This window comes from Streptomyces sp. TSRI0281, assembly GCF_001905125.1.
Lineage (GTDB): Bacteria > Actinomycetota > Actinomycetes > Streptomycetales > Streptomycetaceae > Streptomyces.
On record NZ_LWLE01000008.1, the window covers coordinates 57,553 to 115,223 of the forward strand.

At 71.1% G+C, this 57,671-nt stretch carries 49 protein-coding genes (2 of these 49 only partly in view); 36 read left to right on the forward strand and 13 right to left on the reverse strand.

Features of this window, described 5'->3' with window-relative positions:
• On the forward strand, nt 1–1,181 hold the 3' portion of the coding sequence (locus tag A6A29_RS15065; RefSeq protein WP_073720588.1) for an erythromycin esterase family protein. Its footprint begins 109 nt before the window's first position; the window shows 1,181 of its 1,290 coding nt (coding positions 110–1,290); its start codon lies off the left edge, out of view; its stop codon occupies nt 1,179–1,181.
• A complete protein-coding gene (locus tag A6A29_RS15070; RefSeq protein ID WP_073720589.1) occupies nt 1,178–3,268 on the forward strand; it encodes a prolyl oligopeptidase family serine peptidase in 2,091 nt (696 codons plus the stop codon). Before A6A29_RS15065 ends, A6A29_RS15070 begins: the two co-directional genes overlap by 4 nt.
• 21 nt (nt 3,269–3,289) lie before the next feature.
• On the opposite strand, the gene A6A29_RS15075 is transcribed toward A6A29_RS15070, so the two are convergent.
• The 5 genes from A6A29_RS15075 to A6A29_RS15095 form a co-directional block, all read right to left on the reverse strand.
• Nucleotides 3,290–4,960: a PucR family transcriptional regulator gene (locus A6A29_RS15075; protein WP_241838477.1), complete on the reverse strand. Its 1,671-nt coding sequence runs from the start codon at nt 4,958–4,960 to the stop codon at nt 3,290–3,292.
• Between the two features lie 106 nt (nt 4,961–5,066).
• Complete coding sequence (gene menC / locus A6A29_RS15080) at nt 5,067–6,173, reverse strand: o-succinylbenzoate synthase (protein WP_073720591.1); 1,107 nt, start codon at nt 6,171–6,173, stop codon at nt 5,067–5,069.
• Nucleotides 6,170–7,126, reverse strand: a complete 957-nt coding sequence (locus A6A29_RS15085) for a GNAT family N-acetyltransferase (RefSeq protein ID WP_198953077.1) — start codon at nt 7,124–7,126, stop codon at nt 6,170–6,172. The genes menC and A6A29_RS15085 overlap by 4 nt, the downstream gene beginning before the upstream one ends.
• A gap of 13 nt (nt 7,127–7,139) precedes the next feature.
• The gene (locus tag A6A29_RS15090; protein WP_079182777.1) at nt 7,140–8,336 is read right to left on the reverse strand and encodes a M20 family metallopeptidase; all 1,197 of its coding nucleotides are present in this window, start codon (nt 8,334–8,336) and stop codon (nt 7,140–7,142) included.
• A gap of 336 nt (nt 8,337–8,672) precedes the next feature.
• Nucleotides 8,673–9,866, reverse strand: coding sequence for a 4-hydroxybenzoate 3-monooxygenase (locus tag A6A29_RS15095; RefSeq protein ID WP_073720594.1), 1,194 nt, complete (start codon nt 9,864–9,866; stop codon nt 8,673–8,675).
• 791 nt (nt 9,867–10,657) lie between these two features.
• On the opposite strand from A6A29_RS15095, the gene A6A29_RS15100 reads away from it, so the two are divergent.
• From A6A29_RS15100 to A6A29_RS15185, 18 genes are all read left to right on the forward strand, one after another.
• Entirely contained in the window at nt 10,658–11,467 is an 810-nt protein-coding gene (locus A6A29_RS15100) for a streptomycin biosynthesis protein (RefSeq protein ID WP_241838478.1), read from the forward strand.
• 287 nt (nt 11,468–11,754) lie between these two features.
• The gene (locus A6A29_RS15105) at nt 11,755–12,270 is read left to right on the forward strand and encodes a hypothetical protein (RefSeq protein ID WP_143196988.1); all 516 of its coding nucleotides are present in this window, start codon (nt 11,755–11,757) and stop codon (nt 12,268–12,270) included.
• A gap of 43 nt (nt 12,271–12,313) precedes the next feature.
• Nucleotides 12,314–13,372, forward strand: coding sequence for a GDP-mannose 4,6-dehydratase (gene gmd, locus A6A29_RS15110; RefSeq protein WP_073720597.1), 1,059 nt, complete (start codon nt 12,314–12,316; stop codon nt 13,370–13,372).
• 108 nt (nt 13,373–13,480) lie between these two features.
• On the forward strand, nt 13,481–14,410 hold the full coding sequence (locus tag A6A29_RS15115; protein WP_079182763.1) for an FkbM family methyltransferase: 930 nt from the start codon (nt 13,481–13,483) through the stop codon (nt 14,408–14,410).
• 4 nt (nt 14,411–14,414) lie between these two features.
• Nucleotides 14,415–16,154, forward strand: a complete 1,740-nt coding sequence (locus A6A29_RS15120) for an N-acyl-D-amino-acid deacylase family protein (protein WP_073720598.1) — start codon at nt 14,415–14,417, stop codon at nt 16,152–16,154.
• Nucleotides 16,155–16,188: 34 nt separating this feature from the next.
• Nucleotides 16,189–17,424 (forward strand): aspartate aminotransferase family protein, encoded by a 1,236-nt coding sequence (locus A6A29_RS15125; RefSeq protein WP_198953078.1) that lies wholly within the window; start codon nt 16,189–16,191, stop codon nt 17,422–17,424.
• A 3-nt stretch (nt 17,425–17,427) separates the two neighbouring features.
• The gene (locus tag A6A29_RS15130) at nt 17,428–17,679 is read left to right on the forward strand and encodes an acyl carrier protein (RefSeq protein WP_073720599.1); all 252 of its coding nucleotides are present in this window, start codon (nt 17,428–17,430) and stop codon (nt 17,677–17,679) included.
• On the forward strand, nt 17,676–18,803 hold the full coding sequence (locus tag A6A29_RS15135; RefSeq protein WP_073720600.1) for a beta-ketoacyl synthase N-terminal-like domain-containing protein: 1,128 nt from the start codon (nt 17,676–17,678) through the stop codon (nt 18,801–18,803). Before A6A29_RS15130 ends, A6A29_RS15135 begins: the two co-directional genes overlap by 4 nt.
• Nucleotides 18,803–19,603: a 3-oxoacyl-ACP synthase gene (locus tag A6A29_RS15140; RefSeq protein ID WP_073720601.1), complete on the forward strand. Its 801-nt coding sequence runs from the start codon at nt 18,803–18,805 to the stop codon at nt 19,601–19,603. The genes A6A29_RS15135 and A6A29_RS15140 overlap by 1 nt, the downstream gene beginning before the upstream one ends.
• 2 nt (nt 19,604–19,605) lie before the next feature.
• Nucleotides 19,606–20,958, forward strand: coding sequence for a class I adenylate-forming enzyme family protein (locus A6A29_RS15145; RefSeq protein WP_241838479.1), 1,353 nt, complete (start codon nt 19,606–19,608; stop codon nt 20,956–20,958).
• A 58-nt stretch (nt 20,959–21,016) separates the two neighbouring features.
• The gene (locus tag A6A29_RS15150; protein WP_073720603.1) at nt 21,017–21,307 is read left to right on the forward strand and encodes an acyl carrier protein; all 291 of its coding nucleotides are present in this window, start codon (nt 21,017–21,019) and stop codon (nt 21,305–21,307) included.
• The gene (locus tag A6A29_RS15155) at nt 21,304–22,347 is read left to right on the forward strand and encodes a hypothetical protein (protein ID WP_073720604.1); all 1,044 of its coding nucleotides are present in this window, start codon (nt 21,304–21,306) and stop codon (nt 22,345–22,347) included. The genes A6A29_RS15150 and A6A29_RS15155 overlap by 4 nt, the downstream gene beginning before the upstream one ends.
• Nucleotides 22,344–23,084 (forward strand): 3-oxoacyl-ACP reductase FabG, encoded by a 741-nt coding sequence (gene fabG, locus A6A29_RS15160; RefSeq protein ID WP_073720605.1) that lies wholly within the window; start codon nt 22,344–22,346, stop codon nt 23,082–23,084. The genes A6A29_RS15155 and fabG overlap by 4 nt, the downstream gene beginning before the upstream one ends.
• Before the next feature lie 43 nt (nt 23,085–23,127).
• Nucleotides 23,128–24,420, forward strand: coding sequence for a nucleotide disphospho-sugar-binding domain-containing protein (locus tag A6A29_RS15165; RefSeq protein WP_073720606.1), 1,293 nt, complete (start codon nt 23,128–23,130; stop codon nt 24,418–24,420).
• Entirely contained in the window at nt 24,417–25,409 is a 993-nt protein-coding gene (locus tag A6A29_RS15170; RefSeq protein WP_079182764.1) for a Gfo/Idh/MocA family protein, read from the forward strand. The genes A6A29_RS15165 and A6A29_RS15170 overlap by 4 nt, the downstream gene beginning before the upstream one ends.
• A 100-nt stretch (nt 25,410–25,509) precedes the next feature.
• On the forward strand, nt 25,510–26,607 hold the full coding sequence (locus A6A29_RS15175; protein WP_073720607.1) for an inositol-3-phosphate synthase: 1,098 nt from the start codon (nt 25,510–25,512) through the stop codon (nt 26,605–26,607).
• Between the two features lie 42 nt (nt 26,608–26,649).
• Nucleotides 26,650–27,918, forward strand: coding sequence for an MFS transporter (locus A6A29_RS15180; RefSeq protein ID WP_073720608.1), 1,269 nt, complete (start codon nt 26,650–26,652; stop codon nt 27,916–27,918).
• Nucleotides 27,919–27,922: 4 nt separating this feature from the next.
• Complete coding sequence (locus A6A29_RS15185) at nt 27,923–29,038, forward strand: hypothetical protein (RefSeq protein WP_073720609.1); 1,116 nt, start codon at nt 27,923–27,925, stop codon at nt 29,036–29,038.
• Between the two features lie 93 nt (nt 29,039–29,131).
• Here A6A29_RS15185 and A6A29_RS15190 read toward each other — a convergent pair whose 3' ends face one another.
• Entirely contained in the window at nt 29,132–29,692 is a 561-nt protein-coding gene (locus A6A29_RS15190; RefSeq protein WP_073720610.1) for an AAA family ATPase, read from the reverse strand.
• A 110-nt stretch (nt 29,693–29,802) separates the two neighbouring features.
• On the opposite strand from A6A29_RS15190, the gene A6A29_RS15195 reads away from it, so the two are divergent.
• On the forward strand, nt 29,803–31,101 hold the full coding sequence (locus A6A29_RS15195; protein ID WP_073720611.1) for an acyltransferase domain-containing protein: 1,299 nt from the start codon (nt 29,803–29,805) through the stop codon (nt 31,099–31,101).
• Between the two features lie 76 nt (nt 31,102–31,177).
• The gene (locus A6A29_RS15200) at nt 31,178–32,275 is read left to right on the forward strand and encodes a GDP-L-fucose synthase family protein (RefSeq protein WP_079182766.1); all 1,098 of its coding nucleotides are present in this window, start codon (nt 31,178–31,180) and stop codon (nt 32,273–32,275) included.
• A 38-nt stretch (nt 32,276–32,313) separates the two neighbouring features.
• On the opposite strand, the gene A6A29_RS15205 is transcribed toward A6A29_RS15200, so the two are convergent.
• Nucleotides 32,314–33,186: a MaoC/PaaZ C-terminal domain-containing protein gene (locus A6A29_RS15205; protein WP_073720612.1), complete on the reverse strand. Its 873-nt coding sequence runs from the start codon at nt 33,184–33,186 to the stop codon at nt 32,314–32,316.
• 84 nt (nt 33,187–33,270) lie between these two features.
• Here A6A29_RS15205 and A6A29_RS15210 point away from each other — a divergent pair, with 84 nt between their 5' ends.
• Nucleotides 33,271–33,897, forward strand: coding sequence for an HAD family hydrolase (locus A6A29_RS15210; RefSeq protein ID WP_073720613.1), 627 nt, complete (start codon nt 33,271–33,273; stop codon nt 33,895–33,897).
• 57 nt (nt 33,898–33,954) lie between these two features.
• On the opposite strand, the gene A6A29_RS15215 is transcribed toward A6A29_RS15210, so the two are convergent.
• Complete coding sequence (locus tag A6A29_RS15215; RefSeq protein ID WP_073720614.1) at nt 33,955–34,770, reverse strand: mycofactocin-coupled SDR family oxidoreductase; 816 nt, start codon at nt 34,768–34,770, stop codon at nt 33,955–33,957.
• A gap of 343 nt (nt 34,771–35,113) precedes the next feature.
• Here A6A29_RS15215 and A6A29_RS15220 point away from each other — a divergent pair, with 343 nt between their 5' ends.
• Nucleotides 35,114–36,355: a 3-deoxy-7-phosphoheptulonate synthase gene (locus A6A29_RS15220; protein ID WP_241838486.1), complete on the forward strand. Its 1,242-nt coding sequence runs from the start codon at nt 35,114–35,116 to the stop codon at nt 36,353–36,355.
• 22 nt (nt 36,356–36,377) lie between these two features.
• On the opposite strand, the gene A6A29_RS15225 is transcribed toward A6A29_RS15220, so the two are convergent.
• Entirely contained in the window at nt 36,378–36,686 is a 309-nt protein-coding gene (locus tag A6A29_RS15225; RefSeq protein WP_073720616.1) for a hypothetical protein, read from the reverse strand.
• Between A6A29_RS15225 and A6A29_RS47515 the strand changes: the two genes are divergently transcribed.
• Both A6A29_RS47515 and A6A29_RS15230 read left to right on the forward strand, forming a co-directional pair.
• Nucleotides 36,685–36,819, forward strand: coding sequence for a hypothetical protein (locus tag A6A29_RS47515; RefSeq protein ID WP_274535804.1), 135 nt, complete (start codon nt 36,685–36,687; stop codon nt 36,817–36,819). The genes A6A29_RS15225 and A6A29_RS47515 overlap by 2 nt on opposite strands.
• A gap of 26 nt (nt 36,820–36,845) precedes the next feature.
• A complete protein-coding gene (locus A6A29_RS15230) occupies nt 36,846–37,742 on the forward strand; it encodes a class I SAM-dependent methyltransferase (protein WP_073720617.1) in 897 nt (298 codons plus the stop codon).
• A gap of 66 nt (nt 37,743–37,808) precedes the next feature.
• On the opposite strand, the gene A6A29_RS15235 is transcribed toward A6A29_RS15230, so the two are convergent.
• Nucleotides 37,809–38,162, reverse strand: coding sequence for a hypothetical protein (locus tag A6A29_RS15235; protein ID WP_073720618.1), 354 nt, complete (start codon nt 38,160–38,162; stop codon nt 37,809–37,811).
• A gap of 869 nt (nt 38,163–39,031) precedes the next feature.
• On the opposite strand from A6A29_RS15235, the gene A6A29_RS15240 reads away from it, so the two are divergent.
• The 8 genes from A6A29_RS15240 (at nt 39,032) to A6A29_RS15275 (ending at nt 49,502) form a co-directional block, all read left to right on the forward strand.
• Nucleotides 39,032–39,478 carry an NUDIX hydrolase gene (locus tag A6A29_RS15240; protein WP_073720694.1) on the forward strand — a complete coding sequence of 149 codons (447 nt, stop codon included), beginning with the start codon at nt 39,032–39,034 and terminating at the stop codon, nt 39,476–39,478.
• Between the two features lie 145 nt (nt 39,479–39,623).
• Complete coding sequence (locus A6A29_RS15245) at nt 39,624–40,592, forward strand: Gfo/Idh/MocA family protein (RefSeq protein WP_079182768.1); 969 nt, start codon at nt 39,624–39,626, stop codon at nt 40,590–40,592.
• Nucleotides 40,593–40,669: 77 nt separating this feature from the next.
• Nucleotides 40,670–41,959, forward strand: a complete 1,290-nt coding sequence (locus A6A29_RS15250) for a DegT/DnrJ/EryC1/StrS aminotransferase family protein (RefSeq protein WP_073720620.1) — start codon at nt 40,670–40,672, stop codon at nt 41,957–41,959.
• Nucleotides 41,960–41,985: 26 nt separating this feature from the next.
• Complete coding sequence (locus tag A6A29_RS15255; protein ID WP_241838482.1) at nt 41,986–42,675, forward strand: methyltransferase; 690 nt, start codon at nt 41,986–41,988, stop codon at nt 42,673–42,675.
• A 46-nt stretch (nt 42,676–42,721) separates the two neighbouring features.
• Nucleotides 42,722–43,552: a histidinol-phosphatase gene (gene hisN / locus A6A29_RS15260; protein WP_073720622.1), complete on the forward strand. Its 831-nt coding sequence runs from the start codon at nt 42,722–42,724 to the stop codon at nt 43,550–43,552.
• A 14-nt stretch (nt 43,553–43,566) separates the two neighbouring features.
• Entirely contained in the window at nt 43,567–45,132 is a 1,566-nt protein-coding gene (locus A6A29_RS15265) for a carbamoyltransferase C-terminal domain-containing protein (protein WP_073720623.1), read from the forward strand.
• Between the two features lie 812 nt (nt 45,133–45,944).
• Nucleotides 45,945–48,542, forward strand: a complete 2,598-nt coding sequence (locus A6A29_RS15270) for an SdrD B-like domain-containing protein (protein ID WP_073720624.1) — start codon at nt 45,945–45,947, stop codon at nt 48,540–48,542.
• A 120-nt stretch (nt 48,543–48,662) separates the two neighbouring features.
• Nucleotides 48,663–49,502 carry a hypothetical protein gene (locus A6A29_RS15275; protein WP_073720625.1) on the forward strand — a complete coding sequence of 280 codons (840 nt, stop codon included), beginning with the start codon at nt 48,663–48,665 and terminating at the stop codon, nt 49,500–49,502.
• Nucleotides 49,503–49,642: 140 nt separating this feature from the next.
• Here A6A29_RS15275 and A6A29_RS15280 read toward each other — a convergent pair whose 3' ends face one another.
• Nucleotides 49,643–50,944 (reverse strand): right-handed parallel beta-helix repeat-containing protein, encoded by a 1,302-nt coding sequence (locus A6A29_RS15280; protein ID WP_073720626.1) that lies wholly within the window; start codon nt 50,942–50,944, stop codon nt 49,643–49,645.
• 96 nt (nt 50,945–51,040) lie between these two features.
• Between A6A29_RS15280 and A6A29_RS15285 the strand changes: the two genes are divergently transcribed.
• The gene (locus A6A29_RS15285; RefSeq protein ID WP_073720627.1) at nt 51,041–52,246 is read left to right on the forward strand and encodes a Dyp-type peroxidase; all 1,206 of its coding nucleotides are present in this window, start codon (nt 51,041–51,043) and stop codon (nt 52,244–52,246) included.
• Between the two features lie 245 nt (nt 52,247–52,491).
• Nucleotides 52,492–52,932, forward strand: coding sequence for a hypothetical protein (locus A6A29_RS15290; RefSeq protein WP_073720628.1), 441 nt, complete (start codon nt 52,492–52,494; stop codon nt 52,930–52,932).
• 346 nt (nt 52,933–53,278) lie between these two features.
• Here A6A29_RS15290 and A6A29_RS15295 read toward each other — a convergent pair whose 3' ends face one another.
• Both A6A29_RS15295 and A6A29_RS15300 read right to left on the reverse strand, forming a co-directional pair.
• Nucleotides 53,279–55,084 (reverse strand): hypothetical protein, encoded by a 1,806-nt coding sequence (locus A6A29_RS15295; protein ID WP_073720629.1) that lies wholly within the window; start codon nt 55,082–55,084, stop codon nt 53,279–53,281.
• Nucleotides 55,081–57,671, reverse strand: the 3' portion of a protein-coding gene (locus A6A29_RS15300) for a vWA domain-containing protein (RefSeq protein ID WP_073720630.1). It continues 1,171 nt past the right edge of the window; 2,591 of the gene's 3,762 nt are visible here — the last part of the coding sequence; its start codon lies off the right edge, out of view; the stop codon is at nt 55,081–55,083. Before A6A29_RS15300 ends, A6A29_RS15295 begins: the two co-directional genes overlap by 4 nt.

The window sequence follows — 57,671 nt, forward strand, 5'->3', positions numbered from 1 at the left end:
ACGGGCTCAGGGACCTGCTGTTCCGGTTCCTGGTCCGGGAGTGCGGATTCACCGGGCTGGTCCTGGAGTCCGGATTCGCCGAGGGGCTAGCCGTCGACAAGTGGATCGGCGGCGGGCCGGGACGGGTCGAGACCGTCGCCCGGGACGGCGTCACCTACCGCTTCGGCGCGTGCGAGCCGATGCGTCGGCAACTGCGCTGGATGCGTCGGCGCAACTCCGGCGGGGCGGCGAAGGTCGCCTTCTACGGGATGGACCTGCCCGGCTCGTCCACCTCCCCCGGCCCGGCCGTCCGTGCCTGCCTCGACCGGCTGCCCGCCCGCCCGGGTGACGAGGAGTTGCTGCGGCTGAGCGATCTGGGCGACCGGTCGCGGGCGGCGGTCCGTTACGCGGCGATGTCCGCCTCGGACCGTGCCCGGCTGCTCGACGGCCTTCGCGGGCTGGAGGAGCGCGCACTGCGCGCCCACCGGCGCAGCGGCCCGGACGACGAGGATGCCGAGATCGCCCTGTGGTGCGCGGCCTCGCTCGAAGCCTTCGTCGCCGAGGCCGACGAGGACGGCACCTCCTCGGAGGGTCCCTATCCGCGGGAGGCGTTCATGGCGCGCAGCGTGGAGTGGATCCTGCGCCGGGAGCGGCGCGTCGTGGTGAGCGCGCACAACGCACACGTCCGCCGTACACCGCTGCACGGTCGGCCGACGCTGGGCGGGCTGCTCTCCGCCCAGCTGGGGGCGGACCTCGTCGTCATCGGGATGACGTACGGCTCCGGGCCCGAGGTCACCTTCACCCAGCGGTCGTCGCGTCCGTTCGACTGCGACGTCACGCTCGGGACACGGACCCTGACGCCGACGTCCGTCGAATCGCGGCTCGACCGGCTCGGCCGGGAGGTGGCCCTCCTCGAACCGCGCCGTGCGCCCGACGGGTTCTTCGACGGCGTCCGGGGGACGCTCGCCGGTGGGGAGCTCGACCCCGTCGACGACTTCCCGGCCGCCTACGACGCACTGCTCCACGTCCGGCGGGTGAACCGGATCCCCGGGGCGTTCGAGCGACTGCGTGCCGAGTTCTCCGAGGCCGCGCGAGCGGGCTTCGAGGCGGCGGCTCCGGATACGGACGCACCGGAAGAACAGTCCATGCGTCCCGGGGACCTCGGCGGTCTCCGGGACACCGAGGAGTCGGAGTCACAGTGAACAGCAGCCCTCTGCCGTATCCGCCCGCGCGGACCGTCGACGCCTTCGAGGACGTCGCGGGCGTCCGGGTGCCGGACCCGTACCGGTGGCTGGAGCCGGAGACCGACGAGGTGCGGCGGTGGCAGCGCCGACAGGCCGGACTCGCCACGTCGATCGCCTACGACGGGCAGGACCCCGAGGCCGTACGGAAGCTGATCGAGACCTACGATGCCGGGTCCCGCCCGGCACTGCCGAGGTTCGCGGCGGGCCGCTGGTTCCGCGCCGTGGACGCACCCGGTGCGGCGGCGCCCGGCGTGGTCGTCGCCGACCGGCCGTTCGGCGCGGGCCGGCCGGTGGTCGGCCTGTCCGCGTTCGGCGACGGGCAGAACCCCGCGTTCCTGTCGTGGCTCGCGCCGTCGCCGGACGGTCGCGTCCTGGCCCTGGGCGTCTGCACCGACGGCAGCGAGCACAACACGGTCCGGCTCGTCGAGGTGGACTCGGGGCGCGTGCTGGACGGCGCGCCGCGGCAGGTCCTGCACAGCGCGTGGGCCGGTGGCGTGTCGTGGCTGCCCGACAGCAGCGGCTTCCTCTTCCTCGCCCTGACCGGTGCGCCGCACGAGTTCCGGCAGGCCGTGTACCGTCACCGGCTCGCCACGCGGGACGGCGCGGGCAGCACCGTGGTGGAACCGGTCCCGGTCGGTGAGGGCTCCAAGGAGTACACACTCGTGCAGTTCTCGGCCGACGGCCGCTGGGCCGTCGCGAGTCACCGGGTGGGCAGTCCTGTGCCGGTCGCCGTACGCGATCTGTCCCGGCCCGCCACCCCCTGGCGCCCCTTCGTCACCGACTGCGCCGGGACCGTCGCCGGACACATCGTCGGCGACCGCTACATCGCGGTGACGGATGTGGCGGCACCACGCGGGCGCGTGGTCGCGCTCCCGCTGGACGCCGCCGAACCCAACGACCCGGCCTCGTGGACGGAGTTGGTGCCGGAGGGCGGGACGGTGCTGCGGTCCCTGTCTCCGGTCGGCGACCATCTGTACCTCAGTGAGTTCGACCGGACGTGCGCCCGGGTACGGATCCTCGACCGTTCCGGCGCCGTCACCGGGGAGGTTCCGCTGCCCGGGCAGGGGGCGCTCTCCGCACCGTTCTTCGCCCTGACCGGCCTGGCCGTGGGCTCTCCCCCGGACGATTTCGTCTTCGCCTTCTCCACCCCGACCAGCTCCTGGGGCGTCTATCGGCACCGTCCGGGAGAGGCGGACATCGAGACGCTGTCGGCCCCGGCGGTCACCCTCGACGCCGACGTGACGTTCGAGCGGGCCGTGGCACCCGACGGTGTGGAGATCCCTTACCACGTGGTGCGACCTGCGGGCAGCGACCCGACGCGGCCCGCGCCCACGCTGATCTCCGCGTACGGAGCGGCGAACGTGCCTCTGCTGCCGCAGTACCGGCCCGAGATGGCCGCCTTCGTCGCGGCCGGCGGCGTGCTCGTACAGGCACATCTGCGCGGGGGCGGCGAGTTCGGCCGCGACTGGTACCTGGCCGCGCACCGGGAGCGCAAGCACGTGCGCGACCGCGACCTCGTCGCCGTCGCCGAGCACCTCGTCACCACAGGGCTCGCCGCACCCGGGCGGCTGGCGCTGACCGGTGGCTCCGACGGTGGTCTCATGTGCGGGATCGCCCTCACGACGCGCCCCGAGCTGTGGTGTGCCGTGCTGCCGATGGCGCCGCTCCTCGACCTCATCGGGGGCACCCGCGATCCCTATCTGGACTTCGTCATCCGCAAGGCGTGGGCGGATCCGGACGATCCCGCGGAAGTACGGCGGCTGCTGCGGCTCTCGCCCTACCAGCTGGTCGGGCCCGGTGTCCTCCCGGCGGTCTATCTTCAGGCCGGGGCGACCGATCCGCGGTGTCCTGCCTGGCAGGCGCGCAAGTTCGCCGCCCGTCTGCAGGCGGCACAGGAAGGGGACGCGCCGATCCTGCTGCACGTCTTCGACAACGCCGGGCACGGCGCGGCGACATCGCACGAGGTGGCGATCGCACAGGACGCCGAGTGGCTGGCCTTTCTGATCAGGACACTCGGTCTGGGCCGTCGGGAAGCCTCCGGATGAGCGGGCGGGCGGCCCGTCCGCTCATCCGCCGTCCGGGGCGGACCTGAGCGACATCAGGTGCAGTTGCAGCAAGGCCGAGAGACGTGCGGACGGATCGTTGAGGTCGATCCGGCCGACCTCCGCCGCGCGCCGGAGCCGGTAGCGGAACGTGTTGGGGTGCACGAACATCGAGGCGGCGGCCGTGGCGACATCGCCGAACGCGTCGAGCCAGCTCCGTAGCGTGTCGGTCAGGTTGGTCTCGTGGATCTCGTCGTAGGCGATGACGCGTGCGAGGACGCCGCTGGGCAGGTCCCCGCGCGGGACGAGATCGGCGAGCTCCAGCAGCAGTGCCTCGACATGGACGTCGTCCAGCCGGGCGACCGACCGCCCGGCGGTTCCCGACCGCAGGACGCGCGACGCCCGTTCGGCTCCGGTACGCGACCGGGCCAGCGCCGCGCTGTCCTCGGCGTACGGCCCCACACCGATCACGGGGCGCAGCCGGGAGCCCACGCGGGCCAGGAACTCGGTGGCGATGCGGGCCGCCCGTTCCTCGGCGTCGTGCCGGTTCTGCGGGAGGAGAGGCAGGATGCCGTACGCGATGTCGCCGATCAGCGCCGCGGTGGCGCGCGGGTGCACGGCGGCCAGATGCATGGCGAACGCGTCGGTGAGGCGTTTGCGTTCGGTGGCGGTACGGGCGGGCAGCCGGAGTTCGTTCGCCGCGTCGACGACGGTGAGTGCGAGAACGACGGCGGGCTCGTCCTTCAGGCCGAGGCGGCGGATCGCCTCGGGTGATCCGGGGCCGCTCTCCAGTGCGGTGGCCAGCAGCTCCGCGCGCTGTCGCCGTTCCATGTCCGCGTCCGCGCGCTGCCACACCATGTGCATCGCGACCAGCTTGGACGCCTCGTAGAGCGCCTCGTTGCGGTCCTCGCTCAGCGGCTCGGCGACGACCACCCAGATCGCGCCGAGGATCTCGTCCCCGGCGCGCACGGCGATCGCCGCGCGCGGCAGTTCGGGCGGCTGTGTCGTGTCGCCCGACTCGGGGAGGGACGCGACGAAGACGGGGCGGTCGCTGCGGTAGATCGCCTGGAACACCCCGCGTTCCTCAAGGATGCGCGTGTAGTGCTCGGGGACCTGCCGGCCCAGGATCGTCTGGACCCGCGAGGGGTCGATGTCCTCCTGCCGGCTGGAGAAGGCCAGCAGGCGCGAGTTGCGGTCCTCGATGGTGACGGGCGCGTCCAGCAGCGCGGCGATCGCGTTGGCGACCGCGAAGAGGTCGCCGGACTCGATCCGGTCGGCCGGGTGACCGTTCATGTCATGCCGGTTACTGTCGGTCGTCAGCGTCCGGAGCATCCCCGCCAGGTGCGTCCAGGAGGCGCCGCGGGCGAAGGAGAGCACCGCTACGCCCGACGCCTCGGCCGCATCGGTCAGCGCCTCGTCGGCGGTGAGGGGCGCGCGCACCACCAGGGCGGCGGCGCCGCGCTGTCCCAGCCGGGTGACGACTCGGGCGATGTCGGAGGGGTCGTGCAGGGCCACGCCCAGGACCAGTGCGTGGTCCGGGAGCTCCGGCTCGTCGAGTGGGTCGTGGATGACGACGCCACCGATGCCGTCGGCGCGTTCCGCGTCACCGCAGACGACGTCGAGCAGGGTGGAACCGAGTTCCTCCAGGACACGCGCGAGGCTCGCTCGCGGAAGGCTGGTCACGGGAATGAGCACGGGGCCGAAACTAGCCCGGCCCACCGGCATCGGAGTTGGTCGCGCATGACGTAATGATGCCAGCCCGTTCGTCCGCACGGACGAACGGACCGGCGTGGCGAGGGCCTCAGGGGACGGGCACCCAGGTCGTCGAGTCCGTCACCTCGTCCAGGATCTCCGGGACGGGGGTGACGCCGAGGCCCGGCCCGGTCGGCACGGCGAGATGTCCGTCCACGAGGTGGAACGGTGCGGTGATGTCGGTGTGGTAGTAGCGGTCGGAGGCCGAGGTGTCGCCGGGCAGTACGAAGCCGGGCAGTGCGGCGAGCGCCACGTTGGCGGCGCGGCCCAGTCCCGTCTCCAGCATGCCGCCGCACCAGACGGGGACACCGTGCGCCACGCAGACGTCGTGGATCCGCCGCGCCTCCAGATAGCCGCCGACGCGGCCCGGCTTGATGTTGACCACGTGGCAGGCGCCGAGCGCGAGCGCGGCCGCGGCGGCGCGGGCGGAGACGATCGACTCGTCGAGGCAGATCGGGGTGGTGATCCGCTGCGCGAGTTCCGCGTGGCCGAGGAGGTCGTCCTCCGCGAGGGGCTGCTCCAGCATCAGGAGGGCGAACGGGTCGAGACGGGCCAGCTGGCGGGCGTCACCGCGGCGATAGGCGGCGTTGGCGTCCACCTGCAGCAGGATGTCGCCGAACCGTTCGCGGACGGCGCGCACCGGCTCGATGTCCCAGCCGGGTTCGATCTTCAGCTTGATCCGCAGATAACCGGCGTCCAGATATCCGGCGACGGCGTCGAGGAGCGCGGGGATCGACTCCGTGATCCCCACCGACACCCCGCACGGCACTCTGTCGCGTACCGCGCCGAGGGCGTGTGCGAGCGGCACTCCCCGGGCCCGGAGGTCCGCGTCCAGCACCGCCGTCTCCAGGGCGGCCTTGGCCATGCGGTGCCCCTTGAACGCGGCCAGGGCCGGGGCGACCCGGTGGGCGTCGAGGTCGGCCACCCCGGCGAGCGCCGGAACCAGGAAGCGGCTGAGGACGTCCGCGGCGGCGTGCGTGTACTGCGACGAGTACAGCGGAGCGGTGCCCGCGCCGCACTCCCCCCAGCCCTCGGCCTCGTCGGTGACGACGCGCACCAGGAGGGCCTCCCGCACGGTCTCGGTGCCGAACGAGGTGCGGAACGGGGATACGAGGGGTGCCTTGATGGTGCGCAGCTCGACTCCGGTGACCTTCACACTGTCTCCTGTGGCGCTTCGTCGGGGTGTGTTCCGTGCCGGCGCGTGCCGCCGTCGTCCTGCGTCGGGCTTCCGCGGTCCACGACGTACCAGCCCGCCGGGTCGAAGCCGCGCACCCGCGCGCCGTCGGCGAGCAGGCCGCCCAGCACGTCCCGTACCGCCGTGCGCCAGCTCACGGCGCACGCCGGGTCGCTCTCGCGCAGTGCCTCGATGTCTTCGGGCACCGCCACCAGTACGGTGCGCCCGTCGCCGCCCGCGCGCACCGTCGACGGCGCGCCCGTGGCGGAGACTCCGAGGGCGACGGCCGCTCCGCGCGACCGGGCGGCTTCCGCGTCCGCCGGTATGGGCCGCCCGGCGCAGACCGACTCGGCGTCCGGAGACGTCAGGTGCCACCGCACCAGAATCCGGTCGCTGTCGTCGCTGCCGTTGATCCCGTCGTCGATGGGGCCGTAGAAGTCCGGCAGGTACTCGGCGGGCTCGGCGGCCAGCTTGGCGATGTTGAAGTACGCGTTGCGGCGCACCAAGGGGTCGTACGTCCAGCAGATCTCGCCCACACCCCGCGCCAGCGTCCAGGCCCGCTGGTGCAGTTTCAGGGCGAATCCGACGTTGCGCCGCCGCACCTGGGGCAGCACTCCGGCGATGTGGCTGTGCAGGGCCGCGCGCGCCGGCGGGGAGAAGAAGCCGAAGCAGGAGCCGACCAGTTCGTCCCCCACGAAGGCGCCGCTGACGTAACTGCCCGCCTTCGCCAGCGCACGCAGCAGGTCGGCGGTCACCACCGGACTGTTCTCGCCGGTGCGCCAGATCTGCTCGTACAGGCGCCGGACGGCCTCCAGCTCACTGACGCTGTCCAGGCAACGGATGTCGATGCCTGCGGTGCGCGCGGCGGTCTCGGCCGCGGCGTACGCCGCGTCGACGGGCGGGGATTCGGTGCGGTCGCGCAGGAAATCGGTCACGCGGGTCATGGTTTCAACCCCGGTCTACGCGCAGCTGGTTCGAGGGCACAGGATGCGGGCCCCCGCTTCGTCCGGGCGGACAGCCGTCCTGCGGTGCCAGGAGGTCGGCCACCAACGCGGTGAGCAGTCGGGTCCGCCGCGGCAGCTCCGCGACGAGCAGATGTTCGTCGTCGGCATGTGCGCCGCCGCCCACCGCTCCCAGGCCGTCGAGGGTGGGGGTGCCGACTCCCGCGGCGAGATTTCCGTCGGAGGCGCCGCCGACGGCGACCTGTGTGAGCGGGCCGAGCCCGAGGTCGGTCGCGAGCCGGCACGCCCGCGCGAAAAGCTCCTTCGACGCGGTGGCCTGCAGGGGCGGCCGGTTCGGACCACCGGTGATCTCCACGGCTGCGCCGGGCAGCCGGGCCCGCAGGTCGCGCATCGCTCGGTCCACACGGTGCTGCTCCGCCGTGTCCCGTATGCGGACGTCGACGTCGAAGCGTGCCGAGGCGGGAACGGTGTTGCTCGTGGTGCCCGCCTCCAGGCGGGTCGGCGTGACGGTCGTACCGAGTGCCGCATCGCCCAGCGCGGCCACGGCCAGGATCTGGTGGGCGGCCTCGATCGTCGCGTTCACACCACGCTCGGGCTCAAGGCCGGAGTGGGCGGCACGTCCCCGGACCAGCACCTCGTAGCGCGACACCCCTTTGCGTTCCGTCTTCAGGGCCCCGCCCGGCCCGGCGGCCTCCAGTACGAGGGCGGCGGCGTGGGCGCGGGCCTCGCCCTCGATGAGCTCCCGGGACGAGGGCGAACCCGGCTCCTCGTCACCGGTGATGAGCAGGGTGACACCGTCCAGCGGATGCGCGGCCCCGGGTCCGGACACCTGCGTCCGTGCCCCCGCGGCGATCAGGTCCGCCAAGGCGTGGAACGCCATCACCAGGCCGGCCTTCATGTCGAAGCAACCGGGTCCGCGCAGCACTCCCTCGCGAACCTCGAACGGATGGCTCTCCAACGACCCGACCGGCCACACCGTGTCGTGATGCCCGATGAGCAGTACGCGCGGGGTCCGGCCGAAGCGCCACCGCAGATGCGTGCATCCGTCGATGACGACCCGCTCCGCCTCGGCCCCGAGGTGACCGGCGCCCATCCGGGCCACCAGCTCGGCGCTGCGGGCGACGGCGGCCAGGTCGTCCGAGGGGGACTCGCAGCGCACCAGCCGCTCGATGTCCGCGGTCATCACGGCCGCACACTCCCGGTCCCGGCTCTCCGGCCGGGCACCGTCCTCCTGCTGCCCAGTGGTTCGCTTCACCACGGCGCGGTGTTCTGTCACGGCGGACACCTCCAGTCGATGCATCCGCCCAGCATCGTGAGCCGCGCCACGGTGTGATCTGTCCGCCCGGCCAATATTGATGGGGTCGATTGGGGCGGGGCGATGAACCGGGCCTCCGGTGCGGCGACCCGGCTCAGGCCGTATCCCGGTAGGGGAAGGGCGTGCTCCAGGAGCCCGGCGGGGACGACGCGCGGCACATGCCGGGCCGGCCGTCGCTCGGGCTGCCATGGGCCTGCGCTGTCCTCAGGCCGCGCCGCTCCAGCCCGTGTACCCCTCCGCCAGGTACGCGGCCCCAGCCCTGGATCTCACCACGCCCTCCAACTCGCCCAGTCGGCGCCGCACATCGAAGTCGGTGGCGCCGGGGGCACGGTGCAGCATCGTGGTCATCCAGTACGAGAAGTGCTGCGCTCGCCAGACCCGGGCCAGCGCCCGGGGGCCGTACGCGTCGAGGACCGCGTGGTCCCGATGGGTGACGGCCCGCTCCACCACCTCGGCCAGCACCCGCGCATCGGCCAGGGCAAGGTTCAGGCCCTTGGCCCCGGTCGGGGGAACCGTATGCGCGGCGTCCCCGGCCAGCAGCATGTTCCCGTACCTCAGGGGCTCGCACACGAAGCTGCGGAAAGGGAGCACCGAGCGGTCGGTGACGGGCCCCTCCTTGAGCGAGAACCCGTCCGCCCCGCGCACCCGCGCCTGGAGTTCCGCCCAGATCCGCTCGTCCGGCCAGGCATCCGGGTCCTCGTCCGGGTCGCACTGGAAGTACATGCGCTGTACGGACTCGGTGCGCTGGCTGATGAGCGCGAACCCCCGCTCGGAGTGGGTGTAGACGAGTTCGGGGGCGCTGGGCGACGCTTCGACCAGGACGCCGAACCAGGCGAAGGGGTACTCGCGGAAGAAGTGCGTACGTGCCGCCTCGGGCACGGCCTGGCGGCACACCCCGCGCGAACCGTCCGCGCCGACGAGGATGGAGCAGCGCACCTCCTGGGTGACGCCGTCGGCATCGGTGAAAAGGATGCCCGGGGACGGCGTGGTGAGGTCGACGACCTGAGTCCCCTCGATACCGAACCGCACGTCTCCCGCGTCCCGTTGGCGCGCGTCGGCGAGATCGGCGAAGACCTCGGTCTGCGGGTAGAGCCACACATTCTCCCCGACCAGGTCCTGGAAGTCGATGCGGTGGCTCTCGCCGCCGAAGCGCAGATCGATGCCGGCGTGCGGCCGGCCTTGGCGCAGTACCCGGTCCGAGACCCCGGTCGCGGTCAACAGGCGGACGTTGTCGGCCTCCAGAATCCCCGCGCGGCCGGTGGCCTCGATCTCGGCGCGGGTGCGGTGGTCGACCACCACCGAGTCGATGCCCGCGCGGGCCAGCAGGTGCGACAGCATCAGACCGGCCGGGCCGGCGCCGATGATGCCGACGGTGGTCCGAGTAAGGGCTGTGGGCATCGGTTCGTCCTTCCTTCTGTTCTCGGTCACGCACTGATGTCGTGCACATGCCTCGCCACAGCGGTCCCGCACCGGGGGCCGGGATGCCGAACCGGATCTCGATCCGATTGATCGAGGAAGACCCGGCGGCGGTGAAGCGGAAGCAAACGCGTGCGGGTTGCCTGTCGGCCATGCCTTCGCTTCCGGCGTGGTCACTATCCGGCCCCACATGGCTATATCCGCACGCATATCCGGGCTGTTGACCAACTCCGGCAACTCAGCGGCCCGTTCCACAGAAGTCCCTGCCAAGAGGACGACCCGCACGGGGTCAAGTAATGCGAACAGAATCGCGAGACACCAGCAGCAGCGGCACACGGGCCGCGTGATCATCACGACTGTCCAGAATCCGACCTTGCGTCCGGCTCATGGGCTGTAGAAAATCTTACGCAATGGATCTCCGAACCGGAGGGGAGACCGAATGCTTCGACCGGCTTTCCCGCCGACCCCTCAACGGGGCCGGGACCTCAGGGTGCCCGCACTCCGACACCCGTGACGCTTCAGAGACACAGGAGCGGGTACCAGCGTAGTGAATCCCCCCACTCCGCCGGCAAAGAGTAAGTGGGGCAGCAATTGTCACCGCCACGACTTGGGGAATCATGTCGACAGTTCCTGACTTACCGTGCGAGAGCCGTACTGCCTTCCTTCCGCTCCAGCAGTACATCAGCGAGAACTGCGTGTCCCTCCCCATCGAGTCACTGCTCCCCGCCGACTCCCCCCGCCTCAACGGGGAGAACATGGAGTACGTACGACTGATGGCGGAACTCGACGACAAGCTCCAACCGATCGTCGTCCACCAGCAGTCGATGCGGGTCATCGACGGAATGCATCGGCTTCGTGCAGGTGCCGCACGCGGCGATACCACCATTCGCGCACTGTATTTCTCGGGCAGTGAGAGCGAAGCATTCCTGTTCGCCGTCCATTCGAATACGAAGCACGGCCTCCCGCTCACCCGTGAAGATCGCCGGGCCGCCGCAGCAAGGATCATCTCCTCCTTTCCCACCATGTCGGACCGTGTCCTGTCGAAAATCACCGGACTCGCCCAGCAGACCGTCGCCAAGATCCGACAGCAACTACCCGCGGGCCGGTCCGAGGAGTCGCGCATCGGCGCGGACGGGCGCGCCAGGCCCATGAATCCAAAAGAGAACCGCAGGATTGCCGAAGAGTATCTCAAAGAGAATCCGCATGCCTCTCTGCGGGAAATCGCACGGGCGGCGAACATCTCGCCCTCGACCGCGCAGGACGTGCGCAGGCGGGCCACCCGGCAGCACGGCTCCGCGGAGCTCCCGCCGTCGCGACTGTCGACCCTCCCCCAGCAGCGGGCCCGCCTCGGCGGGCCGGAACAACTGCGTCACCTCGAACTGCTGGCCCGGGACCCGTCGGTACGGCACACCGACGCCGGCCGCATGCTGGTGCAGTGGCTGCGCCTGACGGCTGCCATCAGCAAGAACCGCCGGGTGATCGTGAACAGCGTCCCCGAGCACTGCGCCGAAATGGCGGCACAGGCCATGCGGGTGTGCATGGCCAACCTGGAGGAGTTCGCCAGAAATCTGGAACAGCGCTGAGGCCCCCGCCCCGCCTCGTCCGGGCTTCCTCAGGGTGTTCGACTGCACAACAACGCGCAGTCGAACACCCGCCGTCGAACACTCTTGACCCGCTGCTTCCCGAACTCCTAGCCTTCTTTTCACTTGATCATCCAGCCCGCCGGGCCCCGGCCCGAAATCGTCTCCTCCCCATTCCACCGCGCGGATCACACGCGCACCGTTCGTCCCCTGCCCAGCCGAATCCTCAGTGACGACAACGTCAGGAACCCGAAGACACTGGTCGCCCTGCAGCGTGGAACGGTCGTGATATGACAGAACGGCTGAATCAATTCTCCTCAGCTCCCCCACAGACGAGAATGATCCTGTCCTCGGACGGATCGACGACCCTGTTGCTCGACGCCCTCATCGGCGAGAAGCTGAGCGTAGGGGTCGACCACCAGCAACGAGTTCCCGCCGCGCGCCTGGAACGTATCGGCTGCCACATCCTGGGCGTCGCACCCGAAGCCCTGGTCGTGGACCGCCAGTCGCGGATCCTCAACACCAACAACGACGTGATCAGCGTGAACCATGTGGTGATCGCCGGGCGCGATCGCGACAAACTCGTACCACCGCCCGGAGAATTACTCGGCCCCTATCTCAAGCGGGCGGGACTGCCCTTGAAACGGGAACCGCTCGCCGTGTCCCGGGAGACATGGCCGCTGAGCAGCACCTCAGCGGAGTGCGTCTGCAAGGAATACATCATCGACTGCGGTGACGCGGGACGGGTGTACATCCATGAGAAGTTCAACCCCCGGTTCGTGCCACCGAAAAAGGATGGGGCATAGACATGGCATCCAAAATCAGCCTGCCGCTCCGGAGTGACTCGGAGTGAAACGGGCTCTGATAACCGGAATCACCGGTCAGGACGGCTCCTACCTCGCCGACCTGCTATTGGAGAAGGGCTACGAAGTCCACGGCATCGTGCGCCGCAGCTCGTCGTTCAACACCAGGCGGCTCGACCACATCTACCGCGATCCGCACGACGCCGGGCGCCGTCTGATCCTGCATTACGGCGACGTCAGCGACGCCAGCCGGCTCGTGACCCTGCTGGTGCGCATCCGGCCGGACGAGGTCTACCACCTGGCGGCCCAGTCACACGTGCGAGTGAGTTTCGACGAGCCCGAGAACACCGGCAACATCACGGGCATCGGCACCACCCGGCTGCTTGAGGCGATCCTCATGTCCTCGAAGGACATCCGGTACTACCAGGCGTCGTCCTCGGAGATGTTCGGGGCGACACCGCCCCCGCAGAGCGAGCAGACCGCCTTCCACCCTCGCAGCCCGTACGGCGCGGCGAAGGTCTACAGCTACTGGATGGCACGCAACTACCGTGAGGCATACGGGATGTTCACGGTCAACGGCATCCTGTTCAACCACGAATCACCTCGCCGGGGCGAAACTTTCGTGACGCGGAAGATCGCCCGTGCGGCGGCACGGATCAAGAACGGTCTGGACAAACATCTCTACCTCGGCAATCTCGACGCCGTCCGTGACTGGGGCTACGCCCCCGAGTACGTCGAGGGCATGTGGCGCATGCTCCAGTGCGACGAGCCGGACGACTACGTCCTGGCGACCGGAGTCGGCACCACCGTGCAGGAGTTCGTCGAGCTCTGCTTCTCCCACGTCGGCCTCGACTGGCGCGCCCATGTGCGCTACGACGAGGCGTACGTACGCCCCGCCGAGGTCGACGCCCTGATCGGCGACGCCGGCAAGGCGCGCGAGAAGCTCGGCTGGAGCGCGCGGACGCCGGTGGACCGGCTGGCTCAGATCATGGTGGACGCCGAACTCGCCCGTATCGGCACCCACCCGCGCGAGCCCCACCACGCGATCCCGTTCGCCGATTCCCGGGCCCACCACGAACAGATCAGAGGGATCTCCCCCCGCTGACGCGGCCCCGGACGCGGCCCCCGTACGGACCCGGACGCACCGTCGCCCGGGTCCCCGCTCCCCGGACCGTCCCATCCGCCCCTTCCGTCCCGGCACCCGGAGCCGTCTGTGACCACACACGACCGAACCGCCTGGCGCACGGCGCTCGACCGGCGCTCCCACACGTCGGGGATCCGCGGGCTCGCCCAACGCCTACGCCACCCGGTCCGCACCTCCTACCCCAGCACCCGCGCGCTGCGCGAGCTCCGGCACCGAGGTGAGGGCAGCCCCTCGACCGCGCGGACCTTCTGGGGCCGCGAGATGTCGATCGCGCTGCCCGAAGAGGTCTCCCTCTCCATCCACCGCCGCGGATTCGTGGACTACGACCTCACTGCCTTCCTGCTCTCGCACCTGCGGCCCGGCGCGACGATGCTCGACGTCGGCGCGCACATCGGCTACTACACGATGTGGGCGAGCGAGCTGGTCGGCCCGAGCGGCTCGGTGACCGCTTTCGAGCCGACGCCGTCGACGCTCACGACGCTGCGCATGAACGCGGCCCGCCTGCCCAACGCCTCGGTGGTGCCCGCTGCGGTCTGGTCGAAGAAGGACCGGCTCGTCTTCCTCGACCACGGACCCGGCTACAGCGCCTACAACTCGACGTTCGAGGCACGGCTGCCCGACGCGGTCCGCGCCCGTATCCCCTCCGATCCCTTCACCGTCGACGCGGTCAGCCTGGACGACTACGTGCGCGACGCGGGCCTGACCGTCGACTTCGTGAAGATCGACGCCGAGAGCGCCGAGGCGCATGTCCTGGCCGGCATGCGCGAACTCCTGTCCGGCCAGCGCCCCGTCATCTCGCTGGAGGTGGGCGACCTCGACGTGGCGGGCGCGCCGACCAGCCGGGAGCTGGTCGACACGCTGGTGGACGCGGGATACGAGCCCTGGGAACTGCACCGGGGCACCCCGGCCCCCCACCGGCCGCGGAACCACTACGCGTACCAGAACCTGCTCTTCGCACCGGAGGGCCAGTGGCACCCGTCCGACCCCAGGAGGCCGTAGCACCATGCATGACCTGATCATTCGGAACGGTTCGCTGTACGACGGATCCGGTATCCCCGCCCGTATCGGCGACGTCGCGGTGGATCACGGTGTGATCACCAAGGTCGGGCGGGTCGCCGAGCGGGGCCGCACCGAGATCGACGCCGAGGGGCACATCGTCACGCCCGGCTTCGTCGACATCCACACCCACTTCGACGGGCAGGTGAGCTGGGACCCGCTGCTCACCCCCAGTTGCTGGCACGGTGTCACCTCGGTGGTGATGGGCAACTGCGGGGTCGGCTTCGCACCCGCCCGGCCGGACCGCCACGACTGGCTCATCGGGCTGATGGAGGGCGTCGAGGACATCCCCGGTGCCTCCCTCTCCGAAGGCATCACCTGGGAGTGGGAGTCCTTTCCCGACTACCTCGACGCCGTGGAGCGCGTGCCCCGTGTGATGGACGTGGCCGCGCAGGTCCCGCACGGCGCGCTGCGCGCCTATGTGATGGGCGACCGGGGCGCCGACAACGAACCGCCGACCGAGGACGACCTGAGGCGGATGTGCGCGCTGGTGCGCGAGGGCCTCGACGCGGGGGCCATCGGGTTCTCCACGTCGCGCACCCTGACCCATCTGGCCATCACCGGCGCCCCGGTGCCCGGCACCTTCGCCGCCGAGGACGAACTGTTCGCGCTCGGCGGGGTGCTCGGGGACGCCGGGACCGGGGTCTTCCAGCTGGTGCCGCTGGGCGCGGGCGGCGAAAAGGTCGACGATCCGCTGGGCGAGATCAAGTGGATGCGCAGGCTCTCGGCGGCCGTGCGCCGCCCGATCACCTTCGGGCTCTTCCAGAACGACAACGACCCCGACGGCTGGCGCGAACTGCTCCAGATCGCCGAGGACGCGGTGGCCGAGGGCGCCGATCTGCATCCGCAGGTGGCCGGGCGCCCGTTCAGCGTCATCATCAGTCTGGATTCGACCCACCCGTTCCACAAACGGCCCTCGTACAAGAGGATCGCCCATCTGCCCGCGCACGAGCGGCGGGTGGCGATGCGCGACCCGGCGCTGCGCGAGCGCATCCTCGCCGAGCTCCCGGAGAACGCCGACCCGCGCTCGGCGCTGTTCCCGCAGGGCTACGAGCGGCACTTCCCGATGGGCTCGACGTCACCGGACTACGAACCCGACGCCGACCAGTCCTTCGACAGCCTGGCCCGGCGCACCGGCGAAAACCCGGAAGCCCTCATCTACGACTTCCTCAGCTCCGAGGACACCAGCGGAATGATCTTCCGGCCGCTGCTCGGGTACACGGAATACACCCTCGATCCGATCCGCGAGATGCTGCTGCACCCCCAGGCGGTGCTCGGGCTCAGCGACGCCGGTGCGCACTGCCGGCTCATCTGCGACGCCAGCACACCGACGTCGATGCTCACGCACTGGGCCCGCGACCGCACCCGGGGCGCCCGGCTGCCGCTGGAGTTCGTCATCAAGAAGCAGACCTCGGAGCCCGCCCGCCTGTACGGGCTGCGCGACCGCGGCCTGCTGCGTCCCGGCTACCGGGCCGACATCAATGTCATCGACCTCGACCGGCTGTCCCTGCGCTCCCCCGAGTTCGTCCACGATCTGCCCGCGGGCGGCGGGCGGCTGATCCAGCGCGCGGACGGCTACGCGGCGACGGTCGTCGCCGGGGAGATCACCTTCCGCCACGGCGAGGCGACGGGCGCACTGCCCGGCAGGCTCGTCCGTGGCACCCGACCGGGCCCGGTCGTGCTGTGAACCGACGACGCCACACTACCGAGGGGACTACGCAGTGACCGACACGACCGGAGGGCTCCGGCTCGACAACTCGATGAAGCTGCTCGCCCGCGGGCGGCTCGTCGACGCGACACTGTCCGAGAAGGACTACGTCATCGAACGCGACCGGCTGGTGGACGGCGCCTACCCCATTTACGGCGAACGCGCACGCGGTGCCCGCGTCTGGGACGCCGACGGCAACGAGTACCTCGACTTCATCCTGGCCTACGGCACGATCATCCTCGGCCACGCGGATCCGGCGGTGACCGAGGCGGCGATGCGGGAGATCGAGGAGGGCTTCTCGATCACGCTCCGCAAGCGGACCCAGATCGAACTCGCCGAGCGCCTGGTGGGAATCGTCCCCGGCGCGGAACGGGTGTTCCTCCTCAAGACCGGGTCGGACGCCACCAGCGCCGCCGTCCGCCTCGCCCGCGCCTACACGGGCCGCGACCGCGTGGTGCGCTGGGGCTACAACGGGTGGCACGACTGGGCCGCCCAGCGCCCCGGCGGCATCCCCGACACCGTACGGACGCAGGTCGACACCTTCCGGTACAACGACCTGGACAGCCTGCGCGAGGTCTTCCTCGCGCACCCCGGCCAGGTGGCGTGTCTGCTGCTCATGCCGTTCGAACTCGACAGCCCCGAGCCCGGGTTCCTCCAGGGCGCGATCGACCTCGCCCATGAGCACGGCGCGCTGGTGGTCTTCGACGAGATGCGCTCCGGGTTCCGGGTGGCACTCGGCGGCGCGCAGGAGCTGTTCGGCGTGCGGGCCGACCTCGCCACCTTCAGCAAGGCGATGGCGAACGGCTGGGCGGTGTCCGCGCTGACCGGCCGGGCCGATGTGATGGCCATGGTCGGCCGGACGCACATCTCGTCCACGTTCTACTCCAACACCGTCGCGATGGCGGCGGCGGTGGCGACCATGGACCGCCTCGCCGACGGGACCGTGCTCGACCGGGTGCGCGAGCTGGGCGTACGGCTGCAGAAGGGACTCGGCGAGCAGGCGCGGCGGCACGGTGTGCCGGCCCAGGTGCGCGGAGTCCCGCAGATGCCGTTCCTGACGTTCTCCCACCCCGACCCGGCCCGCGCCCGGCTGATGCAGGACGCGTTCTTCACCCACACCACGCGCCGGGGCGTTCTGCTGCACCCGACCCATCACTGGTTCATCTGCGGCGCCACCACCGACGCCGATCTCGATCACACCCTGGCCGCCTGCGACGAGGCGTTCAAGGCCGCCGCGAAGGTGGCGTAAGCGGTGGAGACCCGATCGGCACTGCTGGCGCGCGTACGAGCCGAGCTCGCGCACCAGTTGCAGGAGGATCCGAGCCTTCCGTGGCTGAGCGACACCGAGCCGCTGGCACCCGCCGGTGTGGACTCGGTGCTGGTCATCACGGTGGTCAGTGAGCTGGAGAGGGAGCTGGGCGTGACCTTGCCGGACGACGCGGTCCTCGGTTCGGCGAGCATCAGCTCGCTGGCCACGGCACTGAGCCGGGGTGATCGACGATGAACGCCACGGGAGCAATAGCCGTCACCGGGCTCGGCGTGTGCGGCCCGGCCGGGCTCGGGGTGTCCGCGCTGTGGGAGGCGCTGGCCACCGGAAAGGCGTACCACCCGCCCATCACCGCGTTCGACGCCACCGGCGCCACCCTGCGGGCGGCGGGCCAGGTGCCGGGGCACACGGGCGGGGACGGCGTGTGGCGGGCGCTCGACCTCGCCGAGACCGCCGTGCGGGAAGCCCTGGACGGGATGGACGCCGCCGGGCGCGAGCGGACCGCGCTGGTGCTCGGCACCACCGACCCCGGTCTGGTGCCGCCGCGGCCCGGGTACTTCACGGGCGACCTGGCCCCGGCCTGCGCCGAGCGCACCGGGCTCCATGGCGAGGCCCTCACCATCGCCAACGCCTCCGCGTCGGGCGCCGCCGCCATCGCGGTGGCCCGTGACCTGGTCGCTGCCGGGGACGCGCCGGCGGTCGTGGTCGGGGGCGCCGACGCAGTGACCGACATGGCCTTCCTCGGCCTGAACTCGCTGCGCACACTGGGCCCACAGGGCTGCCGGCCCTTCAGCACCGAGCGGCGCGGCATCGGCCTGTCCGAGGGCGCGGCGGTGCTGCGGCTCGAACCTCTCGACCCGCACGCGGGCGCCGGGGAGCCGCTCGCGGTCCTGGCGGGCTGCGGGCTCACCAACGCCACCGGGCATCTGGCCGCGCCGGGCGCGGACGGCATCGAGCTGGCCGTGCGGCTCGCGCTCGCCGACGCCGGACTCGGCCCCGAGGAGATCGACTTCGTCAACACCCACGGCCCGGGGACGCGGCGCGGCGACGCCGCCGAGATCACCGCGCTGCGGTCGGTGTTCGGGCCGCGGCTCCCGTCGGTTCCGGTCAACAGCGTCAAGGGTGTGCTCTGGCACCTCCAGGGCGGCGCGGGCGCCGTCGAGGCCATGGCCTGTGTGCTCTCGCTGGCACACCGTGCGGTGACCCCGACGTGGGGCGCCCGGCCGGTCGACCCCCTCTGTGCCGATCTCGACCTGGTCCTCGACGACGCGCCCCGGCCGATGCCGGAGTTGCGGACCGCGCTCAGCGTGTCGTGCGGTCTGGGCGGGATGAACACCGCACTCATCTTCCGGAGGCCCTGATGGACGACTCGGTCGTGATCACCGCCGCGGCCTCGGGCGAGGTCGACACGGCGGACCTGTGGCAGGCGCTCGCGGCAGGCCGCGACGGCTGGCAGGACGTCAACAAGTGGACCAGGGAACTGCCCGAGCGGATAGCCGAGATGGCGGGCGAGGCGCTCGCCGGGGCGGCGGTGACCGGCGCGGCCGGTACCGACCTGGCCACGCCCGACCCCACCGCCACCGCCTGCGTCATCGGCTCCGGCTACGGCTCGGGTCATGTGGCCGAGACCATCCGGGCCCGGCTCGACGCGGGGGCGCGCTCATCGCTGGCCCCCGAGTCCTTCCTGTACTTCAACGCGCACGGCGTGACGTCGCTGATCTGTCTGCGCCACCGGCTGCGCGGCTACTGCGCCACCGTGCTCGGAGCGGGCGCCGGGCTGCAGGCCCTGGCGATCGCCCGGCGCAGGCTCCGGCCGGAGGGTGCCGGCCCGGTGCTGTGCGGCACCTATGAACTGCTGAGCCCGGCCGCCGCCAGAGCCCGCGGCAGCGACCCGGTGAGCGGGCGGGCGGCGTTCCTGGTGCTGGAGACCGCGGCGCGGGCCCGGGGGCGCGGTGCCCGTGTCCTGGGCACGCTCGGTCCGGTGGAGACGTTCCCGGTTCCCGCCGCGGATCTCGCGGCGCGGCCCGGCGACCCGCTCGTGACCGCGCCCCTGGCCGAGCTGGTCTCGGTGCTCACCGGCACCGGCGCACCGACGACGGCCACCGTGACGGCGGCGAGCGGGCGGACCGGCTACCGCTGCACCGCGTCCAGGAAGGGGTGACCGTGGACGACACCCTGATGGACGTCCTGGCGGGGCACCGCCGTGGTGGCCGCGGCGACCGGCCCGCCCTGGTGGACCGGCGCCGGTCGGTGACGTACGCCGAACTGGAACGCGAGGTCAGCGCACGGATGAGGGATCTGTCGGCATCGGGTGTCGGCCCCGGGGTGCGGACCGGTGTCGTGCTGACGAACCTGCTGGACTCGGTGGTCGACTTCGCCGCCGCGACCTCCCTGCACGCCCCGGTGCTGGTGCTCCAGGAGCAGGCCGGTGAGGCGGAACGCTCGGCCGCGCTGGCCGACTTCGGCGCCGAGCTGGGGATCGAGGGCGATGTGGTGACCCGGCTGCGGCCGGGCGGTGACCACGGCGGTGACCCGGCCTTCGCGGTGGCCAGCTCGGGCACCAGCGGACGGCCGAAGGTGATCTCGCGTGAATGGTCGGGAACCCTGCGCAACTCGGCCGGATTCGCACGTGGCCTCGGCCTCGACGCCGACGACGTGGTGCTCACGACCAGCCCGCTGGGCCACAGTTACGCCATCGAGGCGGGGACCCTGGCCGTCCTCTCGGCAGGTGCCTGCCAGGTGGTGCCCGCGGGAGCCCTGACCCCGGCCCGTGCCGCGCTCCTCGTGGAGCGCCACCGGCCCACCGTCCTGCAGAGCGTCCCGTTGATCCTCGACTGGTGGGGGCAGGGTGACGTGCTGCGTGCGGGCTCCTGGAAGCGGTGCGTCAGCGCGGGCGAGGCCCTGTCGGAGCAGGCGGCCGCGCCCTGGCGCGAGGCGGGCCTGACCGTCTACGACCACTACGGCAACTCCGAGCTCGGCCAGCTGACCCTCAACCCCCTCGGGGGCGGCAGCGGTGTCGGACACCCGCTGCCGGAGGTGAGGATCAGGGCGGGCGGCAGCGAGCCGGGGCCGGTGGCGGCGCGCTTCCCGGGTCTGTCCCCCGTACGCATGGAGGCGGGACGGGCGGTGCCGCTCGCCGACGAGGAGGGCTGGGTCACCACCGGTGACCTCGGGGTCTTCGACGACGACGGGCTGCGGCTGACCGGGCGCAGCGATCTGCTCATCAATATCGGCGGCAACAAGATCTCGCCCGTCGAGGTGGAGGAGGTCCTGCGCGCCATGCCCGGGGTCAAGGACTGTGCCGTCGTGGGGCGGCCGGGGCCCTCCGGCGACCACCAGGTATGGGCCTTCGTCGAAGCGGGCGCCGACGAGTTCGACGCCGCCGCGCTGCGCCGGCGGGCCCGGGAGCAGCTGATGGCGGTGAAAGTGCCGACGGTGTTCCGCCGGGTCGACAAGCTGCCCCGGACCGGCAGCGGCAAGATCCGCCGGGGCCTGCTCATCGAGGAGGGCGGCTGACGGTCGCCTCACCACACAGGTCCGACATCCCACCATCGCCGACGAGAAGGAGAACCCCATGGCCGACGGCGCCGTTTCCGAGCCCGCAGACCGCGAACACGTGATGGAGCTCATCAGGACCGTCCTCGCAGAACGGCCCCATGTGCCCGACCAGCTCAGCGAGACGACCACGCTCGACGAGAGCGGCATCGATTCTCTGGACCTGATCGTGGTGCTGTCGCGCTTCGAGGAGAAGTGGGACGTGCCCTACAGCGGGGAGGAGGCCGACTGGGCGTCCTTCGACAACCTGGGACACCTGGCCGACACCCTGGTCGCCCGGGCCCGTACCGCCGAGCGAGAACGACGGTGACGGGCCCGACGGTTCCCCGGTTCGACCAGCTGGGCGCGCTGGGATGGCAGGACCGGGCGCTCGACGGTCTGAACTGCGTACTGCGCTGCGTCGAGTCCGTCCTCGCGTTCCGGGGGCTCGGCCCCCAGGAGGTGGCCCGCGCGCTCAACGGCCCGCTGGACCCGGTCGGCCGTGATCTGGCCAAGGACTTCGACGGCTGCCGGGTGAACTACCGCACCGAGTTCGACGACGGCTCCCGCAATGTGCCGTTCGTCCTGGAGAGCCTCTCCGCCGGCGAGCCGGTCATGGTCCTGCCGGACCGGTTCCATCTGCCCGGCGATGTGTACGAGGGGCGCTTCCACTTCCACGACCACGCGGTCCTCGCCGTGGACTGGTCGCCCGAGGACAGCGTGATGTCCGTACTGGACACCGACGCCGATCCGGCCGACGGCTTCCGCAGACGCTGGACGCTGACCCCCGCCCTGCGGGCGCTCTTCACCTGGGTGGGCACGGTCACCGTGACGGGCGAGCCGGACCGGCGGGATCCGCAGGAGTACTTCGCCGAACGGCTGGACCGGGACACCGCGTTGCTCTCGGTGGGCGCGCGCGCTCTCGACGACCTCATCGAGGAGCTGACCGGGGCGGGGCTCGAAGCGGTGACCGCCCGTGCCCTGCACCTCCTGGTGCTCGGGGACATCCAGCCCCAGCTGTTCATCTACGCCAATGCCCTCGCCGTCCCGCCCTCCTCGGGCGAACCACTGGTGCTGCCCCCGGAGCTGGCGGCGGTGCGTACGGCCGCGCTGGAGGCCCGGGTGCACGCCAAACGCCTGGGCATCGCCCTCATCGCGGCGCACGAGAAGCCGGATCCGCTCGCGGTCTATCCGCGTGTGCTGCCGCTGAGCCGGCCGCTGCGCGACGCCATGGGCCGGCTACGCGAGGCTCTGGTGGCGGCGGGCGGCCGGGAGGGTCCTGCCGACCCCGGCGCGTCGGACCGGCTGCGCGCACGGTTCGCGCAGATCGAGAGCATCAATTTCCCCGTACGCGAGGAGGCGACGGCATGACCGTGCCGGTGGCCCTGGTGACCGGCGGCTCCGGCCCGCTGGGGCAGGCGATCGCGCACGCCTTGGCCCTGTCGGGCCACGCCGTCGCGGTGCACGCGCACCGCAACGAGGAAGGAGCGGCTGCCGCGGTCCGTGAACTGCGCGCGGCGGGCGCCGCCGCCCACGCGGTGACCGGCGATCTGTCCCGCCCCGGCGGCGGCACCCGGGTCGTGGGTCGGGTGGTCGAGGAGTTCGGCCGCCTCGACACCCTCGTGGTCAACGCCGGGGTCCACCGTGACCGGCTGCTCCTGAACGTGCCGGAGGAGGAGTGGGACGAGCAGCTCGCGGTCAATCTGACCGGGGCCTTCGGCTGTGTGCGGGCCGGGGTGCGGGCCATGACCCGGCACTCCGGCGGGCGGATCGTCCTGGTGTCGTCGGTGGCCGGGCTGCGCGGCCAGCCCGGCCAGGCCGCCTACGCGGCCACCAAGTCCGGTCTGCACGGACTGGCGTGGACCACCGCCAGGGAGTACGGGCGGTACGGCATCACCTGCAACTGCGTGGCACCCGGACTGATCGCCGACACCCCCGCCTACGCCGGCCTGTCCGCCGGGGCGCGCGAGGCGGTGGTGGACCGCACCCCCCTGGGCCGTCCTGGCCGGGCCGAGGAGATCGCCTCGGTGGTGTCCTTCCTCTGCTCCCCGGCGGCCTCGTACGTGTCCGGGCAGGTGATCGCGGTGGACGGCGGGATGACGGCATGAGCACAACCGACCGACACGACGAGCGGGACGAGCAGGAGGACGTGTGAGCGAGCGAGTGTTGTTCTTCCCCTGGGGCTGGGGAGGCGGCGCGGCCTACACCGGCCGCTGCCTCGCCCTGGCCTCCGAACTGGCCGGGGCCGGCGACGAGGTGGCGTTCGCGGACTGTGGCATCAACTCCATGGTGCGCGAGGCCGGGTTCACGGTGCTGGAGTCCGAGCCCGAGGCTCCCCGCCCGCCGGACCGGCACCCGATGCCCTCGTATCTGCCCTTCGCCGACGTGGAGCGCGTGTTCGCGATCGCCGCGAGCTACCACCGTATCGAGCGGGTGGAGCGACGGCTCGCGGCCGACGCCCGGCTCATCGAGGAGTACCGGCCCACCCTGGTGGTCATCGACATGTGCCCGACCGCGGCGCTCGCCGCGCGGGCCGCCCGGATCCCCGTCGTCTCCCTTGCCGACGCGGACTTCATCACCCCGCGGGCGAACGGCTGGATGCCCTGGTCGACGGTCACGCCGCGCACCCTGTTGCCCCACCCCTCAAGCCTGCCGGTGTGGGACCGGGTCTCACGCGAGCTGGGCCTGGGCGAGGTGAGCCGGGCGGAACACCTGCTGTGGGGCGAGGTCACCCTGGTCTCCAGCCTCGCCGACCTCGAACCGGTCGAGGGACCGCCTCACCGGGGCGCCCTCCACTTCGTCGGACCGATGTACTGGAACCCGCCGGGCGCGGCCGGGTCCACTCCCCCGGACACGGACCGGCCGAAGGTCTACGTCACCATCGGCAGCGGCGGCACGGTGGGCCGTCAGGCCCTGCAGAACGTGCTCGACGCGTGCGCGGACCAGCCGTGGACCGTGTACGTCTCCAGCGGCTTCGCCTTCGAGGGCGATCTGGTGGTGCCCGACAACGTCGTGGTGGCGGGCTTCACCGGGCTCGACACCCCGCTGGAGTGGGCGGACGTGGTGGTCAGCCACGGCGGTTCGGCCACGGTGCTGGCCACTTTGCTGCACGGCAGGCCCTCGGTCGTGATGCCGTTCATGTCCGAGCAGGAGATGAACGGCCGCGAGCTCGTCGATGCGACCGGCGCCGGGGTGCTGCTGAGGACCAGCCGGACCACCGCGTACGGACGGCTCGCCTTCAGCGACCGCTACTCCGGCCCCTCCGACCAGCCGTGCGTCGGCGTCGCCGACATTCGCCGGGGCATCACCGAGGTCCTGGGCGACGCGACGTACACCGAACGCGCGGCCGCCTGGGGGAAGCGGCTGCGGGCGCGCCGGGATACGGCCGACCTGGTCTCCCTCGCCCATTCGGCCACCCCGCACCGGGCGGAGGCGCACCGATGAACGAGGACCTGCGCGTGGCGATCGTGGGCTGCGGCCGGATCGGTGCGATGTACGCCGAACACCTCGACGCGCTGGGCCCCTTCCGGCTGGTGTGCGTGGATGCCGAGCGCGACCGGGCCGAGAAGCTGGCGCGGTCGGTGGCCTCGGGCACGGTCGCGGACTCCGTCGAGGACCTGGTGGAGCGGGGCTGTGACGCGGCGCTGGTGACGGCGGCCACCACCAGCCACCCGGAACTGGTCGGCGCGCTCGTCGACGCCCGGATCCCGGTGCTGTGCGAGAAGCCGCTGACCACCGACCTGGCCCGGACCGAGGCCCTGGGGCTGCGGGCGGAGGAGCACGGGGTGCCCCTGTGGGTGGGCTTCCAACGCCACTTCGACCCCGGTTTCGCCGATCTGCGGGCCCGGACCGCCGAGGGCAAGGCGGGCCGGGTGCAGCTGCTGCGGCTGGTCTCGCACGATGTATCGATGCCGCCGCTGGCCCGGCTGCGCGAGAGCGGCTCGATCTTCACCGATCTGATGCTGCACGACTTCGACATGGTGCGGTGGCTGACCGGGCGCGGCATCGTCCAGGTCGTCGCCGACGGCTCGGCGCTGTCCGCCCCGGAGCTCGCCGGCATCGGCGACTTCGACACGGTCACCGCGCTGCTGCGGCTCGACGACGGCGCCCTGGCCGCGCTCTCGGCGGGCCGCCTGCAGCCCGTGGGCTACGACGTGCGCGCCGAGGTGCTGGCCGAGAACGGCAATCTGGAGGCCGCCCTGACGCATGCGCGCACCCCCGGCGAGGGCGGCGCACCCGAACCGCGTTTCCGCGGCTACTGGGACCGGTTCGCCACCGCATACCGCCACCAGGTGGAGGCGTTCTTGACGATGGCGGCGGGCGGACCCGCCGATCCGGCCTCGGGCGGCTGGCGCGACTCCTACGAGGCGCTGCGCTGCGCGCTGGCCGCCGAGCGGTCGGCTCGCTCCGGATCCGTACCGGTGAAGCTGTGACCTTCGCCCGTACGCGTACTCCTCACGCTCTTGTGACATCCCCTCCGAACGACAGCCCCCCAACCCCGTTGCCGTAAGACGACTTGACGAAGGGAACACCATGGGCAAGATCCGCGTAGCGATCGCCGGGGTCGGCAACTGCGCCGCCTCGCTCGTCCAGGGAGTGCATTACTACGCCGACGCGGACCCCGCGGCCCGGGTCCCCGGGCTCATGCACGTCGAGTTCGGCGGCTATCACGTACACGACCTGGAGTTCGTCGCCGCGTTCGACGTGGACGCCAAGAAGGTCGGACAGGACCTGTCGTCCGCGATCTCGCGGTCGGAGAACAACACGGTCAAGATCTGCGATGTGCCGCCCAGCGGTGTCACTGTTCTCCGGGGGCCCACCCTGGACGGTCTGGGCCATTACTACCGGGAGACCATCACGGAGTCGGCCGAGGACCCGGCCGATGTCGTCGCGGCGCTCCGTGAGAGCCGGGCCGACGTCCTGGTCTCGTATCTGCCGGTCGGCAGCGAGGAGGCCGACCGGTTCTACGCGCAGTGCGCCATCGACGCCGGTGTGGCGTTCGTCAACGCCCTGCCGGTGTTCATCGCCTCCGACCCGCACTGGGCGGCCAAGTTCGCCGAGGCCGGTGTGCCGATCATCGGCGACGACATCAAGTCCCAGGTGGGCGCCACCATCACCCACCGCGTCCTGGCCCGGCTGCTCGAGGACCGCGGTGTCCACCTCGAACGCACCATGCAGCTCAACGTCGGTGGGAACATGGACTTCCGCAACATGCTGGAGCGCGAGCGTCTGTTGTCGAAGAAGATTTCGAAGACCCAGTCGGTGACATCCCAGATCGAGCGCGACCTGGGCAAGGACAACGTGCACATCGGACCGTCGGACCATGTGCCGTGGCTCGCCGACCGCAAATGGGCGTATGTGCGCCTGGAGGGACGCGCGTTCGGCGACGTACCGCTGTCGCTGGAGTACAAGCTGGAGGTGTGGGATTCACCGAACTCGGCGGGTGTCATCATCGACGCCGTCCGCGCCGCCAAGATCGCACTCGACCGGGGTGTGGGCGGCCCGCTGCTCGCCCCGTCGTCGTACTTCATGAAGTCGCCCCCGGAGCAGTACCGCGACTCCGATGCCTTCGACGCTGTCGAGGCCTTCATCGCCGCCACCCCGACCCCCGGGCGGCGAGCACATCAATGAACCACCGGCCCCGTACGCGGACCGAGAAAGAAGGGGACACCTGTGAGGTCCGATCCTGCCACCCTGGCGCCCGAGTCCGTCCGCGAACGGGACTTCCGCCTGTTGTGGATCGGCAGCGGCATCAGCCAGCTGTGCGGGATGGCGACGGTGGTCGCCTTCCCGCTGCTCGCGGCTCAGACGCTGGGCGCCTCTGTCGGTGAGGTCGGCCTCATCACAGCGGCGGGGTATCTGCCCTGGCTGATCCTCACTCTGCCCGCCGGCGTGTACAGCACACGGCTGCCGCCGCGCGTCGTGCTGCTGCTGGCCGACCTGTGCCGCGCCGCGATCGTGACCCTCGTACCGGTCCTGTCGGTCACCGGCCATCTCGCCCTGTGGCATCTGTACCTGTCCAATGTGCTGGTCAGCTGCGCGACCGTGTTCTACGAGATCGTGTATCTGTCCATGCCGCCGCGGATGCTGCCGAAGGACAAACTCGTCTACGGCAACATCCGTCTCCAGATCGCCCGCGCGGTCTCCCTGGCCTTCGGCCCGACCCTGGCGGGTTTCACCGTGCAGCTGGCCGGTCCCGAGAGCGCGCCCCTGCTCAACTCCGTGGGGTTCATCGCGTCCGCCTCCTGCAATCTGCTGATGCGCTCGCGCATCCGGTCCGCCAAGAGCGCGAACCGCACCTCGGGCCTGTGGGCCGAACTCTCCGAGGCCGCCCGGTTCATCGCCAAGCGGCCGGTGATGCTGGCCTCGATCGCCGGCTCGGCGGTCGGCAATTGCTGCTTCGCCGCCTACGAGGCGCTCGTCATCATCTTCCTCGCCCATGACGTCGGCATCACCCCGGGCACTCTGGGCATGCTGCTCGGGTCGGTCGGCATCGGCGGTCTGATCGGCGCGTTCAGCGCGGGCAAGGTCAGCAGACGGCTGGGCACCGCCCGCGCCGTGTGGCTGCCCGCCGCCGTCCTGGCACCGGCGGGCCTGCTTCTGCCGCTGACCCAGCGGGGCTCGGGGCTGCTGCTGTTCCTGTGCGGCGCCCTGCTCTTCCACGCCGGGTTCTCCATCTTCACGGTCGGTCAGGCCACCCTCGTCCAACTGCTCACCCCGCCCGATCTGTTGAATCGGACGGTGGCCTGCGTACGGTTCGTCAGCCGCGGGATGCTCTTCTTCGGCGGACTGGTCGGCGGCGGACTGGGCAGTCTGTTCGGCCCCCGCCTCGGGCTGACCGTCGTGATGCTCCTCTGGCTCACCGCCCCCATCATCACCGCGTCCTCGCACCTACGGTTCTGGCGGGACATCCCCACGCGGGACGATCCCACTTTGGAGTGACCACATGACTGAGACGCTCGATATCGTCATCACCACCATCGGTTCCGGCTCGTTCCTGGAGCACTACGACGACACGCTCGCCGAGGACGGCGCCCGCCTCGTCGTCATTCCCGACCGGAAGACCCCGAGTGCGTTCTACGACGCCTGCGACAAGGCCCGCGCCCGCGGCGCCGACATCGTCTCCCCCGATGTCGAGGAGCAGGATCGGCTGCTGGCGAAGCTGGGTGTGCCCGATCTGATCCCGTACGACTCCGACAACCGCCGGAACATCGGCTATCTGCTGTCGTACCTCAACGGCAGCGCGCTGACCGTCTCCATGGACGACGACAACCTGCCGATCGACCGCCCCTTCCTGGACGAGCACCGGATCGTGCTTCAAGGACCGGTGGGCCACCGTGTGGTGTCGGCGGCGGGCGGCTGGTTCAACGCCTGCGACCTGCTCGACGTCGAGCCGTGCCGGGTCTTCCCGCGCGGCTTCCCCTACGGCCCGAGGGGGGAAGCGGCGGAGCTCACCGCCGCGGAGGAGGTGGCCGATGTCAGGATCAACGCCGGTCTGTGGCTGGACGATCCGGATGTGGACGCGGTGACACGGCTCGCGGTCCGGCCGCGTGTCACCGCCTACCGGGGCAACCCCGCCGTGCTCGCCAAGGACACCTGGTGCCCCGTCAACTCGCAGAACACCGCGATCCACCACGACGCGCTGCCCGCCTACTACTTCCTGCGCATGGGCCAGCCCATCGGCGGGGCCGCCGTCGAGCGCTTCGGCGACATCTTCAGCGGGTACTTCGTCGCGGCCTGCGCCAAACACCTCGGGCACTCGGTGCGGTTCGGCGGGCCGCTGGTCAACCACGAGCGCAATGAGCACGATCTACTCAACGACCTCGCCATCGAGCTGCCCGCGATCCGCTTCATGGACGAACTCCTTGAGTGGCTGCGGGAGTTCAGGCTTGACGGCAGCGACTACCAGGAGGCGTACACCTCACTCAGTTACGGCCTCCAGGACTTCGCCGAACAAGCACGGGGCCGGGCATGGTCGCCGGAGGCGCGGGCGTTCCTGCACCGCAGCGCCCATCTCATGCGCACCTGGCTGACCGCCGTACGCCGTATCGACGGCTCCTGAACGGACAGCGCCCCCTGCCCGGAAGCCCTGTGCGGGACCCCGGGTGGGGGCGCGCTCCCACCGAACCTCCGGCGGGACGTCGCGGCCGTACGGTCAGCTTTCCGACCGGTTCGCCAGGACCGCGTCGACCGTCTCCTCCAGCGTCAGCTCAGAGCTGTCGAACCACTCCCCTTCACCCGCGATTTCCTTGCGCAGCGCGTCGTCCAGGAACGACCAGTCGTCGGCGAGCACCTTGTCCCGCTCGGCGACCCGCCGCGAGACCACGCCCGCCGTCGGCGCCAGCACGATCAACCGCAGCGGCAGATCCTTCAACTGCTCCCGGTAGAAGTCCAGATGCGCACGGCGCACCACCACGTCGTCCACGACCGCGGTGACCCCGGCGGCATGGAAGCTCCGCGCCAGCACCGACGCGTTACGTGCCCGCAGCAGCAACTGCCGGTCCGCCTCAAGGTCCTCCTCCGGCGAGGGCAGATGCCCGCCCGACACGATGAGGTCCTGGAGGTGGTCGCCCTCGATGTGCGCGCCGAGGGGGAACCGACCGGCCAGGCCGGCCGAAACCGAACTCTTGCCGGACCCCGGAATACCGATGACGAGAAATACATCGGATGCGGGTTCGGTGTCGACGACTTGGCCCTGGAACGAGGTTTCCGGCATGCTTCCCCTACTCCTTCATCACATTTATCAAGCAACAGTCCGATATTGCCACAGCGATCGTAGCAATTATCGACGACCCATCCGATCCCATTCCGTGCACGGGAGTACTTATGTCAATCGACAGTGCGGTGGGCCCCCCTCCTCCGTGGCTGCTGGTCTTCTCCGCCGCCGACCCGGCGGCACTGACGGCCGAGGCGCGGTCGGCGGCCGCGTTACTGACCGACGGCGCCGACCCCGGGTCGGTTCCCCAGACCCGCCCGGTGTCCGCGGAACACGACGTACGGCGCCTGGCGGTCACGGCGGCGGACCGGGCGGGACTGGTCGAGGGGCTGTCGTTCTTCGCCGACGGACTGGCGAGCCCCCGCTACTCCTCGGGCTGCCCCGACGGCGCCGCCACCGGGGCCGCCTGGTGCTTCGGCGGGCACGGCAGCCAGTGGCCCGGCATGGGGCGCGCCCTGCTGGACTGGGCGCCGGCCGCCGCGAAGGTCCTCACCGAACTCGACTCGCTGCTGCCCACCGGAGTCATCGACCCGCTGATGAACGCGGCGGACGGCGAGCCCGGCAGCCCGGCGACGACCCAGCCGCTGATCTTCGCGATACAGGTCGCCACCGCCCACTGGCTGTGGTCGATGGGACTGCGCCCACGCGCCGTGGTGGGGCACAGCCTCGGCGAGGTCGCGGCAGCCCATGTGGCGGGCGCGCTCAGCCTCGCCGACGCGGCCCGCGTGGTCTCCGTACGCTCCCGCCTGCTCGAACAGACGGCGGGCGGGGGGACCATGGCGACGGTGAGCCTCGACCGGCGCACCGTCGAGCGGCGCTGCGCGGAGATCCCCGGGACGGTGGTCGTCGCCGCCCATTCCGCACCCACGGAGACGGTGGTCACCGGGGAGAGCGAAGCGACCGGGGCACTGGTGAGCGCGCTGGAGGCCGAGGGGGTGCGGTGCCGGCGGATCCGTATCAACGCGGCCTCGCACAGCCCGTTCGTGGACGGCGTGCTGCCCGCGATGCGCGCCGAGCTGGCGGACCTCGATCCTGCGGCGCCGCGCGTCCCGTGGATCTCGACGGTCGAGGACGAGCCCGACGGCCGACCGGTGGACGCCACCGCGGAGTACTGGGCGCAGAATCTGCGCCGACCGGTCCGTTTCACCGAGGCGGTGTCGGCCCTCGCGCGGCGCGGGATCCGGGCGTATGTGGAGATCGGCCCGCACCCCGTGCTCATCTCGCCGATCCGCCAGACGCTGCGGGCCGAAGGGGTCGAGGACCCGCTGGTGATCGCCTCCGGCAGCCGGGCGACCCCCGAACCGGTCTCGCTGCTACGGCTGCTGGGCGCCCTGCACTGCCGGGGCCTGGACCTTCCGGCGCCGCTCGACCGCCGGGCCCGATCCGAGAAGCCCGACCGCCGGGCCTGATCCGAGAAGCCCGACCGCCGGGCCCGATCCGAGAAGCCCGACCGCCGGGCCCGATCCGAGAAGGAGAAGAAGAACCATGCGTGCGTCCTCGTCCCCCCTGGACGGACGGCCGTCCGAGCCGGCCGGCCCCTCGTCCTCCGCGGTCCGGTCGCGCTCCGGCGCGGACCGGTCAGCTCCCCTTCCCGAGCGAGGAGACCACGTCCTCGACCGCTCCGCGACCGTCCTCGTGGCGGGCTCGACCGGCCTCGTGGGCTCGGCCGTACTCCGTCACCTCCGGGCCCGGGGCTTCACCTCCGTCGTCGGGACCCACTCCGCCGACCTCGACCTCACCGACGGCCCGGCGACCCTCGACTACCTCTCCTCGCTCCGGCCGGCTGTCGTGATCGACGCGGCCGCCCGGGTCGGCGGTATCGCGGCCAATGACGCGGAACCGGTGGAGTTCCTCAACGACAACCTCACCATCCAGACCAATCTGTTCACCGCCGCGCACGCCGCGGACGTGGACCGACTGCTGTTCCTCGGCTCCTCGTGCATCTACCCGAAGCACAGTCCCCAGCCGATCCCCGAGTCCGCTCTGCTCACCGGCCCGCTGGAGGAGACCAACGACGCCTACGCGATCGCGAAGATCGCGGGTGTGGTCGCGGTGAGGTCGTACCGCAGGCAGTACGGCCGCCGATGGATCTCCGCGATGCCCACCAACGTGTACGGCCCCGGTGACAACTTCCACCCGACCCGCTCGCACGTCCTGCCCGCGCTCGCCCGCCGCTTCCACGAGGCGGTGCGCGACGGCGCCGAGGAGGTCGTCGTGTGGGGCACCGGCACTCCGCGACGGGAGTTCATCCACGTGGACGACCTGGCGGCGGCCTGCCTCCACCTCCTCGACCACTACGACGACCCGTCACCGGTCAACATCGGGGTCGGCGAGGAGCTCACCATCGCCGATCTGGCGGCGCTGGTGGCCGGGGCAGCCGGTTTCACGGGCCGCATCACCTGGGACACGAGCAGACCGGACGGGACGCCGCGCAAGCTCCTCGACGTCTCCCGGCTGCGCGCCACGGGCTGGAAGCCGCGGATCGAGCTGGCGGACGGGGTGCGGAGCACGGTGCGCTGGTACGCCGACCACGCGGACCGGGCCGCCGAGCCGGATGCCGGGGCGCGCCCGGATGGGCCGTGACTGGTGGCGGCGCGCGGCAAGGGGGGCCCGCGCCGCGGTCACCCGGCCGGGCCGGCCCGCCGTGCGAAACGGCCCCGGTCCAGGACGGGCCGCCCCGCGCAGCGCACCTCGAACAGCGCCGACTCCCCGCGCTCCCAGATCCGTACCGTCAGCTCCTGGCCGGGGAGGACGGGCGCGGTGAAGCTGCCGGACAGGCTGCCGAAGCGGGCGGGATCACCACCGCAGAGTGTGTGGAGCAGCGCCCGCCCGGCGAAGCCGTACGTACACAGCCCGTGCAGCAGGGGGCGACGGAAGCCCAGGCGAGCGGCGACGGCGGGGTCGTAGTGCAGGGGGTTCGGATCGCCGCTGAGCCGGTAGAGCAGGGCCTGGTTGGCCGGGGTGTGCCAACGGACGGTGTGGTCGGGCTCCCCCGCCGGCCGCTCCCACAACTCCTCCTCGTCCGGCCGCGCCTCCCCCGGGCCGGTGCGGAAACCGCCTTCCCGCCGGATGGTCAGACCGGTGCGGATGTCGGCGAGCACCCGGCCGGTGCGCGGGTCCGCACAGCGGGATTCGATCACCGCCAGCGCACTGCGGCCCTGGTCGTGCAGTGCGGCCAGCCGGGAGGTCGTGGTTGCCGTGCCCTCGACGGGGAGCGGGCCGTACAGGGTCAGTGACTGCCGGCTGTGCAGCAGCTGGGCCGCGTCGAAATCGCCGAGTGCGGGCTGGGCCCGGAGCGAGACGAGCGTGGTCGCGAACGTGGGCAGCACCGCGGGGAGAACCCCCGGGGAGCCCTGCGCGGTGAACGCCAGCTCACGGGTGGGATCGTCGCCGCCCGCACCGACACCCAACGCGTAGAGCGCGGTGTCGAAGAACGTCCAGTGCCGGGTTCCGGAATCCCATTCCCGCCCGACGAGCTCACGGTACAGCGCCATGACATTTCACCTTTCAACACCTCGCACCCATGGCGAAAATAGACAGTGGCGGAAAATGCGTATTCGACGAAAGGGAACGGATAAATGATTCAAGCATTGCTGGCAGACGCGGGCGGTGTCCTGTTCAACAACATCACGGAGGAGACGTCCTTCATACGGAAGGTCGCTCATCGCCACGCCGCCGACGCGAAGCGGCTGATGCGCGGCGTTCTGTCGTCGGCCCATCTGTACGAAAGCGGCGCGGTCCATGTGCACGACGTACTGCGGGAGCTGCTCACCGAGGCGGGCAGCCCCTCGGCGGACGCCTTCGACAGGGACTGGGTGGACCACACCTACCTCGACAGTGTCCGCTGCTACCGCGCGAACCTCACCGCACTGGCCGAGGTGGCCCATGGATTCCCCGAACTCACCCTGGTGCTTGCCAACAATGAGGCCGAGCACTGGGACCACCTCAAGAACACCCGGCACGACCACTACCGGCTCTTCGACCACCTCTGCTCGTCATGGCGCGTGGGCCAGGTCAAACCCTCCGCCGAGTACTTCGCCGAGACCCTCGGCCGGTGCGGCATCGAGCCGCACGAGGCGCTGATGATTGACGACCGGCAGACGGTGCTCGCCGCCGCCCGCGACCTCGGGATGCGCACACTGTATGTGAGCAGCCCTGACGTGCTGCGGGCCCGTCTGCGGGAGAACCAGGCTTCCTGGGCGTGAAGTTGAGCTGCGGTGGGGGGCGGCATTCCGCCGTCCCCCACTCGCTCGCACAGCCGCTCAGAACTCGCTGACCCCGGCGTCCACAGCCATGGCGTGCGCGGTGACGTGCCGGGAGGCATCGGAGAGAAGAAACAGGACGGCGTTGGCCACGTCCTCCACCGAGATCCCCTCCACCGGCAGCATGTTCACCAGCATCCCGCGCAGCCGTGGATCGGCCATGCTCGCCTTGGCCACCTGGGTGAGCATGGGACGGCTGCCCATGTGTGTGTCGACGCCCGTGGGATGCACGCTGTTGACCCGGATGTGGAACCGGGCGAGTTCGGCGGCGAACGCCTTGGCCATCCCGCGCACCGCGAACTTGCTGGTGGTGTAGGGGAGCATGAACGGCTGCACCTTGAGGCCGGCGGATGAACTCATCAGGACGATGGAGCCGCCGCCCGCCGCGATGAGGTGGGGCGCGGTGGCCATCACCGTGTTCCAGGTCCCCCTGACATTGACGTCCATGGTGTCCTGGAACATCTCCTCGGTGACCTCGTCCCAGGCCGAGGCGATGCAGATCCCCGCGTTGGCCACGACGGCGTCGAGGCGCCCCAGTTTCTCCACCGCCGTCTCGACCGACTCCCGCAGAACCGCGAGGTCACGGACGTCGGCGACGACCGGGACGACCCGCCGCCCGGACTCCTCGGCGAGGGCGACGGTGGTGTCCAGGTCGCTGGGCTCCGACGAGGTGTAGGCCACCCCGGGCAGTGTGGCGCACAGGTCCACGGCGATCACATCGGCGCCCTCGCCCGCCAGCCGCACCACATGCGCGCGCCCCTGCCCACGGGCCGCCCCGGTCACCAGAACGACCTTCCCCTGCATGAGTCCGCTCAACGCACACGTCCTTTCCCGACTTTGAGATGGCCGAATACGGCCCCGACGCGGTTCGATCCCACCAACGTAGCCAAGCGGACGCAGTAGTTCATCCCTACCGGGCATCAACAACTGGACGTACCTGTAAAGCATTTGGCACGCACGCCATCGGCGATAAGGTCGACATGCGGGCAGAGCGGCCTTCCGCGCCTGCTCGTTCGCGCCCACACGACGTCATCGACTCCGCCCCGGAGTATGCCGAAGCACTCGAATGCCGCCCGCGCGAGACGTACGAGGGAGAGCGTTGAACAGACACGAACTGACGGCTCATCGACTCCTCCCCGACGGGGCACTACCGCACCGTCTGAGCACCGCGGTGGACCGTGCGTTGGCACGTCCCGCCGCCCAACAGCCCCAGTGGCCCGACCTTCCGTCCGTAGACCGGGTGCGACGGATCCTTGAGGGAGTCGCACCGGTGGTGACCGCCGAGGAAGTGGCCCGGCTGCGTACACACTTCGCCGCGGTGGCACGTGGTGCCGGGTTCCTGCTCCAGGGCGGGAGCTGCGCGGAGACATTCACGGAGAACACCGAGCGGTCGATAGCGAGCACGGTCGACACCCTGCACAGGATGGCCTCGGCACTCAGCTCCGCGGGGAGGCTGCCGGTGGTGAAGGTCGGCCGGATGGCCGGCCAGTACGCCAAACCGCGCTCGGCCCCGGTGGATGCTCTGGGCCTGCCGGCCTATCGGGGCGACATCGTCAACGGCTTCGAGCCGACCCCCGAGACCCGGACCCCCGACCCGGCCAGGATGCTGCGCGCCTATGTGAACTCCAGCGCCGCCATGACGACGGTTCGCGCGCTGGTCGCCACCGGTGCGGTGGGCGCACCCGGCACGGCGGCGCCCCAGGGCGAGATCTTCACCAGCCATGAGGCCCTTCTGCTCGACTACGAGCGGGCGATGCTACGGGTGGGTCCCCGCGCCCCGGACCTCGTAGGCACCGGCCGGTCCGGGCTCTACGACTCCTCGGCGCACTTCCTCTGGATCGGCGAACGCACCCGGCAACTGGAGGGCGCGCACATCGCCTTCGCGGAACTGGTGGCCAACCCGATCGGCATCAAGCTGGGCCCGACGACCACACCGGAGCAGATCGTCGAGTACGTCGAACGCCTCGATCCGCACGACGAGCCGGGCCGGCTCACCCTCATCACCCGGATGGGCAGTGCCGAGGTGCGGGACGTACTGCCGACGCTCGTGGAGAAGGTCACCGCATCCGGGCACTCGGTCGTGTGGCAGTGCGATCCGATGCACGGCAACACGGTGCTGACCCGCACCGGTTACAAGACCCGGCACTTCGACCGCATCGTGGACGAGGTACGCGGCTTCTTCGAGGTGCACCGGGCGCTCGGCACCCATCCGGGCGGCCTGCATGTCGAGCTGACCGGCGACGACGTGACGGAATGCCTGGGCGGCGCGCAGCACATCGCCGTCCCCGACCTCCCCCGCCGCTACACCACGGCCTGCGATCCGCGCCTCAACCGTAGCCAGTCGCTCGAACTGGTGTCGCTGATGGCGGGGTTGATGAGACCCGTAGGAGGATCCGGGTAGTGGGACGGGCACACCCGGCCCCCTACCGGTGACGGAGGATTCCGGCGCGGACCACGCCTCCGGGCCGGGTGCCCGCCCACCGCATCGGAGCTGTGGGCTCCACGGACCCGGTGTGCCACTGGGCCGGAACGGGGAAGGCGAGGTGGAGTGGGACGGCCTTCCGGCCGATGGTCCACCAGAGCGTCGCGGCGGAAGCGGTGAGGCCGTCTTCCGGGGTGATGGCACCGGCGAGTAGATTCTTCAGGACGAAGCGGCTGTCGAGCCGTGTCGCGATGTTGCGCAGGGCCCACGACGAAGGGCATCGCGCCGAGTCCTTACGGACGCACGGCATGTTTCTGCCGGAACCCCACGCCCTCCTCCTCCTCCTCCCGGCCGCCCACGCGGACAAGGACATCGCGTTCGTCCTGGACGCCTTTCACCGCTCACTCAGCGACCTGCGGCAGATGGTCCTCTTCACCAGCTGACACACCCTCATGCTCGGGAGACCTCGATGACCAACGACCCATCCGTGCACCGCACCATCCCGTCGTCACCGGACGTCGACGGGCTGTATGACGAACACACCGAGAGCGTGGACGGCACGGCCGTCGACGGGAACATCCATGTCGGCTACTGGGACAACGCCGCAGACGACCGCTCGCTCAACCGGGCCACCGACCGGCTCACCGACCTCGTGGCGGAACGGCTGGCCGCCGCACCCGGCCGACGCCTGCTGGACGTCGGCTGCGGAACCGGACGGCCCGCCCTGCGCATCGCCCGCGCCACCGGAGCCCGTGTGTCAGGGATCTCGGTCAGCAACCCGGATATCGACCTCGCCCGAACCCGGGCGGACGCCGCCGCGCTCGCCGACCGGGTGGACTTCCGGTACGCGGACGCCTGCGCACTGCCCTTCGAAGCCGCGTCCTTCGACGGTGCCTGGGCGATCGAGTCCATGATGCACATCCCCGACCGGACCACCGCCCTCACCGAGGTTGCCCGGACCCTGCGCCCCGGTAGCCCGCTGATCATCACCGATGTGCTGCTCCGGTCGCCGGTGACGGGGGATGCCGCGGAGACGGTCCGCCAGGCGTGCCGGGCTTTCCAGTCCCCCTCACTGCCCGAACCGGATGAACTCCGCACGGCCCTCGACCGCGCCGGTCTGGAGGTGGTGGAGTTCAACGACATCGGCGACCACGTCCGGCGCACCTACCAGGCGTTCGCCGATGCCTTCGACGATGTTGCACCCTCCGTCGATGACCGCCATCACGAGTTCTTCAACTCCACCAGCTGCCTTCCCCGGTTCGGCGCGCTCCCACAGATCGGCTATGCCTTCCTGGTCGCCCGTTCGCCTGTGAACGGGAGGACCCGCCCGGAGGAGGGAGGAAGTGGTACGACAGGACCCCGCTGACAGGCAGGGGTGATCGACCACGGGCCGGCAGCTGCCTTCGCCTGCCCGGAAGGCATTCCGAAACGATCAGTCGGAGCTCGCGGACGAACAACCCGCGAGCCCTCGGCCGGGGTGCCGCACGCCGATGCGGTCGTTCGCGCATGTGCCCGGAGTCCGGGTGCTGTCGGCGTGCTGCCCGAGGTGGGTCAGGCGGAGCGTGTTGACGCCCGCCCGCAGCGGGACCTGGGTGAACTCCGGCTCGGCGTAGGTCATGACCGGGCTGTACCGGTCCAGGGGTTCGCCGATCGCGGCGCCGTTGACCGACAGCCGGTAGATGCCCCGGGAACAGTGCCGCTTCACCCGCAACCGCAGGGTGCGCAGACCGGGGCCTGGCTGCTGGAACTTGCAGGTCGCGTCGCCGGGGGCGGCCGGTGTGAACAACAGCCCGTGGCCGGAGCCGCATTGGGGGTCGGCGAAAGATCTCGGCGCTGCCGCCCGACACGGTGCGGGCGAGCCGGCCCCGGCCTCCCGCTGACCCAGCACGATGCGGCCGGCATCGACGAAACCGTTGTGGGTGGGGTACGTGAGTTTCGAGCTTCGAGCCGTTCCTCATCCGGCACTGCTCCAACTCGCCTTCGGCATAGACCGCTTGAGACGGCTCCGCCCATCATTCAGCCCTGAGGTCGCGGTCCGGGCGATCCAGCCCGTCAATCGCCTTTATCGCACGTTTATGCGATCGACGGGAGACATCACTTCACATGGTCAATCCGGCCAACATATTCCACCGTGCGACAGTCAAAGGTGGCAGAAAAACATCGCTTAGGAATGGCGCGAGGAGAAAGCCCCTCCCCCACGGAGTAGGCGGACCGGGGCGATAGCGGCCTGCGGATCGGTGTGGGCCGCCCGAACCACTTGCGCCCGGCGGGACGCACGGCATCCACTGGACCGCCCTCCACAGCATATGAGTTGATTGCGCGTCAAGAAGAAGTCAGGGCGTCCGAAGACTCATGTGACCTTATTTACGCCTCCCGGGATGCCAGGTAGTGTCACAGGGCGGAAATGTAGGTCTGGCAGCAATCATGATCCGCTGATAATCCGAGCCGCTTCAGTGTTTCTGTTCGATTCGTTCGACCTGTTCGACTCGCGAATATTCTACCCGGATGCATGACGCACGCGAAATGTGTGTGCAGGTGAAATGAGGGAAGAATGGTCCGCTGGTTCCGCGAAACAGATCGTGTGGGCAGGCTGTGCGCACCGTCGACCGGGCGCGGTGAACAGCTGACGTGACCGAAGCGACCGGACCCCGACTGATGGTGGGCGCGCTGATCCGCGACCCGGACGACCGGATCTTCGTCCAGCGTCGCTCGGCCGGCCGGCGCCTCTTCCCCCACTGCTGGGATGTCGTCGGCGGCGCCGTGGAGGAGGGGGAATCCCTCCTGGACGCGCTCCGCAGGGAGATAGCGGAGGAGACCGGGTGGCGGCTGCGCCGCGTTCTTGCCCGGGTGTCGCACGAGGAGTGGACGGCGAACGGGCTGCGGCACATCGAGTCGGACTATGTCGTCGAGGTGGACGGGGACCTCTCGTCGCCCGAACTCGAACGGGACAAGCACACCGAGTTCGCCTGGATAGCGGCCGAGGAAGTCTCGCTGCTCGACGAGAACACACAGCGAAGCGGGAGCACCTTCATCAAGGACGTGGTGACCGCGGCGCACGCCTGGCTCGCCGATGCTTCCGGGAGGAGCCGCCGAGCTCTCTGAACGGCTTGATAACCACGACTCCGATCCGGATCTCCACGAGCCTTCTTCTGGCTGCCCGCGTCATCCTCGAACACTATTCTGCGATGGGATATTCTGCATGCCCAGTGGCCGGTCAAAGAACGTGCGACCGCGAGTGCGAGTACTGATGGTCGGATTTGCTGGACATCAAGGGAAAGAGTATCTGCCGATCGTGCGGGAGAGTGCGGAGATCATCGGCGGCGTCGACCCCGCCCCGACGGCCTCATCACTCGCCGACGAGTGGGGGTTCCCACATTTCGACATCCTCAGTGAGGCACTCGAAAAATTCGACTTCGACGCCGCAGTGGTCACCGTGCCGCACAGTGAGCACTTCCCGGTCTGCGCCGAACTCCTGGCGCACGGCAGGCACGTCATCAAGGAAAAGCCGTTCGCCGTCACCGAACATGAAGCCCGGCAACTGATATCCCTGGCGCAACGGGCCGACCGCAGCGTCTTCACGCTGCTGCAACGGAACTTCAACCCCGTGTTCCAGTTCGCCCGGAAGAACCTCGCGCGGATCGGGGAGCCGTACTGGTTCTCCTACGACTACCACTTCAACCTGGCTCACCCGACCACGGGTTGGCGCGCCTCCAGGGAGAAGGCGAGGGGCGGTGTGCTCCTCGACATGGGCTACCACCTCATCGATGTGCTCAGCGGAATGTTCCCCGAACGCCCACGGGTGCACTCCGCCTTCGTGCACCAGTACCAGGAGACGCGGGATCGTCGACTGGAGGATCTCGTCAGCCTCATGTGCAGCTATCCCTCGACGGGGCTGGCGGGCTCGCTCCGCATCTCACGCCATCACCACGAGAAGACCGAGCACCTCTGCGTGCTCGGTACGGAAGGCGCGTTGAACGTCGCCCCCGGGGTCGCCACCCTGCACTCCATCGGAGGGCTGCCGTTGGAGCGCTTCACCTGGGAAGGCCCCAAGACCGACGCCGTGCGTTCCATGTTCGCCCACCATCTGCGGCACCTGGACGACCGCTACTACCGCCAGGACCACCTCCAGCGTCAACTCGCCGCCGTGCGCACGATCGACGGCATCTACCGGGACCGGCTACGCGAGCGGAACGAGCTCGCCGGCCGGTGTGCCTGACCCCCAACAGCCGTACGCCCACCGGCCGGGCCCGACGCGCCGGTCCCGAACCCACCCGCGAAAGGCAGGAAGGACACATGACCACCGCCGAACAACTCGCCCTCCTGGGAGGCGTGCCCGCCATCGATCAGCCGCTGCCGCACGAGGTCTGGCCGCCTCCCGCCGACGCGGCGGAGCTGTCCGAACTGGCCGAGCAGCGGAACATCGACATCTCCATCAAGGGCAACAGTGGTCCCATCGGCCGGCTCGAGGCCGACTTCCTCGCCTTTCTGAACCACCGAGCTCGCTTCGCAGTCACCTTCAACTCCGGTACCAGCGCCCTCCTCGCCGCCTACTTCGCCCTCGGTGTGCGCGAGGGCGTGGACGTCGTGGGACCGGCACTCACCTACCATGCGGCGCTGAGTCCCGTCTTCGCGCTCCGCGGTGACGTGGTCCTGGCCGACATCGACCCCGATACCCGTGGTCTGGACCCCAAAGCACTTCAGGCCGCGCTCACCGAGCGCACCAAGGTCATCACGGTCGTCCACCAGTGGGGCCACCCCTGCGACATGGACGCGATCCTGCGGATCGCCGAGCGACACGGGCTGCGCGTCCTGGAGGACTGCTCCCACGCCCATGGCAGCCACTACAAAGGCCAGCCCGTCGGTACGTTCGGCGACGCCGCGGTCTTCTCCCTCCAGGCCAACAAGGCCGTCTACGCGGGAGAAGGCGGCATCCTCGTCACGAGCGACCCCCAGGTGCACGACCGCGCCACTCTCCTCGGGCACTACCGGGACCGCTCCCGGGACAACGTCCTCGACGAGGACCTGCGTACGCACTGGGTCACCGGCTTCGGACTCAAGCTGCGCATGTCGCCGTTCAACGCCATCGTCGCCCGGCACGCGCTCGCAGCGTTCCCGGCACGCAAGGAGGCCCGACACCGCTGTCTGCGCTACCTCGGTGAGCAACTCGGCGAAGTGGCCTATCTGGAGCCGGTACACGTTGCCGACCACGTCGACATGGGTGCCTGGTACGGCTACAAACCGCTCTACCGGCCCGAGGCCCTGGGCGGCGTCCCACGCTCCGTGCTCATCGAGGCGCTGCGCGCCGAAGGCATGGAAGTGGGCGCCCCCTCCGGCCCCCGGCTGTCGACCCTGCCGCTCTACTCCCGCCCGGAGAACCCCCTCTTTCCCGGAACGCCGAAGAAGGGCATCGCACCGGAGACCGGCTCACACGCCGAGCACGTCGAACAGCACGCGCTGTCCCTTCCCACCTTCACCGACTGGCCTGCGGACACGAGGCTCATCGACCAGTACGCCGAAGCCTTCCGCAAGATCGGCCGGCACCGCGAAGCGCTCGTGCGGTACGCGGCCGACCCGTCCCGATGACCGACATCACCGAAGAGGTGGAGACCATGACTTTCAAAGAGTCCCCCGAGGCCGTGGCCCAGGTCCTGCGGCACGCCCTTGTCGGTGACGACCTGCCGGACGCCTTCACCCTGCTGGGGCGGGAATGGAGCCTGCACCGAGGCGTCTTCCCCAGCACTCTGAGCGCCGCCACCGAGGTGATGGCCTCGATCGTGCCGTATCCCCCGGGCGGCTCGTTCCTGGAGGTCGGCTGCGGCACGGGCGTCATCTCCGTGACCGCCGCGCTCAACGGCTGTGCCTCCGTCACCGCTCTGGACATCAACGAAAAGGCGGTGGCCAACACGGCTGCCAACGTCGAGCGGCACGGTGTGGGCGACCGGGTACGCGTTCTCCACAGCGACATGTACACGGCGCTCGGGCCCACGGAGCGTTTCGACGTCATCTTCTGGAACGTGCCCTGGACCTATGTGGAGGACGGCTTCTCGCTCTCCACCGATCTGCACTCCGCCGTCTTCGACCCGGGCTACCGGGGCCAGGCCCGGTACCTCGCGGGCGCCCATGAGCATCTGGCCGACGGTGGCAGGCTGCTGCTGGGCACGGCCGACCTGGGGGACCGTGAACGGCTCGACGCCCTTGCCGAGGAAGCCGGCCTGCGGGTCGAACTGCTGCACCGCGTGCGCCGGATCGAGGAGGTACGGGTCATGGAGTACCACGTACTCGAACTGCACGCGAAGTGATCCGGCTGAGCCCCCGAAGCCTACGATGTGTGCAGTGAGGCGCTCCATGTCACAGCAGACCGATCTCGAACTGGCCCTGCGACTCGGTGATATCGCCGACAGCATCACCAGCCGTCGCTTCCAGGCCCGCGACCTGCGGATCCGCGAGAAACTGGACCGTACGCCCGTGACCGACGCGGACACCGCCGTCGAAACGGCCGTACGCGAGGCGCTGAGGTCCGCCCGTCGGGACGACGCCTTCGCCGGGGAGGAGACCGGCGGCTCCGTCATGGCCGGGCGCACCTGGATGGTCGACCCCATCGACGGCACCAAGAACTTCCTCCGTGGGGTACCCGTCTGGGCCACGCTGATCGCCTTGCTGGAGGACGGCCGACCCACCGTCGGTGTGATCAGTGCCCCCGCCCTGCGCAGCCGCTGGTGGGCGGCGGCCGAACAGGGCGCCTGGCTGCGGCGCGGGTCGGTCGAAAGCGCCCCCCTGCCCCTGCGGGTCTCCGGCAACACCCGCCTCGCCCAGGCCTATCTGTCCACCACCAGCACACGCACCTGGGACATGTTCCACTCCCGTGCGGCTTATCTGCGCCTGGCCGAAGCGTGCTGGGAGGACCGCGCCTTCGGGGACTTCCTCCAGCACTGCATGGTTGCCGAAGGAACCCTCGACATCGCGGCCGAACCGGTCGTGAATCCCTGGGACATCACCGCCGTACAGATCCTCGTGGAGGAAGCCGGCGGTGTCTGTACCGATCTTCTGGGCGCCTCGCCCCAAGGCGGCACCGGCGCCCTGTCCGCCAACCCGCGGTTGCATCAACTGGCCCTGGAAGTCCTCTCGGTCCCGCTTGATTCAGGCGCCCCGCCCAACTGTCAGGTCGGAAACCCATAGAGAGACGGACCATCATGTTGATTCTTTCCCTGAAGGAAGGCCATGACGGGGCGATCGCAGCTGTCGAAGACGGCAAGCTGCTCTTCTCCCTGGAGGCGGAGAAGGACTCGTTCGGCCGCTACAGCGAAGTGACCGCGGAGGTGTTCGCCGTAGCGGCGGACCGGCTGGACAGGCAGCCGGACGTCATCGCCATGAGCGGCTGGATCAAGGGGACGCAGGCCACCGACCGGCCCTCGCGTGCCGGGTACTACGGTGTGGGCGAATCCGCGATCTCGGACGAGGCCGGCCGGTTCTTCGGAAAGGGCGTGCGCGTCTTCTCCTCCACACATGAGCGCTCCCACATCATGACGTCCTATGGAATGTCGGCATTCCGTCGGGACCAACCCTTCTACAGCCTGGTGTGGGAGGGGAACATCGGCTCGTTCTACCGCATCGACGAACACGGGAAGGTGACCCACCTCAAGGAGGTGCTCAACTACCCGGGCAACAAGTACTCCTACGGCTTCGCGCTCGCGGACCCCAAGTACAGTCCGCACGAGGAATTCGTCCGTTTCCAGGATGCGGGCAAGCAGATGGCGTTGGCCGGATTTGCCGAGGATCGATCGGCGACCCAGGCGGAACAGGAAGCAATCGACTTCATCCTCGGACAGAAGCAGGTCATCACCGGCAACCTGAAGGACCGGATGACCGACTCCCCTTTCCATAACATCGGCGTGGAGTCACCCGCGTACAAGAGTCTCGCCGCCCGCCTGTCGAACGCCATCTTCGACCGGTTCCACGCATACGCCCGGGAGCATATGACCGAGGGCCTCCCCCTGCTCATCTCAGGGGGCTGCGGGCTCAATTGCGAGTGGAACCGCCGTTGGCGCGAGTGCGGGCTCTTCCCCGCGGTCTTCGTCCCGCCGTGCCCCAACGACAGCGGCTCCGCGATCGGGACCGCCATCGACGCCCAGCACTTCTACACCGGGTCGGCCGACCTGGACTGGGACGTCTACGCGGGTGGCGAGTTCGTCGAGGACATGGAGTTCGACCCGCAGCGCTACGAGAGCCGCCCGGCGCGCTACGACGAGGTCGCCCGCTACCTCCGCGACGGGAACATCATCGGCTGGGCGCAGGGCCGCTGGGAGATCGGCCCCCGCGCACTCGGGAACAGGTCGATCCTGGCCGCGCCCTTCACCGAGGAGACGACCGTCAGGCTCAACCGGATCAAGCAGCGCGAGAGCTACCGCCCCATCGCCCCGATCTGTCTGGAGCAGGACGCGGGCCGCTGGTTCGGCGGCGGAGTCCCCGACCCCTACATGCTGTACTTCAGCCAGGTCGAGTCCGACGAACTGCGGGCGGTGACACACGTCGACGGAACGGCGCGTACCCAGACCGTCGACCCGAAGGCGAACCCGAAAATGTCCGGTCTGCTGACCTCCTTCGGCGAACTGACCGGATTCAGCGTCCTCTGCAACACCTCGCTCAACTATTCGGGGCGGGGGTTCATCAACCGCAACAGCGACCTGATTGCGTACGGCGAGCTCCACGGTCTGGATGGATACGTCGTGAATGACGTCTTCATTACCCCGCGACGATAGGTAACCGCCGCCGCATCGGGTAACCATGCCGCATGTCGCTCGCCGGGACGCCGCGGAAGTGGGCTTCACCATGGCAGGAGGGTCGGTCGCAGTATGGCCGGACCGGCTGAAGGGAACATCCGGTACGGCCTGCCACAGAGCCTTTGGGGAATGCCGGCGAGCCGACCGTCAGGGTCACAGGGTCAGCGCCGGCACGGTCGGTGACCCCCTGCGGCCGTCGGCACGGCCGGGGACCCGCCGCGGGAGGAGGGTTTCGGCCTGCGGGCCGGCGCGAGGACCGTCGAAGGCGCCCGGCACCCGAACCGGGGTGCCCGGTGGCGACGGCTGCGCGGGCGGCGCCCCGGCTCACTCCGCCCGCCCGTGCCGCGTACGCCGTCCAGGCCGACGCCGTCCTGACGGCCCGCCGCCGAGGTGTGTTGACGTATCGTCAACTAAGGCTGGGGCAAGGGCTTTTGGGATGGCCGCCCGCCCGTGACATGCGCAAGGACCGTTACGCGGGGAATCTGCGGAGAATGACTTCGCCATTCCGCCACGATCTTATGTAAAGCCCCTCTAAGATCTCCGGCGAGACGGTTCTCCGCATCTCTGTGTACTCCGTCACGAGCAGGACGAAAGCCCCTTCCAACACTTGAGAGCAGGGGATGACATACACACATGAAGCCGCCAAGAGAGCCACGCCCGAACCGCGTCGGCCGCGGTCGGGCGTGCTCGGCCGCCGTACCCTCGGCTGCCTGGGCGTGCTCGCCTTGGGAATCGGCAGTGGCTCGTTAGCCATGGCGCCTGCGGCCTACTCGCAGGCAGAGCAAGGATCAGTGACGGTCCGGGTGATCCGGGCCGTGGACGACAGCGGTGTGTGGACACCTGCGCTGGAGCCGGGTATCGCCGGCGTCAGGGTGACCCTCACCGACGACGCCGGAGTGGGCGTCGAGGGGGTCACGGCGGCCGACGGCACCGTGTCCCTGACCCCCGCAGGGGACAGCGACACCAACGGCAAGTACCGGGTGCAGGTGGTGAATCCGAAACCGGGTGTGCTGTTCCCGGCCTTCGCCTCGCGTCAGGGACTGGACGGCGCGCCCAACCAGCTGAGCAGCAACGAGGAGTTCGTCGACCTCTCCGGCAACAAGGACGTGGCGTACACCACCGGGCTGTGGAGCCCCGGCGACTACTGCCAGAAGAACGCGCCCTTGGTGACCACCTGCCAGCCGGCCACGCGCGAGGGCGGGACACAGCGCACGCTGGTCTCCTTCCCGTACTCGGCGCGCGGCCAGGACGGCGTCGACGTCAACGTCACCGACATCGCCACCAACGCCGAGACCGGCACGCTCTACGGCATGGCGTGGAACAAGGCCGACAAGCGGGTGTTCTCCTCGGCGGTGGCCAAGCGCACCACGGACTACGGTCCGGGCGGCGCCGGGGGGATCTACGTGACCGACCTGGCGCAGAAGAAGACCACCCTGTTCACGGTCGTCCCCGACGCGGGGACGACGGCACACGCCTCGGGCACCGACGACGCCTTCCTCGCCGCGCCCGGCAGGGAGAGCCTGGGCGGCATCAAGATCACCGATGACGGCCAGGACCTGTTCGTCGTCAACCTCAACACCCGCAAGCTCTACCGGTACGACGCGACCGCGGCGACCGCTGCGGCGCCCGAGGCCGTCGCGGCCATCCCGGATCCGGGCTGTCCCGCAGCGGTGGACTGGCGTCCGTTCGGCCTCGGCCTGCACGACGGCGTCGGCTATGTCGGCGGGGTGTGTTCCGGCGAGTCCACCGGTAAGGTCTCGGACCTGCGCGCGGTGGTCCTTCCCTTCGACCTGGCCACCGGAGCGTTCCAGGAACCGGTCCTGGACCAGCCGTTGGACTACCCGCGTCAGTCCACGATCGGCGGGCCGCCGTGCGACGGGGCGGGCTGGTTCCCCTGGACCGACACGTTCCCGGCCTCCCAGAACGGCCAGGCGTGCGCGACCTATATCGCCCAGCCCGAGCCGGAGTTGGGTGAGATCGATTTCGAATCCGACGGTTCCATGCTGCTGGCGTTCCGTGACCGCTTCGGCGACCGTTCCCCGGCGGGTCCCACACCCGGCTCGGTCGGCACCGTCCTGTCCGGCGGCGACCTGAACAAGGCATGCCTGGTGGACGGCGCGTACGTGATGGACACCAACAACGGCTGCGGGCTCTCCCCCCGGGGTACCCGCTTCTTCGACACCAGCCGGATGGGTTCCCATCACAACGCCTCCTTCGCGGGGATGGCGTTCTCCAAGGTCGAGGACACCATCGCCACCTCGGGCTTCGACCCCAACAGCACCGCCTTCGGGTACGGCACCACCTTCAACAAGCGCGACGGCAGGCAGGACCCGAAGTCCGGTCTGCGTCTCAACCCGGCCGGGGTCGCGGCCCCGTTCGGCAAGGGCGCCTCGATGGGCGACCTGGAGGTGCTCTGCGACCAGGCCCCGCTCCAGATCGGCAACCGGGTCTGGTACGACCCCGAGCGCACGGGCATCCAGAAGCCGGGCCAGCGCCCGGTCGTGGGCGCGACCGTCAACCTGTACGACGAGACGGGCAAGCTCGTGGGGACGACGGTGACGTCGGCGCGCGGCGAGTACTACTTCGACGACTCCAATGTCACCGGAGGCCTCCAGCCGAAGACCAAGTACACCATCCGCCTCGACAAGCCGGCCGACTACGCCGACGGCGGTCCGCTCCATCAGTGGGTGCCCACGGAAGCGGACGTCGGCGACAACCGCTTCATCGACTCCAAGGGCATCGTCCCATCCGGCGGGAAGTTCCCCGAGCGGGCGCTGACCACCGGGGGGCCGGGGGAGAACGACCACACGTACGACTTCGGCTTCCGGCAGCAGGAAGGCACGGTGAGCCTGGTCAAGCACGACCAGGATGGCAAACCCCTGGCCCGGGCCACGTTCCAGCTGTGGAAGGAGACGAACGGCTCCGACGCCTTGCAGACCTCCGGGGCGAAACCGGATACAAAGGTCGGCGAGCCCTGCGTGACCGGCACCGACGGCAACTGCGGCGGAACCGGCCTGCCGGGCACGTACTACTGGCAGGAGGTCAGCCCGCCGGACGGCTACGCCGCGCCGAAGGACCCCGTGTTCGGACCGCTGGAGCTCACCCCCGACAAGCTCGACGACGGGATCTCGGTGACGGCGGTCAACCACCGGTTGCCCGGTCCCGATCCGAAGCCCACACCGACGCCCAAGCCGACACCGGGCGTACCCGGCTCACCTGGGGCGCCCGGTGCACCTGGTGCCCCGGGCCACGCGTCCGGTCCGGGCGGCCTGGCGGCCACCGGCGTGAGCCTGGCGGTTCCGCTGGCAGCCGGCTGCGCCGCGCTCACCGTCCTCGGCACGGTGCTGGTGGTGACGATGCGCCGCAGGCGGAGGGCACAGCCCCTCTAGCCACCGGAACGGGGCGACCGGCCCCGGGGTGACTCTCCGGGCCGGCTCGGGCGGGTTCGCGGACCAGAGGTCCGCGAACCCGCCCTCTTGTGCGACCGACCGACGAGAGAAGGCAAGTGCATGGTGCGAAAGAGGAAGACCGGCGGCAGCAGGCCGCGTCGGACCCTCTGGTTCAGAACGCTGATCGCGGTCACGGTGTGCGGCGTCGCGGTGGGCGGCCTGGCGGTCTGGCGGGCCTTCTCCGCCGACACCGTCACCGACCGGCCGGTGACGACGGAGGAGGCTTCCAGGCTGGCGCTGTCACGGCTGAGCCTCTACCAGGACAGTCCCGTGGCGGTGACGCTCACCGCCGCCGCGGGCGGCGACGTGGTGGTGCGGGTCCAGGGGGTCGTGGACTACCGGAACCACCGGGCTGTGGGGAGCTACCGGGTCACCGGCGCCTCAGGAGCCTCACAGTCCTCGGGAGCCTCAGGGCCCGCCGCGGCGCAGCTCGACCACGGGCTGATCGTCTGGGACACCGGCGGTCTCGGGCTGGCTCCCGCGCCCAAGGACGACGACAGCCCGTTCTGGCAGCAGGCCGAGCACATCCCGCGCTCCGGCTGGTCCGCGCGCTCCTACTCCACCGACCCGCTGGACGCCGGGCTCCAGCTACTGATCGGGCTGGGCGCGGACCGCCCCGACAACCCGCTGCTGCTCGCCCAGTCCGGAGCGCGCCGGCTGGCGCGGGAACGCATCGACGGCCGTGACTACGACCGGTTCGCCGGGCCGCGCGCCCAGGGCTCCACTCCTGGGACGGGGCCCGACGGCGGACGGTCGCCGCTGACGTACTGGGTGGACGGCGACGGGGGCCTGCGACGGGTGACGATGCGGATGCCGGGTCTGGGGGTCCCGGCCACCCTGGAGTTCCTCGGACACGACAGCCGCGCGAAGCTCCCCGAGGCGCCGTGGGCCGCCCGCTGACCGCCCACCGGCCCCTGGTCGCCCAGCCATGCCCCTGCCCCGGGCTCCGCAGGGTGCCAACGGCCCCCGGTCGCCCTGCCGCCCCGGGATCGGGGTGGCAGGGCGACCGGGGGCCGTCGCAGCCCGCCGGAGCGTCGTGCTCAGCGAGTGCGCGGCACGGCGTCCACGTTCTTCGGGAGCGGGTAGGCGGCCGGGTCGACGGCTCCGGGCAGACCGCTCGCCGGGCTGCCCGGAGCCGTCGGGTCCGGCATGGACGGCTGGGCGGACGGGGCCGGCACCTGGCTGAACGGGATGCCGGGCGGCGCCTGTACCGGAGTCGTCCGGCCGCCCGGCGGTGCCTCCCGGCGGCGTGTACCGCAGCCCGCGAGACCCTCCAGGCCGTCCGGGCTCTGGGTGGCGGGCCGGTTGCCCGCGAAGCAGTTGCCGGGGTCCGCGGAGGCCAGTACGAGGTCGGTGCCGTTGCCGGTGGCGCGGTTGCCCTCGACGCGGTTGCCGCTCGCCGGATGTCCCGGCGGATCGGTCACCACCACCCCGGCCGCCCGGTTGCCCCGGACCAGATTGCGCTGGACACGGTTCCCGGTGCCACCACCGATGCCGATGCCGATCCCGAAACCCCCGTCCGCCTGCTCGGGCGTGTCGTCCGCGTTGTTGTCGAGGACCGCGTTGCCCGCGATCACCGCGCCGCGCTGCGGGGCGAGGGCCTCCAGGTCATTGGAGTTGACCGTGATGCCGACCCGGTTGCCGGCGACGCGGTTGCCCAGCACGAACAGGCGGTCCGAGGCGTTGGTCAGTTCGACGCCGACGGCGTTGCGCTCCACGGTGTTGCCCCGCACGACGGTGTCGCAGGGCTTGCACTGACCGACGTAGATACCGGAGTCGGCGTGCCCGGAGGCGTACGAGTCCTCGATCACGCCCTCGCGCGCGTCGAAGGCGTAGATGCCGTACAGGCCGTTGTTGTACGCCGTCACCCGGGTCGCGCGAAAGCCCCGGACGGCGGGGAAACGCTCGGTGTCCAGCGGGTCGTAGGCGGAGCCGCCGGCGCCGCGCTGTTGCAGCCGCTCGTCGGTGACGCCGGTGAACAGCACGCCGTTGGCGAGATAGCCGTGCACGGTGAGGTTCTCGACCACCGAGCCGGCACCGGTCACGGTGATGCCGTTGGCCAGCCGCACACCCCCGTCGAAGACCACCTTGTTGCGGTCCGTGCCGCGCAGCACCACGCGGGGCTTGGTCACGTGCACGCTCTCCCGGTACACACCCGGACCGATCAGCACCGTCTCACCCTCGCGAGCGGCGTCCGCCGCCTCCTGCACGGTGGGGTAGTCCTGCGGCACGCGCAGCACGCTCCCCGCCGGATGCCGCGCATCGGGGGACGTCGGCTCCGGGCCGGAGCAGCCGGTGGCCGCCAATGCGGCCGAGGCCATCAGCACCGACAGCCGCAGCATCACCCGAGACGCCCTCGACGGACCGGCCGCTCGCGCCAACAGGCCTTGTGCAGACAGGATTTGCATGGATGTTGTTCTATCGTCTCCAATAGGCACATGCCCACCGAACAGGGAAAAGAGCAGGATTCATCCCGGCCTGCGGCACCTCGTGTGGGGCGGCGCCGGGCGCTGCTGGCCGGCGGAGCGGTACTCGCGGCCGGGATGGGCGCGGCGGCCGGCGAACTGGCGGCCGGTGACCGCGCGGACGGCCGGGCCACCGCCGACGCCCCGCCGGCCGCGGTCCCCTTCCACGGTGCCCGGCAGGCGGGCGTCACGGCACCCCAGCAACCGGCCACGCATCTGCTCTCCTTCGACCTCCCGCGGACCTCCGCCGCCGCCTGCCGGAAGACCCTGCGCGACGTCCTCGGTGCGCTGACCGGCACGCTCGCCACCGTCACGTCCGACGCCCCGCCGGACCCACGGCTCCAGGGCGGTGCCACGACCCGGCTCACCTCGCTGGTCGGCATCGGCCCCTCGCTCGCCGCCCGCCTCGGTCTCGGCGTCCCCGCCTCTCTCACCGGGTTGCCGTCCTTCCCCGGCGACCGCCTCGACCCGCGGCGCAGCGACGGCGATGTCCTGGTCCAGCTGTGCGCTGCCGACCGTTGGACCCTCACCGTCGTCGCCGAACTCGTCGGCGCGGCCGCGCACGCCGCCGGTGCCGTACCGCGCTGGACCCAGTCCGGCTTCATGCCCCACACGGCCCCGGGCACCACCCCCCGAAACCTGTTCGGCTCCAGGGACGGCACCGCCAACCCCGATCGGACGGCGGCCGAGCAGTGGGTCTGGAATCCCTCCGGAGCCCACCGGAACAGCACCGTGCTGGTCTACCGGAGGATCCACATGGACGTCGCCGGTTTCGCGACCCTTCCCGAGGCGCACCGCGACCGGGCGATAGGCCGCCGCGCACGTGACGGCGCCCCGCTCAGCGGCACCGCCGAGCACGACGAGCCGGACATCTACGCCAAGAACCCGGACGGTTCCTACGTCATCCCCGCCACCGCCCACGTGCGTCTGGCCAGCCCGCGCTTCGACCGCGGCGCCCGTATGCTCCGCCGGAGCTACAGCTACGACGACGGTCCCGCCGACCGCGGCCTTCTCTTCTGCGCCTTCATGCGCGATCCGGCCCAGTTCACCCGTGTCCAGAACCGCCTGGCCGCCCGCGACGCACTGAATCCCTTCCTCCAGCACCGGGCCTCGGCCGTGGCCTACGTCCTGCCCGGTGCCCCGAGCACCGGAACCCTCGGCGAACAGCTCTGGACGTGAAGTCCGCCGCGCCGCGCCATGCCTCCTTGCGCAGTTGACGACACGTCACCTATTCGCGATGTCGTCGTCATGCGGGTCGACGAAGCGGAATCCGATACCGTGGTGGGCCCTCAAGGCGTCGGCATTCACGCAGGTCAAAACATCGGTGATACCGGTTGCCAGGCGTTGCGGCTCGTTGGCCGGTGTGAGGGCCTTGCCGGGGCCCTGGAGCGCGGGGTGGCGGCCGGGCAGGCTAGTTTACTCGGATGAGTCTCCTTGATGATGTGGCCGAGCGCGACGGCTGGCGGTGCTGGGTGTGTGACGAAGCGGTCGACCCCGACGAATCGGTGAACGACCCGCGGGGGCCCAGCGTCGACAGCCGGACGGCCGACCGGAAGGCCAAGGTGGCCGAGCGGCTCGCCCACCGCGGATGCAACACCCGCAAGGGCGCGGTCAAGGTGGTCATCGCCTGGCCGGACCGCCTGTACGTGGTCGAACCCGCGCCGCTGATCACCGTCGCCGGGAGGCTGGAGCGCAAGGGGGGCCGCGAGATGGTGGGCCGTTGTCCGACCAGGCGGGACGCCCAAGAGGCGGCGGACTGGCTGGTGGACCGGTTCTCCCGACTGGTACCGGGACTGCCGGTGACCGCCGACATCGAGCCGGGCGGCGGCCAGTTCCTCGTCACCCTGGCCGCCGGCCGCCGCTGACCAGGAATCACCGGCGCACACTCGCGTCGAGCCGAACCATCGGCCGACTTTCCCGTTCGGGGCGTGTGCGCAGCCGGCCTTGATGCGTCCAGGCGATGAGCCGAGCACGCGCGGGGCGCCGGTGTCCTCACCGATACCCGCCTGGCCGCGGAGACAGAGCACTGATCACGGAAGGCGCGGTTGTCCGCCCGCAGGACCACAGCCGACGCGGCAGGGGCACGCATCCAGAAGGCCGGCCGGGCAGCAACTGGCACTCAAGATCGAGGTCAGGGACGGGAAGCCGTACGTCGCCCACGCCACGCCTTCCCACGGGGCGTACACACCAGATGGCCGGAACAAGCAACGCCTATCGGGCCTGCGTCGGTTCCCAGGCCGCCGCGCACAGGGACTCGGCCACGGCGGCCGTGTAACGGGCGGCGGCCAGCCAGTAAGTGGCGAAGCCGTCGGTGTCGGCAGGGAGAAGGCGGCCGAAGAGGTCGCGATCGCGTCGGGCCGCCGAGGTGCACAGGGCGGCAAGGAGTCCGGCGGCCGTGGGGAGACCCGCGCGGCGGATGCGGCGGGTCTCGGCGGTAACGTCGCCGAGCATGCCGAGGGCGGCGCGGCCCGCCGGGACCGCCTGCTCGACCCGGCGCTCCAGGAGGTACAGGAGCGAGTGCGTGCCGGACCCTCCGGACTGTGACGGGGCGGGGTGCACGGGGGCGGCCGGGTCCGGCAGGTCGGCGCGGCGCAGCCGGTCGAGGCCGAGGTCGATCGTGCCCTCGCCGGTGGGGTGCGAGCAGGCGAGGAGGGTGAGCCGGGGGTGGGGGGCGGGCACCAGGCGGCCGATGATCCGCAGCCGTGTCCCCGGCGCCGTGGCCAGCAGCATCAGGTTGTCGCGGTGGGCCAGCGCGGGGTCGTCGTCGGCGACGGTGAGCCGGACAAAAATGCCTCCCTCGCACAGCGCGAGCAGGCAGGTGCCACCCGACTCCCGTACCGCGCCGAGGAGTTCGACGTCCAGGAAGAGCAGGTCGCTGCCGCCGCCGTCCGGGTCCGCGTAGCGGGAGGTGGACCGCAGGGCGCGGGCGGCCTGTTCGGACGGCGGCGTCTCCCACAGGGCGGCGAGCGGCAACTCCGTCCACGCCGCGCCCCTGGCGGTAACGGCCTTGACGCCCTTCCCGGCGCCCAGTCTGCCGTCCGGTGAGACCGTCGCCCCCGAGACCGCCAGGCCCGCCCGGCCCAGCTCCCGGTGGGTCAGCGCGCTGTCCCCCAGGCGCACGGCCCGGTCGGCCACACCCAGGGCGCGCCCGACGCCGCCGGGTGCCACGTCGCCGACCGTGCAGAGGCGGCCGTCGGATCCCGCGACCCAGGTTCGGACGCCGCCGTGCCCCGAGGCGGTGACCACGGGTTCGGTGAACAGGCCGTACAGGCGCAGCGAACCGTCCGGGCTGTAGGGGCGGCGTACGCGGCCTCTGACGGCGGCCAGCTCCGCCCCGGACGCCGTACCCACTCGGTGTGCGGTGCCCAGGAGTTCGGCCAGGGCCGTGACGAGGTCGGCGGTGCGGTAGGACGGGTCCCCGGCGCGGGCCGCGCGCAGCAGCGTGACGACGGACAGTGCGGCGCCCGCGGCGCGCGGAAGGTTCCGGAGCCGGGCGGTGTGCGCGGCGCGGAGGAGGGCCGACTGGGTGACGGCCCCGGCCCCGTCGATACCGGCCTCCAGCACGGCGGCACCCGCCGACCACAGGGCGTCGGCCGCGGCACGCTGGGCTGGGCCCGCCACCTCGGGCGGGGAAGCGTCGTCGGAGTCGGGGGCGGGAGCGGGGTCCGTCGCGGAGGCGGGTTCGGGGACCGCCCGGGTGGGCCGGCCGGCGAGTTCCGGCGCCGGGTCCGCCGTGGGGGCGGCACAGGCGGCGGCCGCGCGGTGGATACATGCCGGGGCGAGGAGGCAACCGCAGGTGATGGCGTCCGCCGTCGCCACCACGCCACCCGGGGCGTGCAGGCGCAACTCGGTCTCGTCGTCGACCGTGACCGTCACCGTGTCCCCGTCGCGGTGCGTCGGGCGGGCGCCGAGCTTGGTGACCGCCGCGTCCAGCCGCTTGCGCAGCCGGGGCGAGAGGTCCTCCACGAGCGTGGCCGTGACCTCCGGCGCGACGGGTGGCAACTGGGCGGCGTTCATGCGGTCTTCTCCCCTATCCAGCGGGCCAGTTCGAGTGGGCTGAGGGCCGCCACGGGCATGCCGGCGGCCACGAGCTGCCCGGCGACGCCCGTCGAGTAGCGGGGCCGCCCGGCGTCGTCGAGGCTCGCGCACCCGAGGACGTGGCAGCCGGTGGCCACCAGAGCCCGCACCTCGGCCAGCAGTCCGCCGAGCGGCGCGCCCTCCTCGAAGTCGCTGATGACGACGACGAGGGTGCGGGTGGGCACCGCGATCAGGCCGCGGGCGTGCCGCAGCCCGGCGGCGATGTGCGTGCCCCCACCCACGCTCACCTCCAGCAGGAGGGAGAGGGGATCGTGCACATGGCCGGTGAGGTCGACGACCTCCGTGGAGAAGGCCAGGAAATGGGTGCTCAGGGTCGGCACCCCGGCGAGCACGGAGGCGGTCAGCGCGGACCAGATCGTGGACGCCTCCATGGATCCGGAGACGTCGGTGACCAGGATCAGGCGCCAGTCGGCCGACCGGCGACCGCGGCTGCGGAACACCGGCTTCTCGGGGATCACCTGGACCGTTCCGTCGGCCGCCCGGCGGGCGGTGGCCAGGTTGGCGCGCAGCGTGCGCGGCAGGTCCAGCCGGCCGCCGGGGCGGCGGGTGGGCCGGGCCAGCATCGTGCCGGTGAGGGCGGGTCGCAGCCGGGTGGCGAGCTGCCGGGTCAGTTCGTCGACCAGGCGGCAGACCAGCGGCCGGAGCGCCGCGACGCGGGCTTCGGGGAGGCCGCCGGCGTACCGCAGGATCGTCCGGAGCAGTTCCACGGAGGGGGTGGCGGCCGCCGGGTCGAGTTCGGCGAGGACGTCCTGCCGCCCTGTCACGGCCGCGGCGGCGAGGACCTCCTCGCGGACGCCGGGGCCGAACAGCGCGGCCAGTTCCTCGGACCACTCGCGGACGCCGGGGAACGACGGTTCCCGGCCGCCGCGCGGTCCGGAGCCGCTGGGCAGGCCGCCGCGGGATCCCTCGCCGTGTCCCGCGCCGTAGAGCTCGTCCAGAGCGGTCGCCAGGCGGGCGGCGCCGGACGGCAGTTGGTCGGGACGCCGGCCGAGCACGAGCCGCCACCGATCGGCGGGTGTGAGGGTCCGCGCGGGGGTGGCCTCGGTGGAGGATGCGGTGGCGGGTGTGACGGTGGGGCGCGTTGCGGCGGGGTGGCCGGACAGCGGTGGGAACCGTTCGTCGTGCACGGGTGGCGGGACGGGCAGGCCGAGGCCGGTAAGGAGCTCGCGGGCCGCGAGGTCGGCGACCGTGCGGCGGGCCGACTCGACCGGATCGTCCGCGTCGAGGGTGTCCACCCGTTCGCCCAGCCGCTCCTCGACGGTGTCCAGCAGCCGGTCCCGGGCGGCCGGGCTCAGGGTGTCGAAGCCACCGCGCAGAGCCGGCAGCCGGGCCAGGAACGCGGCGTCCTCCAGCTCGACGACCCGGTGCAGCAACGGGTCCAGGGCGCCGGCGCCGACGGTCAGGAGCGGGCCCGCCACCGTCAGGACGCCGGTGAGGCGGGCGGTGAGCGCGGCCCGGGAGGTGCTGTCCACGGCTCCGTCCACCCAGGAGGCGACGCGCCCGCCGAAGGTCTCGGCCTCTTCGTGGCCCGTGAGCACTCTGACCGCTCCGGCGGCCGCGGCGATCAACGGGGTGCCGTCGGCGGCCAGCCGGGCGAGGGCGTCGGTGAGCCGGATGCCGCCCACCCGGTCGGCCCGCTGGGCCAGTTCGAGCAGCGCCCGGGCGTCCTCGGGCTCCTCGGAGCCGGTCAGGCCGTCGACCTGGCGGACGGCGGCCGAGGTCAGGAGTTCGGCCGCGCGCGCGGTGCGGGCGGCACGAGCGGACGCGGACGCGGTGGCGGTGGCGTCCGGGGCCGAGGCGTCGTCGGGCGCGGCCAGGCCCGGCAGGTGGCCGGCGTCGATGCGATCCAGCAGGTCGAGCCCGGTGAGGAGTTCGGGAAGGGTGCCGCTCGCGGGGAGTACGTCCGCCACTTCCGTCAGCCGTTCGTCGGCCAGGACGGGGAGCCCGCACTCGGCGGCCTCCGTGAGGCCGCGGACGACCTGGGCGGCCGTCGGGCCGCCCTCCGCGTGCTCGGCCGCGCGCCGCTGCCGCAGCACGCCCTCGGCCGCCTGGCCCGGGGTGACGCCGCGGGTCCCGGCCGCGGTGAGCATCGCGGCCGTCGCCGGGGTCCACCGCACCTGCCAGCGCGTCGTGAGTCCTTCCGTGCCCGCCGCGCCGGTCACCCCCTGCTCCTGCGCGTAAGGGATGCCGCACACCGTCAGCCTGCGCAGCAGCAGTTCGCGGCGCCGGTCCAGGGAGGAGCGCGCCGGGTCGAGCCGGAGGTCGCGCGGTGTCTTCTCGTGCGCGTCCTCCGGGCCGGGGAGGGAGAGCGCCGCGGTCTCGGCCTCGACGGCGGGGCCCAGTCCGCTGCGCGGGGCGGCGGGCGCGGGCCGTCCGGTACGGGCTCCGACGAGTACGCGTTCGAGGGCCGCGGCGACGGCGCGGCCCGTGCCGTAGGTCTCGCCGCGCCCGAGCACCGTCTGCACGGCTTCGAGAAGTTCACCGCGGCCGGGGGCGGGCAGGTCGC

Coding starts and splice junctions, on each gene's coding strand:
- A6A29_RS15090 (WP_079182777.1), bottom strand. CDS start 8,336: ATGACCGCGGACATCGAGCGGCTGGTGCGCTGCGAGTCCCCCTCGGAC.
- A6A29_RS15095 (WP_073720594.1), bottom strand. CDS start 9,866: ATGCCCACAGCCCTTACTCGGACCACCGTCGGCATCATCGGCGCCGGC.
- A6A29_RS15100 (WP_241838478.1), top strand. CDS start 10,658: ATGGCGGAACTCGACGACAAGCTCCAACCGATCGTCGTCCACCAGCAG.
- A6A29_RS15105 (WP_143196988.1), top strand. CDS start 11,755: ATGACAGAACGGCTGAATCAATTCTCCTCAGCTCCCCCACAGACGAGA.
- A6A29_RS15120 (WP_073720598.1), top strand. CDS start 14,415: ATGCATGACCTGATCATTCGGAACGGTTCGCTGTACGACGGATCCGGT.
- A6A29_RS15135 (WP_073720600.1), top strand. CDS start 17,676: ATGAACGCCACGGGAGCAATAGCCGTCACCGGGCTCGGCGTGTGCGGC.
- A6A29_RS15140 (WP_073720601.1), top strand. CDS start 18,803: ATGGACGACTCGGTCGTGATCACCGCCGCGGCCTCGGGCGAGGTCGAC.
- A6A29_RS15150 (WP_073720603.1), top strand. CDS start 21,017: ATGGCCGACGGCGCCGTTTCCGAGCCCGCAGACCGCGAACACGTGATG.
- fabG (WP_073720605.1), top strand. CDS start 22,344: ATGACCGTGCCGGTGGCCCTGGTGACCGGCGGCTCCGGCCCGCTGGGG.
- A6A29_RS15170 (WP_079182764.1), top strand. CDS start 24,417: ATGAACGAGGACCTGCGCGTGGCGATCGTGGGCTGCGGCCGGATCGGT.
- A6A29_RS15175 (WP_073720607.1), top strand. CDS start 25,510: ATGGGCAAGATCCGCGTAGCGATCGCCGGGGTCGGCAACTGCGCCGCC.
- A6A29_RS15185 (WP_073720609.1), top strand. CDS start 27,923: ATGACTGAGACGCTCGATATCGTCATCACCACCATCGGTTCCGGCTCG.
- A6A29_RS15190 (WP_073720610.1), bottom strand. CDS start 29,692: ATGCCGGAAACCTCGTTCCAGGGCCAAGTCGTCGACACCGAACCCGCA.
- A6A29_RS15195 (WP_073720611.1), top strand. CDS start 29,803: ATGTCAATCGACAGTGCGGTGGGCCCCCCTCCTCCGTGGCTGCTGGTC.
- A6A29_RS15200 (WP_079182766.1), top strand. CDS start 31,178: ATGCGTGCGTCCTCGTCCCCCCTGGACGGACGGCCGTCCGAGCCGGCC.
- A6A29_RS15205 (WP_073720612.1), bottom strand. CDS start 33,186: ATGGCGCTGTACCGTGAGCTCGTCGGGCGGGAATGGGATTCCGGAACC.
- A6A29_RS15210 (WP_073720613.1), top strand. CDS start 33,271: ATGATTCAAGCATTGCTGGCAGACGCGGGCGGTGTCCTGTTCAACAAC.
- A6A29_RS47515 (WP_274535804.1), top strand. CDS start 36,685: ATGTTTCTGCCGGAACCCCACGCCCTCCTCCTCCTCCTCCCGGCCGCC.
- A6A29_RS15225 (WP_073720616.1), bottom strand. CDS start 36,686: ATGCCGTGCGTCCGTAAGGACTCGGCGCGATGCCCTTCGTCGTGGGCC.
- A6A29_RS15230 (WP_073720617.1), top strand. CDS start 36,846: ATGACCAACGACCCATCCGTGCACCGCACCATCCCGTCGTCACCGGAC.
- A6A29_RS15240 (WP_073720694.1), top strand. CDS start 39,032: ATGGTGGGCGCGCTGATCCGCGACCCGGACGACCGGATCTTCGTCCAG.
- A6A29_RS15245 (WP_079182768.1), top strand. CDS start 39,624: ATGGTCGGATTTGCTGGACATCAAGGGAAAGAGTATCTGCCGATCGTG.
- A6A29_RS15250 (WP_073720620.1), top strand. CDS start 40,670: ATGACCACCGCCGAACAACTCGCCCTCCTGGGAGGCGTGCCCGCCATC.
- A6A29_RS15255 (WP_241838482.1), top strand. CDS start 41,986: ATGACTTTCAAAGAGTCCCCCGAGGCCGTGGCCCAGGTCCTGCGGCAC.
- hisN (WP_073720622.1), top strand. CDS start 42,722: ATGTCACAGCAGACCGATCTCGAACTGGCCCTGCGACTCGGTGATATC.
- A6A29_RS15265 (WP_073720623.1), top strand. CDS start 43,567: ATGTTGATTCTTTCCCTGAAGGAAGGCCATGACGGGGCGATCGCAGCT.
- A6A29_RS15275 (WP_073720625.1), top strand. CDS start 48,663: ATGGTGCGAAAGAGGAAGACCGGCGGCAGCAGGCCGCGTCGGACCCTC.
- A6A29_RS15280 (WP_073720626.1), bottom strand. CDS start 50,944: ATGCTGCGGCTGTCGGTGCTGATGGCCTCGGCCGCATTGGCGGCCACC.
- A6A29_RS15285 (WP_073720627.1), top strand. CDS start 51,041: ATGCCCACCGAACAGGGAAAAGAGCAGGATTCATCCCGGCCTGCGGCA.
- A6A29_RS15290 (WP_073720628.1), top strand. CDS start 52,492: ATGAGTCTCCTTGATGATGTGGCCGAGCGCGACGGCTGGCGGTGCTGG.
- A6A29_RS15295 (WP_073720629.1), bottom strand. CDS start 55,084: ATGAACGCCGCCCAGTTGCCACCCGTCGCGCCGGAGGTCACGGCCACG.